Source organism: Halorientalis persicus, assembly GCF_900110215.1.
Taxonomy (GTDB): domain Archaea; phylum Halobacteriota; class Halobacteria; order Halobacteriales; family Haloarculaceae; genus Halorientalis; species Halorientalis persica.
Genome location: NZ_FOCX01000010.1, coordinates 1 through 55,926 on the forward strand (window position 1 = coordinate 1; position 55,926 = coordinate 55,926).

55 protein-coding genes and 2 tRNA genes (1 of these 57 only partly in view) are annotated in these 55,926 nt (G+C 65.2%); 25 read left to right on the top strand and 32 right to left on the bottom strand.

Going from position 1 to position 55,926, the window contains the following annotated elements:
* A partial coding sequence (locus BMX17_RS11720) for a transposase (protein ID WP_170845351.1) occupies positions 1 to 310 on the top strand: 310 nt, incomplete at its 5' end.
* Positions 311 to 316: 6 nt separating this feature from the next.
* Here the strand turns inward: BMX17_RS11720 and BMX17_RS11725 are convergent.
* Both BMX17_RS11725 and BMX17_RS11730 read right to left on the bottom strand, forming a co-directional pair.
* Positions 317 to 1,621, bottom strand: coding sequence for an aminotransferase class III-fold pyridoxal phosphate-dependent enzyme (locus BMX17_RS11725; protein ID WP_092660225.1), 1,305 nt, complete (start codon positions 1,619 to 1,621; stop codon positions 317 to 319).
* A 74-nt stretch (positions 1,622 to 1,695) separates the two neighbouring features.
* On the bottom strand, positions 1,696 to 2,964 hold the full coding sequence (locus BMX17_RS11730) for an MgtC/SapB family protein (protein ID WP_092660227.1): 1,269 nt from the start codon (positions 2,962 to 2,964) through the stop codon (positions 1,696 to 1,698).
* Between the two features lie 94 nt (positions 2,965 to 3,058).
* Between BMX17_RS11730 and BMX17_RS11735 the strand changes: the two genes are divergently transcribed.
* Entirely contained in the window at positions 3,059 to 4,282 is a 1,224-nt protein-coding gene (locus BMX17_RS11735) for an AI-2E family transporter (RefSeq protein WP_092660230.1), read from the top strand.
* Positions 4,283 to 4,351: 69 nt separating this feature from the next.
* Here the strand turns inward: BMX17_RS11735 and BMX17_RS11740 are convergent, their stop codons facing one another.
* Positions 4,352 to 4,627: a PadR family transcriptional regulator gene (locus BMX17_RS11740; protein ID WP_092660232.1), complete on the bottom strand. Its 276-nt coding sequence runs from the start codon at positions 4,625 to 4,627 to the stop codon at positions 4,352 to 4,354.
* A 221-nt stretch (positions 4,628 to 4,848) separates the two neighbouring features.
* Between BMX17_RS11740 and BMX17_RS11745 the strand changes: the two genes are divergently transcribed.
* Positions 4,849 to 5,127, top strand: coding sequence for an amphi-Trp domain-containing protein (locus BMX17_RS11745; protein WP_092660234.1), 279 nt, complete (start codon positions 4,849 to 4,851; stop codon positions 5,125 to 5,127).
* A 277-nt stretch (positions 5,128 to 5,404) separates the two neighbouring features.
* Here the strand turns inward: BMX17_RS11745 and BMX17_RS26090 are convergent, their stop codons facing one another.
* Positions 5,405 to 5,551, bottom strand: coding sequence for a hypothetical protein (locus BMX17_RS26090; RefSeq protein ID WP_170845400.1), 147 nt, complete (start codon positions 5,549 to 5,551; stop codon positions 5,405 to 5,407).
* 103 nt (positions 5,552 to 5,654) lie between these two features.
* Between BMX17_RS26090 and BMX17_RS11750 the strand changes: the two genes are divergently transcribed.
* Both BMX17_RS11750 and BMX17_RS11755 read left to right on the top strand, forming a co-directional pair.
* The gene (locus BMX17_RS11750; protein WP_092660236.1) at positions 5,655 to 6,374 is read left to right on the top strand and encodes a DUF7117 family protein; all 720 of its coding nucleotides are present in this window, start codon (positions 5,655 to 5,657) and stop codon (positions 6,372 to 6,374) included.
* Between the two features lie 97 nt (positions 6,375 to 6,471).
* Positions 6,472 to 6,672, top strand: a complete 201-nt coding sequence (locus BMX17_RS11755) for a dodecin (RefSeq protein WP_092660238.1) — start codon at positions 6,472 to 6,474, stop codon at positions 6,670 to 6,672.
* Here the strand turns inward: BMX17_RS11755 and BMX17_RS11760 are convergent.
* From BMX17_RS11760 to BMX17_RS11775, 4 genes are all read right to left on the bottom strand, one after another.
* Positions 6,669 to 7,028, bottom strand: coding sequence for a HesB/IscA family protein (locus BMX17_RS11760; protein WP_092660240.1), 360 nt, complete (start codon positions 7,026 to 7,028; stop codon positions 6,669 to 6,671). The two genes, BMX17_RS11755 and BMX17_RS11760, sit on opposite strands and share 4 nt — an antisense overlap.
* A gap of 139 nt (positions 7,029 to 7,167) precedes the next feature.
* On the bottom strand, positions 7,168 to 8,439 hold the full coding sequence (gene hisD, locus BMX17_RS11765; RefSeq protein ID WP_092660242.1) for a histidinol dehydrogenase: 1,272 nt from the start codon (positions 8,437 to 8,439) through the stop codon (positions 7,168 to 7,170).
* 49 nt (positions 8,440 to 8,488) lie between these two features.
* The gene (locus BMX17_RS11770) at positions 8,489 to 8,821 is read right to left on the bottom strand and encodes a DUF3784 domain-containing protein (RefSeq protein WP_092660244.1); all 333 of its coding nucleotides are present in this window, start codon (positions 8,819 to 8,821) and stop codon (positions 8,489 to 8,491) included.
* A 57-nt stretch (positions 8,822 to 8,878) separates the two neighbouring features.
* Positions 8,879 to 9,766 (bottom strand): alpha/beta hydrolase, encoded by an 888-nt coding sequence (locus BMX17_RS11775; RefSeq protein ID WP_092660246.1) that lies wholly within the window; start codon positions 9,764 to 9,766, stop codon positions 8,879 to 8,881.
* Between the two features lie 129 nt (positions 9,767 to 9,895).
* Between BMX17_RS11775 and BMX17_RS11780 the strand changes: the two genes are divergently transcribed.
* Complete coding sequence (locus tag BMX17_RS11780; protein ID WP_092660248.1) at positions 9,896 to 10,096, top strand: hypothetical protein; 201 nt, start codon at positions 9,896 to 9,898, stop codon at positions 10,094 to 10,096.
* Here the strand turns inward: BMX17_RS11780 and BMX17_RS26665 are convergent.
* Positions 10,093 to 11,082, bottom strand: coding sequence for a J domain-containing protein (locus BMX17_RS26665; RefSeq protein WP_092660250.1), 990 nt, complete (start codon positions 11,080 to 11,082; stop codon positions 10,093 to 10,095). The genes BMX17_RS11780 and BMX17_RS26665 overlap by 4 nt on opposite strands.
* Positions 11,083 to 11,195: 113 nt before the next feature.
* Here BMX17_RS26665 and BMX17_RS11790 point away from each other — a divergent pair, with 113 nt between their 5' ends.
* Positions 11,196 to 11,624, top strand: coding sequence for a universal stress protein (locus BMX17_RS11790; RefSeq protein ID WP_092660252.1), 429 nt, complete (start codon positions 11,196 to 11,198; stop codon positions 11,622 to 11,624).
* On the opposite strand, the gene BMX17_RS11795 is transcribed toward BMX17_RS11790, so the two are convergent.
* From BMX17_RS11795 to glyA, 8 genes are all read right to left on the bottom strand, one after another.
* Positions 11,621 to 12,826 carry an inorganic phosphate transporter gene (locus tag BMX17_RS11795; protein WP_092660254.1) on the bottom strand — a complete coding sequence of 402 codons (1,206 nt, stop codon included), beginning with the start codon at positions 12,824 to 12,826 and terminating at the stop codon, positions 11,621 to 11,623. The genes BMX17_RS11790 and BMX17_RS11795 overlap by 4 nt on opposite strands.
* A 129-nt stretch (positions 12,827 to 12,955) precedes the next feature.
* Positions 12,956 to 13,225, bottom strand: a complete 270-nt coding sequence (locus tag BMX17_RS11800) for a DUF7322 domain-containing protein (RefSeq protein ID WP_092660256.1) — start codon at positions 13,223 to 13,225, stop codon at positions 12,956 to 12,958.
* Positions 13,225 to 13,689, bottom strand: coding sequence for a pyridoxamine 5'-phosphate oxidase family protein (locus BMX17_RS11805; RefSeq protein ID WP_092660552.1), 465 nt, complete (start codon positions 13,687 to 13,689; stop codon positions 13,225 to 13,227). Before BMX17_RS11805 ends, BMX17_RS11800 begins: the two co-directional genes overlap by 1 nt.
* A gap of 111 nt (positions 13,690 to 13,800) precedes the next feature.
* Entirely contained in the window at positions 13,801 to 14,307 is a 507-nt protein-coding gene (locus BMX17_RS11810; RefSeq protein WP_092660258.1) for an NUDIX hydrolase, read from the bottom strand.
* 6 nt (positions 14,308 to 14,313) lie between these two features.
* Positions 14,314 to 15,207, bottom strand: coding sequence for a bifunctional methylenetetrahydrofolate dehydrogenase/methenyltetrahydrofolate cyclohydrolase (locus tag BMX17_RS11815; RefSeq protein WP_092660260.1), 894 nt, complete (start codon positions 15,205 to 15,207; stop codon positions 14,314 to 14,316).
* Positions 15,208 to 15,293: 86 nt separating this feature from the next.
* Positions 15,294 to 16,256, bottom strand: a complete 963-nt coding sequence (locus BMX17_RS11820; protein ID WP_092660262.1) for a hypothetical protein — start codon at positions 16,254 to 16,256, stop codon at positions 15,294 to 15,296.
* A gap of 124 nt (positions 16,257 to 16,380) precedes the next feature.
* Positions 16,381 to 17,565 (bottom strand): hypothetical protein, encoded by a 1,185-nt coding sequence (locus BMX17_RS11825; protein ID WP_092660264.1) that lies wholly within the window; start codon positions 17,563 to 17,565, stop codon positions 16,381 to 16,383.
* 54 nt (positions 17,566 to 17,619) lie between these two features.
* Entirely contained in the window at positions 17,620 to 18,867 is a 1,248-nt protein-coding gene (glyA, locus tag BMX17_RS11830) for a serine hydroxymethyltransferase (RefSeq protein WP_092660266.1), read from the bottom strand.
* Positions 18,868 to 19,034: 167 nt separating this feature from the next.
* Between glyA and BMX17_RS11835 the strand changes: the two genes are divergently transcribed.
* From BMX17_RS11835 to BMX17_RS25155, 4 genes are all read left to right on the top strand, one after another.
* Positions 19,035 to 21,107 (top strand): hypothetical protein, encoded by a 2,073-nt coding sequence (locus BMX17_RS11835; protein WP_139203499.1) that lies wholly within the window; start codon positions 19,035 to 19,037, stop codon positions 21,105 to 21,107.
* A gap of 230 nt (positions 21,108 to 21,337) precedes the next feature.
* Positions 21,338 to 22,156: a transcriptional regulator TbsP gene (gene tbsP / locus BMX17_RS11840; protein WP_092660270.1), complete on the top strand. Its 819-nt coding sequence runs from the start codon at positions 21,338 to 21,340 to the stop codon at positions 22,154 to 22,156.
* Between the two features lie 40 nt (positions 22,157 to 22,196).
* Positions 22,197 to 23,915 (top strand): YcaO-like family protein, encoded by a 1,719-nt coding sequence (locus tag BMX17_RS11845; protein WP_092660272.1) that lies wholly within the window; start codon positions 22,197 to 22,199, stop codon positions 23,913 to 23,915.
* Between the two features lie 38 nt (positions 23,916 to 23,953).
* Entirely contained in the window at positions 23,954 to 24,154 is a 201-nt protein-coding gene (locus BMX17_RS25155) for a hypothetical protein (protein WP_139203500.1), read from the top strand.
* On the opposite strand, the gene BMX17_RS11850 is transcribed toward BMX17_RS25155, so the two are convergent.
* The 5 genes from BMX17_RS11850 to BMX17_RS11870 form a co-directional block, all read right to left on the bottom strand.
* A complete protein-coding gene (locus tag BMX17_RS11850; protein WP_394327907.1) occupies positions 24,151 to 25,293 on the bottom strand; it encodes a DUF63 family protein in 1,143 nt (380 codons plus the stop codon). The genes BMX17_RS25155 and BMX17_RS11850 overlap by 4 nt on opposite strands.
* Positions 25,294 to 25,382: 89 nt before the next feature.
* Complete coding sequence (locus tag BMX17_RS11855) at positions 25,383 to 26,174, bottom strand: inositol monophosphatase family protein (RefSeq protein WP_092660276.1); 792 nt, start codon at positions 26,172 to 26,174, stop codon at positions 25,383 to 25,385.
* A gap of 26 nt (positions 26,175 to 26,200) precedes the next feature.
* Complete coding sequence (locus BMX17_RS11860) at positions 26,201 to 27,061, bottom strand: hypothetical protein (protein ID WP_092660278.1); 861 nt, start codon at positions 27,059 to 27,061, stop codon at positions 26,201 to 26,203.
* Positions 27,061 to 27,360: a hypothetical protein gene (locus BMX17_RS11865; protein WP_139203502.1), complete on the bottom strand. Its 300-nt coding sequence runs from the start codon at positions 27,358 to 27,360 to the stop codon at positions 27,061 to 27,063. The genes BMX17_RS11860 and BMX17_RS11865 overlap by 1 nt, the downstream gene beginning before the upstream one ends.
* 197 nt (positions 27,361 to 27,557) lie before the next feature.
* Positions 27,558 to 27,641: transfer RNA gene (locus tag BMX17_RS11870), tRNA-Leu, on the bottom strand.
* Positions 27,642 to 27,854: 213 nt separating this feature from the next.
* Here BMX17_RS11870 and BMX17_RS26095 point away from each other — a divergent pair.
* The 3 genes from BMX17_RS26095 (at position 27,855) to BMX17_RS11885 (ending at position 29,516) form a co-directional block, all read left to right on the top strand.
* Entirely contained in the window at positions 27,855 to 28,028 is a 174-nt protein-coding gene (locus BMX17_RS26095) for a hypothetical protein (protein ID WP_170845401.1), read from the top strand.
* Between the two features lie 140 nt (positions 28,029 to 28,168).
* The gene (locus BMX17_RS11880; protein WP_092660284.1) at positions 28,169 to 28,657 is read left to right on the top strand and encodes a DUF309 domain-containing protein; all 489 of its coding nucleotides are present in this window, start codon (positions 28,169 to 28,171) and stop codon (positions 28,655 to 28,657) included.
* 67 nt (positions 28,658 to 28,724) lie between these two features.
* The gene (locus tag BMX17_RS11885; protein WP_092660287.1) at positions 28,725 to 29,516 is read left to right on the top strand and encodes a M14 family metallopeptidase; all 792 of its coding nucleotides are present in this window, start codon (positions 28,725 to 28,727) and stop codon (positions 29,514 to 29,516) included.
* Here BMX17_RS11885 and BMX17_RS11890 read toward each other — a convergent pair.
* From BMX17_RS11890 to BMX17_RS11920, 7 genes are all read right to left on the bottom strand, one after another.
* Positions 29,513 to 30,085 carry a cupin domain-containing protein gene (locus BMX17_RS11890; protein ID WP_092660289.1) on the bottom strand — a complete coding sequence of 191 codons (573 nt, stop codon included), beginning with the start codon at positions 30,083 to 30,085 and terminating at the stop codon, positions 29,513 to 29,515. The two genes, BMX17_RS11885 and BMX17_RS11890, sit on opposite strands and share 4 nt — an antisense overlap.
* A 29-nt stretch (positions 30,086 to 30,114) precedes the next feature.
* On the bottom strand, positions 30,115 to 30,570 hold the full coding sequence (locus BMX17_RS11895; protein ID WP_092660291.1) for a UPF0179 family protein: 456 nt from the start codon (positions 30,568 to 30,570) through the stop codon (positions 30,115 to 30,117).
* Positions 30,571 to 30,666: 96 nt separating this feature from the next.
* Entirely contained in the window at positions 30,667 to 31,902 is a 1,236-nt protein-coding gene (locus BMX17_RS11900) for a Glu/Leu/Phe/Val family dehydrogenase (RefSeq protein WP_092660293.1), read from the bottom strand.
* Positions 31,903 to 32,341: 439 nt separating this feature from the next.
* Entirely contained in the window at positions 32,342 to 33,646 is a 1,305-nt protein-coding gene (gdhB, locus tag BMX17_RS11910) for a glutamate dehydrogenase GdhB (protein ID WP_092660297.1), read from the bottom strand.
* Between the two features lie 2 nt (positions 33,647 to 33,648).
* On the bottom strand, positions 33,649 to 33,792 hold the full coding sequence (locus tag BMX17_RS25160) for a rubrerythrin-like domain-containing protein (RefSeq protein WP_139203503.1): 144 nt from the start codon (positions 33,790 to 33,792) through the stop codon (positions 33,649 to 33,651).
* Between the two features lie 130 nt (positions 33,793 to 33,922).
* Entirely contained in the window at positions 33,923 to 36,781 is a 2,859-nt protein-coding gene (locus BMX17_RS11915; RefSeq protein WP_092660299.1) for a bacterio-opsin activator domain-containing protein, read from the bottom strand.
* Positions 36,782 to 36,957: 176 nt separating this feature from the next.
* Complete coding sequence (locus BMX17_RS11920; RefSeq protein WP_092660301.1) at positions 36,958 to 37,335, bottom strand: DUF5820 family protein; 378 nt, start codon at positions 37,333 to 37,335, stop codon at positions 36,958 to 36,960.
* 345 nt (positions 37,336 to 37,680) lie between these two features.
* Here BMX17_RS11920 and BMX17_RS26100 point away from each other — a divergent pair, with 345 nt between their 5' ends.
* The 8 genes from BMX17_RS26100 (at position 37,681) to BMX17_RS11955 (ending at position 47,534) form a co-directional block, all read left to right on the top strand.
* The gene (locus BMX17_RS26100; protein ID WP_170845402.1) at positions 37,681 to 37,845 is read left to right on the top strand and encodes a hypothetical protein; all 165 of its coding nucleotides are present in this window, start codon (positions 37,681 to 37,683) and stop codon (positions 37,843 to 37,845) included.
* A gap of 56 nt (positions 37,846 to 37,901) precedes the next feature.
* Positions 37,902 to 39,974 (top strand): PrkA family serine protein kinase, encoded by a 2,073-nt coding sequence (locus BMX17_RS11925; RefSeq protein WP_092660303.1) that lies wholly within the window; start codon positions 37,902 to 37,904, stop codon positions 39,972 to 39,974.
* The gene (locus BMX17_RS11930) at positions 39,974 to 42,259 is read left to right on the top strand and encodes a PrkA family serine protein kinase (RefSeq protein WP_092660305.1); all 2,286 of its coding nucleotides are present in this window, start codon (positions 39,974 to 39,976) and stop codon (positions 42,257 to 42,259) included. Before BMX17_RS11925 ends, BMX17_RS11930 begins: the two co-directional genes overlap by 1 nt.
* Positions 42,250 to 43,566, top strand: coding sequence for a YeaH/YhbH family protein (locus BMX17_RS11935; RefSeq protein WP_092660307.1), 1,317 nt, complete (start codon positions 42,250 to 42,252; stop codon positions 43,564 to 43,566). Before BMX17_RS11930 ends, BMX17_RS11935 begins: the two co-directional genes overlap by 10 nt.
* A complete protein-coding gene (locus tag BMX17_RS11940) occupies positions 43,563 to 45,563 on the top strand; it encodes a SpoVR family protein (protein WP_092660310.1) in 2,001 nt (666 codons plus the stop codon). The genes BMX17_RS11935 and BMX17_RS11940 overlap by 4 nt, the downstream gene beginning before the upstream one ends.
* A 254-nt stretch (positions 45,564 to 45,817) precedes the next feature.
* Complete coding sequence (locus BMX17_RS11945; RefSeq protein ID WP_092660312.1) at positions 45,818 to 46,354, top strand: DUF7344 domain-containing protein; 537 nt, start codon at positions 45,818 to 45,820, stop codon at positions 46,352 to 46,354.
* A gap of 38 nt (positions 46,355 to 46,392) precedes the next feature.
* Positions 46,393 to 46,785: a secondary thiamine-phosphate synthase enzyme YjbQ gene (locus BMX17_RS11950; protein WP_092660314.1), complete on the top strand. Its 393-nt coding sequence runs from the start codon at positions 46,393 to 46,395 to the stop codon at positions 46,783 to 46,785.
* 95 nt (positions 46,786 to 46,880) lie between these two features.
* Positions 46,881 to 47,534, top strand: a complete 654-nt coding sequence (locus BMX17_RS11955; protein WP_092660316.1) for a helix-turn-helix domain-containing protein — start codon at positions 46,881 to 46,883, stop codon at positions 47,532 to 47,534.
* A 66-nt stretch (positions 47,535 to 47,600) separates the two neighbouring features.
* Here BMX17_RS11955 and BMX17_RS11960 read toward each other — a convergent pair whose 3' ends face one another.
* The 3 genes from BMX17_RS11960 to BMX17_RS11970 form a co-directional block, all read right to left on the bottom strand.
* Positions 47,601 to 49,583 carry an AMP-dependent synthetase/ligase gene (locus BMX17_RS11960; protein WP_092660319.1) on the bottom strand — a complete coding sequence of 661 codons (1,983 nt, stop codon included), beginning with the start codon at positions 49,581 to 49,583 and terminating at the stop codon, positions 47,601 to 47,603.
* 209 nt (positions 49,584 to 49,792) lie between these two features.
* A tRNA-Glu gene (locus BMX17_RS11965) sits at positions 49,793 to 49,904 on the bottom strand.
* Between the two features lie 184 nt (positions 49,905 to 50,088).
* Positions 50,089 to 52,092: a 3-hydroxyacyl-CoA dehydrogenase/enoyl-CoA hydratase family protein gene (locus BMX17_RS11970; protein WP_092660321.1), complete on the bottom strand. Its 2,004-nt coding sequence runs from the start codon at positions 52,090 to 52,092 to the stop codon at positions 50,089 to 50,091.
* 189 nt (positions 52,093 to 52,281) lie between these two features.
* Here BMX17_RS11970 and BMX17_RS11975 point away from each other — a divergent pair, with 189 nt between their 5' ends.
* The 3 genes from BMX17_RS11975 to BMX17_RS11985 all read left to right on the top strand — a co-directional run.
* Positions 52,282 to 53,436 carry an acyl-CoA dehydrogenase family protein gene (locus BMX17_RS11975; RefSeq protein WP_092660323.1) on the top strand — a complete coding sequence of 385 codons (1,155 nt, stop codon included), beginning with the start codon at positions 52,282 to 52,284 and terminating at the stop codon, positions 53,434 to 53,436.
* Positions 53,437 to 53,587: 151 nt separating this feature from the next.
* Complete coding sequence (locus BMX17_RS11980; protein WP_092660325.1) at positions 53,588 to 54,742, top strand: acyl-CoA dehydrogenase family protein; 1,155 nt, start codon at positions 53,588 to 53,590, stop codon at positions 54,740 to 54,742.
* A gap of 93 nt (positions 54,743 to 54,835) precedes the next feature.
* On the top strand, positions 54,836 to 55,926 hold the 5' portion of the coding sequence (locus tag BMX17_RS11985) for an acyl-CoA dehydrogenase family protein (RefSeq protein ID WP_092660326.1). Its footprint extends 64 nt past the window's final position; 1,091 of the gene's 1,155 nt are visible here — the first part of the coding sequence; the start codon lies at positions 54,836 to 54,838; the stop codon falls past the right edge of the window.

Genomic DNA, 55,926 nt, shown 5'->3' on the forward strand with positions numbered 1-55,926 from the left:
CGTCACCGCCGACCACGCAAAACATTTCATTTTAGCTGTATGTGAAGAGTTCGAAGATGATTTGATTGTGGTGCTTGATGGAGCACCGTATTTCCAGGCGTCGGCCGTCACGGACCTAGCGGCCCGTGACGACCTCGCCTTCGTGACGCTACCCTCGTATTCACCGGAGTTGAATCCGGTCGAAGAATGCTGGAGACAGCTGCAAAAGGCTCTTAGCAACCGTTTCTTTGACTCGCTCGACGAGCTAACAACAGCGATCGACACCGCTCTCGACAAACTCTCTGTTCCTAAAGTGAGCAATTACTTCTAGTGTCTACTATAGCAGGCTCGCGCCGAGATCGATCTCCCGCTCGGTCACGTCCAGCGGTGGAAGGACTCTGAGTGTCTTCCGGCCACACCCGAGCGTGAGCAGGCCGCGGGCGAAGGCCGCGTCCATCACGTCGTCGCGACGCATCTTCGTGTCGAATTCGACGGCCAGCATCAGCCCCTTGCCGCGCACGTCAGTCACGCCAGGGCCGCCCGCGAAGGTCGCCCGAAACTGTCGGCCACGCTCGCGCGCGTTTTCCATCAGGTCCTGCTCGTGAATCACGTCCATCGTAATCGCTCCCTGCGCGCAGGAAAGCAGGTCACCAGCGCCCCAGGTCGAAGAGAGTCGACTCGTTTCGGCGGGGAACACGTCCTCACTGGCGATGGTCGCACCCACCCGGAGACCCTTTGCCGCCGCGATCACGTCGGGGTCGAACGGGTAGTGGTCGACCGCCCAGAACTCCCCCGTCCGGCCCATCCCCGACTGGATCTCGTCGGCCACCAGCAGGAGGTCGTGTTCGTCGACGACCGCCGCCAGTTCGTCGACGAAGGCGTCGCTGGGGAACCGATAGCCACCCTCGCCCTGTATCGGTTCGACGACGACGTAGGCCACCTCATCGGGGTTCACGAACCCGCCCGGCCCGAGCATCCGCCGGAGCCGCGACCCGTCCTCGACGAAGAAGCCACAGCCACAGCTATCGGGATCGCAGGTGCGGTCGGTGCAGAAGGGCACGTCGTGGACGGTCGAAATCTCGGGGAAGCGACGGCGGTACACCTCCTTCGAGCGGTTGAGCGAGAGCGTGCCGAGCGTCCGGCCGTGGAAGGCCCCCTCGAAGGTGATCGCGTACTTCCCGGCGGTGTGGTCGTAGCTGATCTTGATGGCGTTTTCGACGGCTTCCGCACCGCTGTTCGAGAGGAACACGGTGTCGAGCCCGTAGTGATCGGACACGTCGACGAGACGGTCCATCAGGTCCGCCGGGCCGGGGATCGGCGCATCGCCCGGCGGACCGCTAGCCGCATAGAAGTCCTGGCCGGCGATCTTCGTGGGATCGGTGAGGTCGAACTCGTCGAGGCGCTCCCGCAGGATCGGGTTGTCGTAGCCCAGCGGGGCCGCGCCGACGTGGGCGGTGAAGTCCATGAGGACGTTCCCGTCCACGTCCGTACAGAACGGGCCCGTGGCCGGCGCGGTGTGGTCCCAGACGAACTCGTAGACGTACGTGCTCGGCGCGGCGGTCTCGTGGTGGTAGGCGACCTGTGCTCGCGCGCGTTCGCCAGGTATCTCGTCGACCTGCGGCTCGACGGTGTCCCGGTCCATGTTAACAATTCGGTCGCCGATCCGATAAGTAGTTCGTCCAGCTTCAGGAATACGTTTGAGCCGTCCCACGAGCGTCAGGCCGTCGTCACAACCGTGACGGTAGTCGCCCCGACCATGAGCGCGAGGCTCCAGGCGGTGACCCGGTACGCGAACTGCCGGTTCGGACTGGCGACCGTCAGGCCCGCCTTGACGAGGATGCTCGCGGCGGTCGCGAGCAGGATGGCGAACACCGCTTCGGGGCCGGTGAGCGAGCCACCGCGATACAGCAGGACGGCCGAGGTCGTCGCGCCCGCGCTGGAGACGAACCCCGAGATGGCCGCCGTCACGTAGAACCCGGCGGTGCCGAACAGCTGGCGGGCGGCGCTTCCGGCCAGCACGATCAGCAGGAAGACCACACCGAATCCGAGCGCCCGGCGGAGAGAGAACGGGCTCTGGAGGTCGATGTCGACCGACTCGCGCCAGTCGGCGGAGTAGGCGGCGACCGCGACGCTCCCGAAGATCACGGCTCCCAGCGGGACGACCGCACCGAGCAGGATGCCCGATTGGATCGTGAAGACGAGCGCGATGACGAGATTCCGCAACGCCATCGCCGCGTCGGCCAGCAAGACGGCGGCCACCGCGTAGGAGGTCGCCCGGTCGTGCTGACGGACGTGATCGAGCATCGTGCCGACCACGGCCGTCGAGGAGGCCAGCCCGCCGAAAAAGCCCGTCACTGCGATCCCACGCCCGCCGTAGGTCTGGACGATCGCGTAGTTGACGATGCCGATTCCCGCCACGGTGACGACCATCAGCCAGACGACGCGCGGTTCCAGCGACACGGTGAGGCCGGCGACCGTGAAGCTTCGCGCGCCCGCCGGCAAGAGCGGGTAAACCACGAACGCGAGGATGGCGAACTCCGTCGCCGACCGCAACTCCTGGCGGGACAGCCCCCACGCGAAGCTGTGGAGTTCCCGCTTGAGGACCAGCAACAGCGACGACACCACGGCCACCGTGACGCCCTCGACGACGTACCCCTCGGCGACCAGCACCCCGACGCCGTACGCGACGAGCATCGAGACCGAGGTCGTCAGCGAGAGCCCCCGTTCCGCCGTCAGCAGGCCCTCGACTGCGAGAACGATCCCCTGGACGACAACCAGTACGGCCCCGACGACCAGCAGCAGTTCCAGCCCGACGACCGTGAAGACCGCACCGAGCAGACTGATGAGCGCGAACGTCCGGATACCGGCCGTCTTCTGTGCCCACTCCCGCTCGAGCCCGAGGAACATCCCCAGGGCCGCGGCCAGCACGAGCCGAGTCACCTCCGCGTCCAGCGGCGCAGGGATCGTCTGCAGGACGGGACTCACTCATCGGACTACACCCTTGATTCGGTTAAGTACCACGGCGGTCGGCACCCGTACCCTTCGGGGTTCTTATTAGGTAAGCTGAAAAACGGTGGGTATGGTCGATCTCGACGTCGACCGGGCGCGAGCGTTCTGGTGGGGGCTCGCGGCCGTGTTCGGGCTGACCGTCGCCTTCGTCGTCCACGCGTTCATCGGCACCTTCGTGTTCGCCATTTTCATCTACTACGCGACACGGCCGGCCTACAAGCGAATCCGGCGACGTATCCATCGCCGCAGTGTCGCTGCGGGCCTCTCGCTGGCCGTCTTCGCACTCCCTGCCATCGCACTGCTCGCGTACACCATCGCCATCGCCCTCCAGGAGGTCTCGAAGCTCAACGGGGACCAGCTCGGCCCGGTGATGGGACTGATCGAACCCTACGCTAACGTTTCGGGAATCGTCGAGAACCCGGCGACGCTGGTCGATCAGGCGAGCGTCGAAACCGCACGGAGTACGCTTTTCGCCGCACTCGACTACATCGGCTTCATCGGCACCGGCCTGCTCCACCTGTTCGTGATGTTCGCGCTCGCGTACTATATGCTCAAGGACGGCAGTCGCCTGTCCCGGTGGTTCCTCCAGTTCGGCGACGAGCGTGGCGTCCTCGAAACGTACGCCAGAGCGGTCGACCAGGACTTCGCGAGCATCTTCTTCGGCAACATCCTCAACGCGATCCTCACCGGTGCGATCGGTGCGATCTCGTTCAACCTGCTCAACCTGATGGCACCACCGGGGCTACAGATCCCCTATCCGGCACTGCTGGGCGTCCTGACCGGCGTCGCGAGTCTCATCCCCGTCGTTGGCATGAAGATCATCTACGTCCCGATGCTGGGGTATCTCGGGTACACGGCGTACGTACAGGACGGTGGCTTCGGCTACGTCGCGCTCGTGGCCGGCGTAACTATCGTCATCGTCGACCTGTTGCCCGATTTCATCCTCCGGCCGTACGTCTCTGGCCGGAACCTCCACATCGGGCTGGTCATGTTCGCGTACATCCTCGGCCCCCTGCTGTTTAGCTGGCCCGGTATCTTCCTCGGCCCGATCATCCTCGTACTGGTCTTTCACTTCGCGCGGATCGTCCTCCCGGAACTGCTCTCCGGCACGACGATCCGTCCCGTCGCCGTCGATCCGACGTACCTGACACAGACCGAAACGACGCCACCGCCGGACGAGCCGGAACCCAACGTCGCCGACGGCGGCCACGACGACGATGCCGAGTCCCCGTCGAACGACTCGCCGGAGCGCCGCCCCGCTGCCGAGGACGACGACACCGGCGAAAGACGGTAACGCCGGCTACGAGAACGAGAGCCCGACCGACCGCAGACAGCACCGTGACCCGCCACCACGCCGATCGCCTCAGAGGTCGACGTACTGTTCTTCCCACTCGCGCCGAGCGTCGATCTCCCGCCGACCGCGCCGAGTCAGACTGTAGAAGTTCGTCCGCCTGTCGCGCTGTCCCTTCTCGACGAGGCCCTTGTCGACGAGCGTGTCGAGGTTCGGGTAGAGGCGACCGTGATGAATCTCTTTCTCGTAGTACTCTTCGAGTTCTTCCTTGATCGCTAACCCGTGTGGCTCATCCCGGCCGGCGATGACGTACAGCAGGTCACGCTGGAATCCTGTCAGGTCGTACATCGGTAATGTCTACTTCTGCATTACTGTCGGAATATCATAAATATATCGAACCTCGATACGTCCGCGGGCATCAACGAGTCGGTTTCGTACGGATTCCGTCGTATCACATCGGGGAGATAGTGAGGAACCTATCGCTGGTCAATCCCTCATCGAATCGTCAGAACACGACTGCCTCCCGTCGACTGCCACGTTTATCTTTCCTGGCGTCGTACCGGAAATGTATGCCCGAAAAAGTGCTGTTCGAGACCGAACGTGTCCAACACCGCGAAGACGTCGCGACCTACCTGCGGACGGTCGCCGACAAGCTAGACGACGGCGGCCCGATCACCCTCGAAGCAGGCGATCAGTCCGTCACGATGGAACCGCCCGCGAACGTCGAGTTCGAGGTCAAAGCCGAGCGCGAGGGTCCGAGCGACGCGCCCGGGGAACTGAGTATCGAACTCGAACTCGAGTGGGACGAAGACACCAGCGACTCCGACGGGTCGCTCAACATCAAGTAACGGTACTCTCACGGCTGTTTGGTTTTTGGTTCACGTCGAATGGAAAGCAAACCACGCGGAGGTGAAAAGACCCCGCGTGGTTGCTTGCCGCCCTGAATTGGTCCCCGCTGACGCTTCGGCCCTCCAAGCGAAGCGTCACCTGAACGCAATAGCCATAATTACTTAAATGTACCGGCCACGCCAATTCTATTCGCCGTCCGGGAGTTTGCTGTTACTTTTCAACTTCTGGGAGTGAGTCCTAGTCACCCGTCGACTCTCGGCCCGAAACAGTGACCGATCAGATATACTCCTCTTCGAGCACCCACCCGAGCGCCCGCTTGTAGTACGTGAACATCTGCCTGACGCCCTGATGGTTCATGTTCTCGTCGTCGAGTTGTTCCTGCAGGAACTCGTACTGCTCGCGGATTTCCTCTTCGTCGCGCATATACGTCGTGAGGGACGGGAGCGTCAAGTATTTTCACACTCACGAGTGGGGAAAATGGGTGGCGAGCGCGCCAGTTTTCAGGCTGGCACCGAAAGGGGAAGGCATGAAGATACGCGGGGACCGGGAGTGTCAGTCCTGTGGCACGCGCTGGTCGTACTACGACACCGGCAGTGTGGAGTGCCCACAGTGCGGAAGCCTCCGGAGCGTCGGGGTCGACGACCGGAAGGAACACACCGCGAGCGCCGTGTCGCTCGACCTGACCGACGTGCGTGACCGCATCGACGACGCCCCACTGTCGGAGGTGACGGCCGACGCCGCCGAACGGTGTCGCGAGTACGTCCGCCAGCAGGGGTTCATCGAGGCCGGCGACCTCCGCCCGCTGGACGACACCTACCTCGCCGCGCTCGAACTCGCCCACACCGCGCTCGAACTGGATCGGAGTATGCGCATCGCCGACGACGAGGAGTACTACGTGCTGGAACTCCTGCGCGGGGCCGACCAGGGCGAACGTCCCGGCCCGTCGACCGTCCCCGAGTCGATGCGTGCGGCGCGGGGACTGGCCTACGCCAGCGCCGTCGCCGACTATCACGACGAGTTGCGCACCTACCTCGAAGACGACCCGGACGAACTGGCTCGCGATGTCCTGGGTTCGCTGCGCGAACACCGCAAACGCGTCGACGCGCTCGACGGCGACGTGTCGCTGGCAGATAGCGAGGCCCTGATCGGAGCCGCACAGGCCGTCGGTCACTACCTCGACGAAGACGACGAGAGCGCACTCGCACAGGCGCGTCACCACCTCGACAATCTCGATCCCGACGCCTGATCGACACCGGGCGGCCGCTCCCCGACGAACGTGACCCGCGTGCTAAGTTTTAACACGGCAAGCGACGAAGAGACGTGCGTCGCTGAGAGCGATTACTATGGTTTTCAAGAAAATCACGCTGATCGGTACGAGTCCGGAGAGTTTCGACAAGGCGGTCGACGACGCGGTCGACCGTGCGGAGAACACCCTCGACAACGTCTACTGGGTCGAAGTCGAGGAGATGGGCGTCGAGATCGCCGCCGCGGAAGATCGCGAGTACCAGGCGGAAGTGGAGGTGGCCTTCGAGCTGGCCGACTAGGTCCGGAAGCTCTCGCCACAGCCACACTCGGAGACGACGTTGGGGTTCTCGACGTGGAACCCCTCGCCCTGCAGTCCGTCCTCGAAGTCCAGGACGCTACCCTCGATGTAGTTCATGCTGGCCTCGTCGACGAACACGCGCAGGCCGTGGTGTTCGAAGACCGTGTCCTCGGCTTCGGGTTCGTAGTCGAACCGCATTCCGTAGGAGAGCCCGGCACAGCCGCCCTGCTGGACGAACAGCCGCAGCCCGGCCACGTCCGTGTCCATGTCTTCACTCTCCAGTAGTCGAATCGCCTCCTCGGCGGCGATCTCGGTGACCTCGATCTCCGTCCCGGTGGCCGCAGACGTTCGGCTCATGGGCGAACGTATTCGGCGAACGGTGTTAATCCTGTTGCCGGGAGTCGGTGTGCTCTCGGGGGACACTCGGTGACACCGCCGGCTCAGAATACGCCGCCAGACGGATACGGCCACCCGGGAGGTCTCGGCCGACCGCTCCTCACTCCTCGAACCGTTTCCGGACGCTCTCGGCGTGAGCCTCCAGTCCCTCGGCCTCCGCCAGTGTCGTGATCGTCTCGGAGAGGTCGCCGAGCGCGGTCTCGTCCAATCGCTGGACGGTCGTCGAGCGCAGGAAGGTATCGACCGAGAGCCCGCCGTATCGGCGCGCGCCGCCACCTGTCGGGAGCACGTGGTTGGGGCCGCTGGCGTAGTCACCGGCCGCGACAGGCGAGTGCGGACCCAGGAAGACGCTCCCGGCGCTGTCGATGCGGTCGAGCAGGGCCTCGTCCTCGTCGGCGACGATGGCCAGGTGTTCGGCCGCGTACTCCTCGACGAACAGGACGGCTTCGCTCATCGACCGCGCGAGGAACACGCCGCTCGCGTCGTTGTCGAGCGCGCCACGGATCGTCTCCTCGCGCTGGCGACCCGGAACTTGGCCCTCGATGGCCTCGGCGACCGCCTCGGCCAGCGCCGGGTCGTCCGTGACCGCGACGACGGAGGCGTGGGTGTCGTGTTCGGCCTGCGCCACGAGGTCGGCGGCGACGAGGTCGGGGTCGGCCGTCCCGTCGGCCAGCACGGCAACCTCGCTCGGGCCCGCGAGGAAGTCGATCTCCACGTCGCCCCGCACTTCCGCTTTGGCGGCCGTCACCCACCGATTGCCCGGTCCAACGACCGTCTGCACGCGGTCGACGGTCTCGGTGCCGTAGGCCAGTGCCGCGATTCCCTGTGCGCCGCCGACCTGATAGACTGCGTCCGCGCCGGCGATCCCGATGGCCGCGAGCGTGACGGGGTTGAGTTCCTCCGCCGGTGGCGTCGCGACGGCGACGTGGTCCACGCCGGCGACTTTCGCGGGGATGACGCCCATCAGCGCGCTGGAGGGGTACGCCGCGGTGCCGCCGGGAACGTAGACCCCGGCGCGCTCGACGGCAGTGAACCGACGGCCGAGGTCCCGGCCCTCAAAGTCCTCGCGCCAGTCCGCGGGGACCTGTCGCTCGTGGAACGCGCGGACGTTTTCGGCGGCGGTCTCGATGGCCTCGCGCACGTCGTCGTCGATCTCGTCGACGGCGCGCTCGGCGGCGTCGGTCACGTCGAGGTTGCCCACCGACACGTCGTCGAACTCCTCGCTGTACTCCCGGATCGCCACGTCACCCTCCTCGCTGACGCGGTCGACGATCTCGCGCACGTCCTCGCGGACGTCCTCGACACCGGCGTCGCGGTCGAAGATCGCCGCCCGCTCGTCGGGGCGCAACTCCGAAATCTCCCGGACGTTCATACCACTACTCGTCGACCCAGGGAAAAACGGTTGTCGAATTTCTGGCCGGTCAGGCGGCCGAGTCAGCGTCGTCGGGGCTGTACGTATTCAGCCGGTAGATCAGCCGAGCCACGTCGAGGACGACGACGGCGGCGAACAGCCCAGACAGGGAGGCTGGCGGATTCGTGACGGCATAGGCACCACCGACGACCAGTGCCGCGACCCCGATCCGGAGGACCGTGTTGCCGGCGACGTTCGCCGCCACGGCCGAGGGGACCGGCGAGGTCTCGTCGTACCCGGCGAGCAGGAACGTCCATTCCCGAAACCTGATGAGATAGCCCAGTACCAGCAAGAGCGCGGCCACACCGAAGTACTCGACCGCGATGGAGGGCAGTCCGAGCATACTCGACGGTAGTCCGCGGCGGCCCAAAAGCATTTCTCGAACGGAAGGTTCTGGGCCTCAAGACCAGTTGTCGACCACGGTCGACACACACCCGTCGTCGGGCAGCGGGAAGCTGTCGTGGTCGGACACGTCGTCGGTCACGTCGAACTCCTCGTAGTTGTCCGGCGTCTCCCCCTCCGCGCCGGTGTCGCCGACGGCCTTGTCCCACTCCTTCCAGGCGTACGTCCAGCCGAGGAACTCGTCGTCGGTCTTGTAGTAGTTGCGGCAGGTGTCGCAGTGGTCGGCGATGGCCTGCCCGTACTGCCCGTCGGTCGCCACGGAATCGTTGTCGATGGCCCCGCCGAGGAAGTCGACGGATGTGACGGTCGTGTCGTACCCACGGTCCATGAAGAACTCCAGACACTCCGCGACGGTTTTCGCCCCGCCGCCGTGTGCGACCAGCCGAACGTCGGTGTCCGGGCGTTCGTCTTGGTAGTCACGGACGAACGTGCCGAGTTTGTCGGCGTTCAGGTCCGCGATCTCGACGGTCTGGCCCCAGCGACCATCGTCCGCGTCCCAGTCGAACCCGATCAGCGCCTCGTCGTACCCCGCCGACCGGAGCGCGTCGTTGAATCCCCGGAGCGATTCGAGTGTGCCCGTGAGTCCCTTGTCGTACCGGTGGACGAACACGACCAGTTCCGACGGCGAGGCGTCGTCGGTGAGCCCCGGAATCGTGGCGCTGGTGTCGTAATCCGTCCGGTCGTGACCCGCAGTGTAGTCCACGCCGAGGAACAACTGCGCGATGAAGTGCCCACGGGTCGTCACTCGCCCCGCGTAGGACTCATCGAACGCCGCCGCAGTCCCCGACGAAGCCGTTCCCAGGCCGACCACCGCGGCCGCCCCTGTGCCCACCGTGCGCAGATACGTCCGTCTCGTGATTCGGTCTGAATCGTCCCCACGTCCCATAGTGCCACCCGGTTAAATTACCCAATATACTAAATAAATTATGCACTATACGTCCGCGTCTTTATACGAAGGAGGCGTCAGACGCGTGTCTGCCGGGGAGTTTTGCCCGTAGCGGTCCACGAGGTGTGTATGAGCTCGGAGTTCGTCTGGGGGGCGACGAAAGTCTGGCACTGTCAGGTGTGTGAGAGCCGCAACGTCACGACGGAGACGGACGTGTTCTCGGACCAGTGTCGTAACTGCACGATCTACAACGAACTCGACTGGACCGAGAGCGGTGAAGTTAGCGTCGTGGAGGCAAAGCGGATCGCCGAGGGTATGGAAGCCGACTAGGAGTACACCTGCGAGACCATGTGGAGGATCGAGAAAAAGACCGTCGCTCCGAGCAACAACAGCGAGACGAACAGCATCGGGATCGACGGGATCCAGGACATGATCAGCCAGATCGTGACGAACGCACTGATCAGGAACACGAAGTGAAAGGCCAGCCAGGGACCCACCTGCCGGAGCACGTCACGCAGTGACCCGACACCCACGTCGCTGGCCGCCGTCGCTGACGGTTCGTACCCCGAGGGGGTGTAGGCGTTCGTCGACGCGTGAGCCGCCTGCCAGCCGTCGGCCCGCGCCCGGTCGCGCGGGTCCGCGCTGTGTCCGCCGGTCGCCGTCGAGGCCGACGACGAACCGGAGAACGCCCAGTCCTGGCCCGCGTCGGTCGACCACGTGCCGTACTCGTCGGTGTCGCTTCCGCTAGTGGTGCTCCCGGTGGCCTCGCTGCCACCGGCATCGGTTCCACCGGCGTCGGCGTCGCTGGTGCTGGTCCCACCAGTATTCGTGGCCCCGGTGTCGGTCCCGGTGGTTCGGTCGGTTCCTGTGGTTCGGTCGGTCCGCTCCCGTCGCCCGGTTCGGCCCGTGCGACGAGTCCTGTCGCGCCCGCTCGAACTGGCTTCGGCGTGGCTGGACCGGTAGCGCTGGTAGTTCTCGGCGTTCTCGTCCTCGTCCGTCCCGCGCTGGTTCGCGGTGTTCGACGACCCCGAACCGGCCGAGTGGGCGGTTGAACCCGTGTCCTCCACCGACCAGGCGGAGCTATCGAGGTGGTCGCGGACGTACGCGGTGTGGCCGACGCGGTCGTACCGGCTGCGGGACGCCTCGTCGACCAGCACGTCACGGGCGGCGGTGAGTCGCTTGAAACTGTCGGCGGCGTCGGCGTCGTCACTCACGTCCGGGTGGGTCTCTTTGACCTGGGCCCGGTAGGCGTCCCGTATCGCCTCGGCGTCGGCGTCGGATTCGACACCGAGGACGCTGTAGAACGTCTCTGCCATGCGGGTGCCTGATTGTGACTGCTTCGTTCCCCGGAAGGTTAAATTTCACCCAGGTCCGCCTGGAGTCGCGATTCACCGCCGGACTACTTGTGCCCGGGACGACTACGGCCACTATGGCCTCTCACGTGCTGGTGCCGCTCGACGGATCGCCGCTGGCCGACGACGCGCTCGCGCACGCACTGGACACCTTCGACTGCCGAGTGACAGTATTGAACGTGGTGACGCCGCTGGACGAAGGGATGAGCGAGGGCGGTATCCTCGACACCGACGAGTCTCGCGAGGACGCGGCCCGCGACCGCGCCGAGAACCTGATCGAGCGGGCACACCGCCGCGCCGAAGAAGTCAACCGCGATCTCGACACCGTCGTCGAGACGGGCGACCCCGCGGAGACGATCCTGCAGTACGTCGACGACCACGACGTGGATCACGTCGTCATGGGCGGCCACGGCGGGGCGAAAAGCGACCTCGCCAGCCGTCTGCTCGGGACCGTCGCGACGGTCGTGGTCGGTGAAGCCCCCGTCACGGTCACCGTCGTGCGCTAGCCGAGCGGGACGGCCAGCACCCGGTAGAGTCCGAATCCGACACCGACGGACGTGACCAGCGTCAGAACCCAGAACGTCAGCGTCACACCGATCTTGCGCCGCGAAACCCCCGCCGAGCCGCCCGCGAGGCCACCGCCGATCACACCCGAGATGATGATGTTGTTAAAGGAGATGGGGATGCCCAGCGCGATGGCCAGCTGGGCGATGACGAACCCAGGCACCAGCGCGGCGATGGAGCGCCGGACGCCGAGTTGCGCGTACTCCCTGGAGGTCGCCTGCAGGAGCCGCGGCGCACCCATCCACGCCCCGCCGAGGATGCCGACCGCACCGACCGCGAGCAACGCGATCCCCGGCAGTCCGAGTTCGGCCTGATAGAGGTTTTCCAGGGGCCCGGTCGCCAGTCCGACCTGACTCCCCCCGCTGGAGAAGGCCACGAGACTGCCCAGCGCGACGAGGAACACTTTCACTCCACGGTCCACCGACTGCTTTGTCGCCCGCCGGATGAACTGGAAACTCAGGGCCGCGAGCAACAGGGTCGCGGCGGTGGTCGCGGCGAGTTCCCCGCCGGGCACGCCGGTCCGGGCGACCATCCCGCCGGCGTACCCGGCGATGGAGCCCTGTGGCTGGCCGGTCGGGGACGGGATGACGCTCAACTGGACGTGCGCGACGATCGCGCCGACCAGCGCCGCCAGCAGCGGGACGCCGATGGTCTCGGGGATATCGTCGCGACGCAGGATCGTGGCGGTGAGGTAGGCCAGGCCACCGGAGACGGGCGGCACGAGCGCCCAGAAAACGGCGATCCGCTGGTAGGTGCCGTACGCGGGCGAACCGCCGAGCGAGAGGCCGACGCCGACCATCGCGCCCGTCGTCGCGAAGGCGGCCGGTACGGGATAGCCCGAGTAGATCCCGAAGGCCATGAACGCGGTCGCGGTCAGCAGGCCCGCGGTCGCCGCGAGCGAGGTGATGGCCACGCCGTCGATCAGGCCCGCGCCGACCGTCTCGGAGATGCTGCCGCCCTGCACGAGCGCACCGAAGAACGCGAGGATACCGATGAGGAAGGCCGCTCGCATCGTCGAGATGGCGTTGGCACCGATGGCAGGAGCGAACGGTGGGGAGTTGCTGTTGGCTCCGAGCGTCCAGGCCGTGACTAACCCCGTCAGCGTCGCGAACGCGACCAGGCCCCAGAACACGAGTTCGACCACCGGCTCATCGACCTCCGTTGCGGGCGGGACTGGCCGGGTGGACGGGATCTGCGGCGCGGAACGGACGGTGTGTACCCTCGTGCATTCGGAGACAGTTCGTCCGGAGGGGTCAAAACCTTCGTGGGGAACTCACCGCCGCCGGTGCCACCGGACGATACCGACGGTGAGCGCAAGCGCCACGAGTCCCCCACCGACGAGCGGGCCACCGAGCATCCACCGCCCGCGAAACCCACCGAACATGAGTCCGATACTCACCGCGAACAGCCCGGCCTGTGCGAGTAGTGCAGCAGCGAGAAACGCCCAAAACGTCGCCGCGTCGGCGCGTTGCATCGAGTCCCCCAGATCCGTCGACGGCTCCGCGGGGGACTCCTCCTCGATCACCGACAGGGGATCGAACATCAATCGAATCCCGGCGGCAGTCCGGTATGTTTGACGCCGCTTCGCTCCTCGACGACGAGCGCGTAGATCGCCACGTCCACGTCCGCCGCGGCTGCTTCGACCAGCTTCGGCCGCCACGTGTCGGCCAGTCCGTCGTCGATGTCCTCCCACTCCGTCTCGGGAACGGCCTCCAGTCGGCCGGTCACAGACACGCTCTGCCAGTTGTACGGTGATTCCGCGCTGTAGACGAGGAAACTCGCGTGGTCGCTCCGCTCGCTCAGTCGCGTCTTCCGACTCTCACTGCCGTGGACGTACGTGAAGTACAGCCGCGACGCGCCGTCGAAGCCATAGGAGAACGGGAGCATATACGGCCCGTTCCCGGTTGGCAGTCCCAGCACCCCCATGCGCTGGCTGGCGAGAAAGGCGTCGATCTCGTCGTCGCTCAACCGTTCGAGCCCGTACGCCTCGAGTTCGCCGATTGTCATCATACAGCACACGAGGTCCCGAACGGGTATCAATCGCTCGCCGTCTCTCGGCTCACGGACCGATCGGGACGCCGGACAATCGCCGTCGCGGACACTTCTCGGCGGCGGGGCTCAGTCCCGCTGACCACGGGCCCGCCGAACGACCTCGCGATCGACCGTATTCTCCGGTACCGCCTCGACCCACTCGACGGTCTCGATGCCCTCCCCATCCAGACCGGGATCGACCGCGAGGGCGGTCGTCGTCGGGATGGCGGTGTAGTGGGCGAAATCGAAGGCGAGCCGGTCGTCGCCACACTCGAAGGCGACGTTCGTGACGGCGACGAGGCCCCCGACACCGATCTCGACGCCGGTCTCCTCCCGTACTTCCCGGACCAGCGCTTCCTCGTGGGTTTCGCCGGGTTCGACTTCCCCGCCGGGGGCGAGCCACTCTCCGTCTTCCCGGACCAGCAAGACACGACCCGCGTCGTCGGTGACGACCGCGCCGACGGCCCAGGTCATCGGGCCGACCTTCGGCTCCAGCGCGGCGAAGCGGTCGGCGTCGACGCTCTCGACTTTCCGACGTTCGAGGACGCCGTCGCGGGCCGCCAGTTCGGCGAAACGGGGCGAGGGCGCTGTCATGCGCTCTCAGGGCAGTCGGACGTCGGTCTCGGTCTGGAGGCTCGCGGCCTTGACCGTGTTCCAGAGCAACATCGCGCGGGTCATCGGCCCCACGCCGCCGGGCACGGGCGTGATCGCGCCCGCGACCTCTTTCGCGCTCTCGTACTCCACGTCCCCGACCAGTTCGTAGCCCTTCTCGGTATCGGCGTCCACGCGGTTGATCCCCACGTCGATCACCGTCGCGCCCTCGCCGAGCATCTCGCCGTCGATCATCTCGGGGACGCCCGCCGCCGCGATCACGATATCGGCCGCGCGAGTCCGTGCCGCCAGGTCCTCCGTCCGAGAGTGACACACGGTGACGGTCGCGTTGCCGCCCTCGGCCTTCTGGAGGAGGAGGTTCGCCATCGGCTTGCCGACGATGTCCGAGCGCCCGACGACCACCGCGTCGGCCCCCTCGGTCTCGACGCCGGCGTCGGCAAGCAACTTCTGGATCCCGTGGGGCGTACAGGGCTTGTAGCGTGCGTTCCCGGCGACGAGGCGGCCGACGTTCTCGGGGTGGAAGCCGTCCACGTCCTTGAGGGGGTCGATTCGCCGCAGGACTTCGCGGTCGTCGACGTGGTCCGGCACCGGCATCTGGACGAGGATGCCGTTCACGTCCGGATCGGCGTTCAATTCGTCGATGGTGTCGAACAGTTCCTCGGCGGGCGCGTCGGGGTCTATCTCCACGTCGCGGGCCTCGATGCCGACCTCCTCGCAGTCGTCCTGTTTCATCGAGACGTAGGTCTCGCTGGCGGGGTCGTCGCTCATCAGGACCGTCGCGAGCGTCGGGGTGGTTCCGTCGTCGGCGAGTGTGTCGATGGCGTCGCCCAGTCCGTCGCGAACTTCCTGTGCGACGGCGTTCCCGTCGATGATCTCGGTCATGCCTGAACGGGAGCCACGGCGAGTAATCAAACCCTCGAATGCCGTGCGGTGGGTTCGGCAGGCGCACGTAAGCGGTGGCCCACTGGTCAGGGGGCCGACGCGAACCCGTAGAGGAACTCCGCGTACTGGGTGAGTCCGATCGCAATCTGGAACACCGCGACCGAGAGCATGGGCACCCAGATCGACCGGGTCCGTTCGTAGCCGATCGCCGCGACCGCGAATACGGCGATCCAGGCGAGGCTGGACAGCAGTTCAGTGAGCGCGGTCGCACCCATACCGACGTTGACGAGGATGGACGCGACGATGACGCCCGCGAGAACGAACACCACTGTTCGCGGTTCGGTGAGTTGTTCACGAACGGTGTCGTTAGCGTCCCGCATCCGGACGAGCAACCCTGCGGCGTCCCCCAGCAGCACGATCAATCCGGTGAGGACCAGGAAGTGGAGGAGGGCGAACGGTCGCAGGTGCAGGCCCGGATCGAACCACTGGTAGCCACCGGCGATCACAGTCGCGACGACGACGGCAGTGCGGGCGTCGAACCGCTCGCGGATCGCGCCTTGCACCGCGCCGTTGAACAGGAGCCCGTACCCGATTCCGATGAGCAACGCCGGCAGGATCTCCATCTGGAACAGGAAGGCGAAACTCACCTCGCTGCCGTACCAGCCCTGGGTCACGCCGCTGATCGTCGACTGCAGGAGGACGTGCGCCACCCCCGCCATCGCCGCGAGGATCGCCAGGGGAGCCACGACGGCCATGATAGCAACAGTGACGGCCCCCCGATCCGGCAGTCCAGTGGGAATCGCGACACCGTACAGTCGGACGAACAGGAGCGGAGCGGCGACGAGACCGGTGACGCCGAGTATCGATCCGGCAACCACTTCACCGGCCGGCGCGATCGAGATCGCTGCCGCGACGGGATCGTACAGCCACTCGACAGCGACGGTCTCGAACACCGCCACCGCGACCAACAGCAGGTACAACAGGCCAAACTCGACGGTGTCGCCGTCCAACTGGGAGTCGGCGATCCGTGCGATCGCGTCAGCAGTCATCGCAACTGACTATTCACCCTTCCTACATAAATCCGAGTCACGGTTCGGAGAGTTCGTCAGCCGACGGGATCGGCCGATCGGCGACGGAACAGTGGCTAACGTGACTGGTTCGGGAAACCAGCAGTTAGAGCAGCGTGACCGTCAGGACGCGGACCAGATCGACGGCCACGAGATACGTCGCGAACGCGAGCGCGGGCACCCAGACCGACCGGGTTCGATCGTACCCGACCGCGGCGGCCGCCGCGACGACGGCGTAGCTCGCGGTCGAGGCGACCGTCGTAACGCCCGGGACGCTGCCGCCAACGACTGGGATCAGCAAGGCGAGTTGTGCGACGCCGACGCCGACGAGGACGGCGACGGCCATCTCCGGGAGGTCCACCGCGGCGACGAGGCGCGGAGCGACGGTTGCCGCCAGCGCGGCCGCCAGGACGCCGAACGCCACGACCGCGGTGACGACACCGGCGACCACGACCAGACCCGAGGGGATCGTCCGCACCGACGACCAGATCAGGACCCCGAACGCCGCCGTCACACCGGCGATCGCGCCGGCCGGCCCGGCGAGTCGCTCCAGCCCCGTCTGGACGGCCCCGTTGTACAGGAACGCCGAGCCGACGCCGAGCACCACCGCCGAGAGCAGGACGGACTGGAGGAACCAGCCGACGGAATAGGAGGGCCCGAACCCGAACGAGCCACCCATCCAGAACCCCAAGGTGGCTAGCTCGCCGGTCGCGGCGAGAACGAGGTACGGCAGCGCCGCCACCGCACCGGCGACCGCGATCACCGCGCCGACCGCGGGAGCCGCGTCACGATCCGGGAGGTCGAGCCCCGGGTCGATCCCGCGGAGTCGCGCGTAGCCGATCCCCAGGATCACGGCGCTCACGCCGCCAGAGAGGACCGTTATCAGCAGGTCTTCCGGAAACACGGCCAGTTCGGTGGCTCCGAGGAGCGCGTAGGCAGCCACGTACGTCACCAGCACGGCGAGCGCGCCGGCAGTGACCCGCTGATCCCACTGGAGCCGGTGCCAGGCCGCCCTGAGCCGTGCCGAGAGCAGGTAGCCGGCCGCGACGGCCGCGAGGGCGAGCATGGCATAAGCCAGCGCACCAACCAGCCGCGGTTCGAGGACGACGTTCCCGAACAACAGCGGCGCGGGCGACGTGGTGACAACTGCCTCCACGCGCCGGACGGTGGTCGGGACCACCACGTCGAGGACCGTCGCGACGAGCAAGAGCACGAACAGCGAGCCGTATGTGGCGATTCGGGCGCGGTCGGACCGAGGCACCCGCCCTGCGGCGGTCTCCTGGAGGGACATACGTCGAACTGTTAGCTCGGTCAACAAAAAAGCAGCGCGCAGGCGCGGGCCGACCTACTCGTACAGCGGGTGCGCGTCGGTCAGGTTCTGAACGCGTTCGGCGGCCTCGGCTTTCACGTCCTCGTCGTCGTAGTCGTCGATCACGTCGGCGATGATGTCGGCGACCTCGCGACAGGCACCCTCGTCGAAGCCGCGGGTGGTCAGGCCGGGCGTGCCCGCGCGGATGCCCGAGGGGTTGAACGCCGAGCGTGTCTCGCCCGGCACCGTGTTCGCGTTGAGGACGACGCCCACGTCTTCGAGGGCTTCCTCGGCGTCCTTCCCGGTCGTGTCGGGGTGGGACTCCCGAAGGTCCACGAGGACGAGGTGGTTGTCGGTGCCGCCCGAAACCAGTGAGAGACCGCGTTCCTGAAGCTGGTCGCCAAGCGCCTTCGCGTTCTGGATGGTCTGTTCGGCGTACGCCTCGAACTCGGGTTCGAGGGCTTCCTTGAACCCGACGGCCTTGCCAGCGATGTTGTGCATCAGGGGGCCGCCCTGCCCGCCGGGGAAGACGGCGGGGTCGATGTCGTCGGCGTACTCCTCGTCACACATGATGATGCCACCGCGACCGGCGCGGATCGTCTTGTGGGTCGAACCCGTGACGAAGTCGGCGGTGCCGACCGGGTTCGCGTGGACGCCGGCGGCGACGAGCCCGGTGATGTGCGCGATGTCGGCGAGGTGATAGGCGTCCACGGCGTCGGCCGCCGCCTGGATGGCCTCGAAGTCGACCTCGCGCGGGTACGCGGAGTAGCCCGAGACGATGATGTCGGGGTCGAACTCCTCGGCGTGGTCCCGGAGGTCGTCGTAGTCGATGTAGCCGGTGTCGGCGTCGACCTCGTACTGTTCGACCTCGTAGAGCTGGCCGGTGAAGTTCGCGGGGTGGCCATGAGAGAGGTGGCCGCCGTGGTTGAGATCCAGCGAGAGGATCTTGTCGCCGGGTTCGAGCATGGCGTAGTAGACGCCCTGGTTGGCCTGCGTGCCCGAGTGGGGCTGGACGTTGACGTGTTCCGCGCCCCACAGCTCCTTGGCGCGCTCGATAGCGAGTTCCTCGACCTCGTCGGCGTACTCACAGCCCGCGTAGTAGCGTTCGCCCGGGTAGCCCTCGGCGTACTTGTTCGTGAGCGCGCTCCCCTGGGCTTCCAGCACGGCCTCGCTGACGTGGTTCTCGCTGGCGATCATCGCCAGCGTGTCGTTCTGTCGCTGCACTTCGCCTTCCAGAGCGTCCGCGATTGCCGGGTCCACTTCCCGGACGTGCTCGTAGTTCATGCTCGTGGCTCGGTCCCGGCCCGTCAATAATCTACCTTTCCGGGCCGGGCTTTTGACCACCGATAGACGCCCTGTAAAGAACCGCCGTTAATCGTGGGCCATTTAATAACCCGGACATACCCCGTCCGAAAAATAATGAGTGAGTAGTCCGTGCGAGTGAGTGTAGCATGATGGCCTGGGTGGCGGCCAATGGGGGGGTTAGAGCCATCGGGGGCGGCGGAGAGGCGACGGTTCGGACCGTCGATTGGGAGGATCGCGAGTCCGGACCGGAGCTCGTGCGACCGGTCGAGGACCGTGTGACAGGGAGTCTCTCCGAACTGCGTGTCCCCGTGGAGACGGCGACGCTGACCGACGCGTCCGGGCGGCGGTACGGACTGGCCGAACCGGTCGCGCTCGACAGGGGTGAGTTCCTGCTCGACTGTCGACTGGCAGTCGGTGCGTCCGCCGGGCCCGACGCGCATCGCGAGCCGGAGATGGAACTGTACTGCCGGTTCGACGGTCCCGCGTTCGTCCGCCGCGTGGGGGACCAGATCGTGGTCAGTCTCGGGGAGGAACGGCCAGTGACGCTCGGGTTCAGGGAACACTGCGAGGACCCGGCGACGATCACCGTTCCGCCGACACCGGCCGGCGTCGCGGACGCGATCAGTCACCTGTCGGCGGCGCTACGGACGACCGGACCGGCCCGATCGCACCCGTCGATGCGAGATCACCCGCCCGTCGTCGAGGTGGGCGACGAGCGGTCGATTCCCGACGCCGTCGAAGCGTCGACGCCCGAGACGGGGATCGAACTCCAGGTACCCGAGAGCCTAGAGTACCTGTTCGTCGGTGCACCGCTGGCGTACTATCTGGGTGCGACAGTGACCGTCGGGCCCGAGTCGACGCCGAAACTGGTCGCCCCGAGCGCGGACGTGGAGTGCCGGTTCCGGGAACTCCCGACCTTCCAGCACGGCGTCGCCCGCCTGCTCAGACAGGTGTTTTTCTACGATACGCTCGTCCGGGATCTGGACGGCGAGTCACCGGCCTGTCGCGACGCCTTGCTGGATCGGTTCGACCTCGATCCTGCGACGGTACGGAGCCTGACGCCCGCCGAGCGGTTGGCGCGGTACTTCTGTGTCACGGAACCGGACTTCGAGGAGTTTCTGCCCGAGTGGCACTTCTCGACGTACGCCGCGCCGGAACTGGACAACGTCGGGTCGCTCCCGTACCTGCTGGACGCGCTCAGTTTGATCTACCTGCCCGAATCGTCGGAGTTGCGGGGAACGGAACTGCTCGAACGGACGCTCGACGACTTCTATCGGTCGGGCAGTCACGCCAGTCGGCGCTCGGTGGCCTCCGTCGACCGGGTGGACCCGGAGCTCCGGGCCGGGCGCATCCACGCCTGGCTGGCCGGTGGCGCACCCATCGACGCGTTCAAGACCTCGCCCCGGGCCTACGAGAACCGACGGCGCTATCAGGACCGGCGGGGGACGCCGCTGTCGGTGACGGTCGTCCTCAACGACGAGGAGATGTACGACGAACACGCGGCGGTCGCGGACATCTACGAGGCACGCGCTGCGGACCTGCCGCTGTCGGTCGACATCCAGGAACACCTCACCAGCACCGAGCTGGCCGAGGTGTTCGCCTCGCCCAACGACTTCGTCCACTACATCGGCCACTGCGACGCCGACGGACTGGAGTGTCCGGACGGGCGGTTCACCGCGTCGTCGCTCGACAGCTGTGAGACGCGAACGTTCTTCCTCAACGCCTGTGGGTCCTACCACGAGGGACTGGAGTTGATCGAGCGCGGCAGTGTCGGCGGCGCGGTCACGCTGACGAAGGTCCTGGATCGACAGGCCGCGAAGGTCGGCACCGCGTTCGCACGCCTGCTGGTCCACGGCTTCGGGCTCGAACCGGCGATGCAGTTGTCGCGCCGGCGCATCATGATGGGCAAAGACTACGCCGTCGTCGGTGACGGCACCTACACACTCGCGCCGACGCCGGACAGCCCGGTCGTGGGTTTTCTCGAACGTGAAGACGGGACGTTCCACCTGTCCTGTGAGGGGCTGACCGGCCGCCGGATCGGCGACTGCTTCCAGCCGGCGTTCGCGGAGGAATCGGCGTACCACGGTATGTCGACGGAAACCGTCCTCGACCGAAGCGAACTGATCGACGTGCTCTCGGAGCGGCCACTACCCATCATCTACGACAACGAGTTCCACTGGTCGGACGACCTCGCCGCGGAACTCGCCGCCGGTGACTGACTGTTTTCACTGACGAAGAGGTCCCGGCTGTCAGTTGCATCGCCTGACCGGCGGGCCCCCCGGCGGTTTTGCTGGCCAACTGGTAGCTCGATATTCACTTTTGATATTCGAGCCAAAGACATATAATTAGGCCGCTCGAAGCCCAGATGTATAATTGTTAGTCGAGTAATTCAACTCGTTATCAGCGATAAAATTAAATACCGTAATACAATATATACATTCATAGGACGATGAGCCAAAACTTGCTTGCGGACGGCATCGCGGACCTACTGAGGACCGAGTTGTCGGCTGCCCCCACAGAATCGTATCTCGTGAACCCATCACGGGAGACCATCGAAGAGCTGGTATCGGTAATGAGTACGCTGGAGTCCCCACCCAGTGTGAACCTGCTGGCGGCCGAGCGACCGCTGAAGGACGTGATGGACGACTTCATCGTCGCGAGCCGGGCGGCGAATCTGGTCGACGGCGATGTGCTGTCGATCCGGACGGTCGAGAATCCACCGGAGAACGCCCTGTTCGTCACCGACGAGGAGGTCGTCGCCATCGTCGGGGCCGGCGAGACGGTGGCCGGGCTGACGACCGACGACGACGAGTTCGTCGAGAGCGCCCGCGAGCGCTACGACGCCATCTGGGAGAGCGCCGACGAGTTCGGCCTCCGGACGCCGCCGCTGACGGAGGTCCGGGAGACGCTGTCGACCGACATCAGCGAGGCCACGGCGACGGACTTCGACGAGGTGCTAGCCTCTCTTCAGACCGCACGCGGCAACGGGGACGGCCTCGACGAGGTGACGATCAGCCTCCTCGTTGCCGCGAAAAACGGCGAGTTGCTGTACGACATCAGCAAGTGGGGCGAGGACATCGGCCTCGCCTCGAAGGCGACGTTCTCACGGACGAAAACCAAACTCGAAGACATGGGCCTGATCGACACCGAGAAGGTCCCGATCGACGTGGGCCGCCCGCGGCTGCGTCTGATGCTGGGCGACGATCGGCTCGAAGACGCCGACTCGGATCAGCTGGCCAACGTGGCCCAGAGCCTGCTGTCGAGCTGAGGCCTGCGCTTTTTTGAGCCCCGGTCGCGTTCGACCAGCAATGACAGTCGCTCTCGTCGGTTCGGGACCGGCACGTGACGCGGTCGCCGCCGCACTCGGAGACGTCGACGCGCAGGTCACGGACCTCGATCCGACGGTCGTCGGGGGTGCCGACCTCGCGGTCGTGGTCGGGCAGGCCGGCGACGTGACCTTCGAGACGGTCGACGAACGCGCCCGCGAGTCCGGCACACCGTGGCTCGCGGTCGAGATCGGCGGCGTCGGGGGCTACCCCGTCGTCGAGGCCGCCGTGTCCGGCTTCGGCCCTGGGACCGCCTGTTATCGCTGTCTCCAGTCCCGGGTGCGTTCGAACGCCGACCCGGACCAGGAGCCCCAGGCCGCCCCCGATCCCGAGACTGCGCGCTTCGCCGGAGCCATCGCCGGCCGGGAAGCCGCGAAACTCGTCGCCGGCAAACGGTCCTCGATCGTCGGCGGCGTGATCGAAGTCCCCCACGCCCAGCGACAGTTCCTGCCGGTCCCCAACTGCGTCTGTGCCGGCGATCGCGACCGCACCCTCGGTGACGATTCCGTCGAGCGCGACCTCGACGAAGCCCTCACCCGCGCCGAACAGGGCCTCGACGACCGGGTCGGCGTCGTCGCCGAGGTCGGCGAAGCCGAGTCGTTCCCGGCCCCCTACTACCTCGCGAACGTCGCCGACACGAGCGAGTTCAGCGACGCGACGGCACCCCGACAGGCGGCCGGCGTCGCCGCCGACTGGAACGCAGCGTTCATGAAGGCACTGGGCGAGGGGTACGAGCGCTACAGCGCTGGGATCTACCGGAACGCCGCGTTCGAGACGGGAACAGCCGCCGAGATCGACGACGCGGTCCCGCCGTCGACGTTCGTCTGTGCCGAGGGGGACGACTGGACGACCGCCGACGAACACACCGAGGTCGAGTGGGTCCCCGGCCGGAACCTCGACACCGACGGCGACGTGTGGCTCCCCGCTGAGTTCGTCCACTTCCCGCCACCGACCGAGCGGTTCCGCCCGGCGGTGACTACGGGATTGGGACTGGGCAACAGCACCACCGAGGCGCTCCTGTCGGGGCTGTACGAGATCATCGAGCGCGACGCCGCGATGCTGTCGTGGTACTCGACGTTCGACCCCCTCGGCCTCTCGGTCGACGACGAGACCTTCGGGACGCTTCGCCGTCGCGCCAAGTCCGAGGGCCTGGACGTAGTGCCGCTCCTGTTGACCCAGGACGTGGACGTACCCGTCGTGGCCGCCGCGGTCCACCGCGAGGAGTGGCCCCGCTTCGCCGTCGGGCTGTCGGCCCACCTCGACCCCGCACGGGCCGCGCGGTCGGCACTGGCCGAGGCCCTCCAGAACTGGCTCGAACTCCGCGGGATGGGTCCGGACGACGCCGCCGACGAGAGCGGTGCTATCGGCCACTTCGCGGACTTCCCCGGCGAGGCCCAGACCTTTCTCGCCGTCGGCAGCAGCGTCCCCGCCGAGCAGGTCGGCCCCGACGAGGTTCCCGCCGGTGGCGACCACCTCGACGCTGTCGTCTCCCGCCTCCGGGACGCGGATCTGGACGTGTACGGCTCCCGACTCACCCCTCGTGACGTGGACGCGCTCGGGTTCGAGGCCGTCCGAGCGGTCGTCCCGAGCGCTCAACCGCTCTTTTTCGATTCCCCCTACTTCGGTGAGCGTGCCCAGACCGTGCCCGAGAGCATGGGCTTCGAGGCCCGACTCGACCGGAACCACCACCCCTACCCCTGAGGAGGGATCGTCTTATTTCGGGCGTGTGAAACCAACACATGAGGTCGCTCGCGGACAGGCCAGCATCGTCCGGTCGTGGCCTGCTTCCCGTGACGACCGAATTCGACCACCCGTGTGCGGACTGTGGCCGGGCACAGGTCCGGCGACAGGTCGACCGCGCGGGTGCGACGGTGACCGTGACAGCGTGTCAGAACCGCGTCGGTCGGTACTGCCTGGAATCCGGCTTACAGACGCTCTAGATGCCGAACGTGGCGCGGATCATGTCGCGCGTTCCGGGTCCCAGCCCGACCGCGACGATGGCTGTCAACAGCAACAGCGCGTAGCGAGGACTCTCCTCGAAGATTTCCCGGTCGAAGATCCAGACGACCGCCAGCGCGACGACCAGTTTCACGAGCAGGAAGGGCCAGGACGATCCCAGTGCGGTCAACAGCGACGTGGGGAGGATCGTCTCCGCCGTGCTGATGATGAAGGCGTTGGCGGGGTGTTTCGGGTTGTAGACGGCGTCGACGCCGAGCGCGCCGAGCCAGTCGGCGGCGACGACGTTGGCGACGCCGTCGATGGCGTGCCCCCACAGCACGACCAGCCCGATCAGGCCGGTGCCGGCGTTGATCTCGGGTTTGAGTCGCTCGACGCCGAGGTAGATGGCGGCGGCCAGCAGCGTCGCGATCGCGACGACGCTGAGGAGGACCTGCGGGTAAAACTCGACGTAGTCGGCCGAGAAGGCCAGCGAGACCAGGTAGCCAAACGTCAGGACGAAGGCCGCGCTCCCGACCGCGGCCATCGGTCTGGCGTAGGTCTCGACGTACCCCTCGCGCCGGAGCCAGACGGTCACCAGGAGGGAGCCGAGCGTCACGAAGAAGACGGTGAAGTAGATGATCGGACTGATGATCAGCGTGTTCCAGGGGTAGGCGATGGCCTGGCTGACCCCCTCCGGGACGGCGTCGTTGGCGTCCTCGACGACGCGCAAGGCACCGCCGAACAACATGAACGGAATCAGTGCGAAAAACAGGTCCCGATCCCGCCCCACGTCCAGCCGGCGGAGCAACTGGAGGACCCCGATCAGACCGAACAGCAAGACGACCATGTAGCCGACCTCCGAGACGAGTGTGTAGCCGGGTTCGGCGACGACCTGGCCGGCGGCCACGGCCGATTGTCGTGCCGCTGGACTGTACAACAACTCCACGGAACCACCACGATGAACTGCCGCCACCGCGTTGTGGGCGTCGGCGTAGACCGGTCCCCAGAAGTAGTGCCAGACGAACCCGCGGTAGACCGTATCGTAGAACACCAGCGAGCCGAGGACCAGCGCCGCGACACCGGCCAGGGCGGTCAGCGTCCAGGCGCGCCCGGCGTCGATCCGCTCGGTCACCTGCATGATCGACACCGCGCAAGCCGCGCGTTTCAGGGTTCCGATCCTGTGCGACCAGCGAACACGACCGCGGCCGGCCACACGACCGGGCGATCGAGCTACCCGTCCACGCGCGCGGCCACGTCCCGGGCCAGTTCGACCAGTCGTTCGTGGGCCTGCCCGTTCGAGGCCACCAGCCCCTGGCTGTCGTGTCGCCACCGCTCACCGGACAGATCCGTGACCGTCCCGCCAGCTTTCCGAACCATGTGCGCGCCACCGACGGAGTCCCAGGGGTTGGGCCGCCGCGTCGTGATCGCGGCGTCAAGCCCGCCGCTGGCGACGAACGCCAGCGCCGACTGCATACTCCCCAGCCGCCGCATATCACCACACTCACGCACGACCGCGTCCGCGAGGGTGGCGTAGACCTCGCGCTCGCCGTGTGGCCCCCACCCCAGCACCGCAACCGCGAAGGTCTCCGGATCGGTCCGGTCGCTGACCGAGACTGGTTCCCCGTTCAGTCGCGTCTCGTCGCCGGCCAGAAACTCGTCGTCCATCGCAGGCATGACCGTCGCCGCGGCGACCGGTTCGCCGTCCTCGACGCGCGCGACGCTGGTCGCCCACAGACGGAGTCCCCGGAGATAGTTAGCCGTCCCGTCGATGGGATCCACGATCCAGGCAGACCCCGTCTCCGGAACCGTCGACGGTGTCTCCGCCTCCTCACCGACCACCGGTGCGTCACTCTCCGCGTCCAGAAGCGCGACGACACGGTCCTGAGCCTCGCCGTCGGCGTCGCTCACCAGATCGTTCTTGTGTGCTTTCGCCTCGAAGCGAACGTCGGTTCGGAACCGCTCGGCCGCGACCGTGCCGCCGGCGCGGGCCGCGCGTGCCGCGAGGGGTATCGGATCGTCCATACCGAACCCTCGGGGTCCGGGGACAATTAAAAGATGATCTGACTGGCCGTACGCATATCCGAGGCGATATCGTTCGACTTGACCGCGCTCTCGGCCTGTCGCTTCGCCTCGAAGAACTCGGGCTGGGGATCGTCGTCGACTTTCACCTCGGCTGCCCGATGCAGCCCGGCCGCACCCCCCTCCAGCGCCGTCATGACTTCGGCGACCTCGTCGGCTTTCTCCTGCATCCCGGTCGATTCGTCGACGTTCGAGAAGTCGACCCGGGCGGAGCCGAACCTGAACTCGGCCGAATTGAGCGGTGAGAGTGCCTTCTCGTAGTTCCGGTCATAGAACTCGGGAACGCCGTCCTGGAACCTCTCGATCGCGTTCGCGGCGGATTTGACACCGCTTCGGAAGTCACCCAGCGCTTGCAATTCGTCGCGGATCTGGTCGATCTTCTCGTCGTAGACCGTACCGACCGGTTCGAACACGGCGACGGCTTCGGCGTCGATCTCCCGTTTGAGCGGCCGGTACAGTGACCGCGCCTCCGTGTGGTACTCCTTGATTTTGGGGACCGTGTATCGGGCGCGGGTCGTACTCTCGGCGTAGAGTCGCTCGACCGCGTACCGGAACTCGTCTTCGGCGTCGAGCACCGTCTCGCGGACCCGTGCCAGATCTTCGAGGAATATCGTCACCTGCACGAGCGACAGGATGATGTTCTTCTGGTCTTCGGGCGCGTACTCCGTGGCTTCCTCGAGCAGTGTCCGGGACTCCTGTGCCAGGGTCCGGATTCGCGGCGCGTTGAACGAATCGGTCGACGCGTTCACGTCCATCAGGCCTGCGTTCGACCCCGCATGGCCCACGTAGACCTCGTAGGTCTTCTGAATGCCTTTCATCGCCTTGCCCATCAACTCGGTCGCGCGCGGATCCGTCTCGATTGGCGTCCGCGTCGCCCCCCATCCTCACCGAATCGTGACTCGAAGTCCGCCTCGAACGCGTCTTCGTCGAACTCGATGTCTCGGTCCTCGAACTCCCCCATGGAGAAGTTCTGGTCCCCCTCCACGTTGTCGAAGCTGATCTCCGATTCGTTGATGTTGGTCACACCGTCGACGTAGGCCCCACGACCGTTTCCACGCCCGCCCCTCATTGCCCCACACCCAGCGGTGAGCATCGTGCCAGCCGTCGCAATGAATGTGCGACGTCTCATGAACTATCTACAGTAATCCGCCTCAACCTATTTAAAAATGCCCCGGTTAGAGCCGATTCTTTTTATAAGCTGCCGATGTCGCGACGGTCGACAGCCCAGCCGCTCACGTCGTCGGTTCGAGAGTAGGGTTTGCGAGGGAAGATCGCTCCGAGTGGATCTTCCTGCACTGTTTTGCGAGGGGCCGTAGTGGCCAACAGTGCGAGGGAAGGGATTTGAACCCTTGGACCCCTACGGGAGCGGATCTTGAGTCCGCCGCCGTTTCCAGGCTTGGCTACCCTCGCACGCGTCCTGTACTCGGCTCTCGCCGGTATAAAGATTCCACGGAAGCAAGTAGCTACTTCAGAAATTCCATATCTCCAGCTGTAGCAACCGACCCAGACGTTAGTTTTACTTCTGGCTGTGATTATCGGGTTTTTGGACTTAATTACAGTCGAAAAGTGACTGCTCGGGCAAGTTTTATTGTGGTGGATTCACAAACGGCGAGTGTCGAAGCGATGGACCGATCACCCCAGCTCATCGAATCGATCCGCGAACGGTTTCGCCCGGACCCGACCTACCGCTGTGGGAGTTGCTCGCTGTCGTTCGAGCGCGAGCGGCTCAACTGTCCGGCGTGTGGCTACCCCGAGATCACGGAATCGCAGGGCCGCCGCTCGACAGCGAATCGGTGACTGGTCCGCAGTTCTCCGCTGGCCGGCCACGTGGACGAGGCCCCGCGAGTGAACGGTTCGTCGAGACCGTCGCCGCCGATCCGCGTCGAGCGGGAGGCGAGGCGACGCATTGACGGACACGCCGAGCAAAGAGAGAGCCGATGGACGAGCACACGCGCGACGACTCGGTGGGGCCGCCGGTGCGAGGCTCACCCACCGGGTGGCGACCCGCCGAGGACCGGTGGGAACACGGAACCCTCCGGCGGGCGACGGTCCACGGCGTCCGGCTGTACAACGCCGGCGAGTACCACGAATCCCACGACTGCTTCGAGGACGAGTGGTACAACTACGGCCGTGGATCGACCGAGAGCAAGTTCCTCCACGGCATGGTCCAGGTCGCCGCCGGCGCGTACAAACACGTCGACTTCGAGGATGACGACGGGATGCGCTCGCTCTTTCGCACTGCCCTCCAGTACTTTCGGGACGTGCCCAACGACTACTACGGCGTCGACTTGCTCGACGTGCGGACGGTAATGACCAACGCCGTGACCGATCCCACCGCCATCGAGGGGTGGCAGGTGCGACTGGACGAGCGCCGGCCCGTGGCGACAGACGCCGACTTCGCGTACGCCGACTCCCTGGAGCACTGACCTGTCCGGAGGACGACCCGTCACGGTTTCGTGGGTACTAAGACGAGTCGACTGTTGCTGTGAACCGATGCGAGTCGAGACCGTCGGCGACGGGCCCGCGGAGATCGCCGTTATCGGAGGCATCCACGGCGACGAGCCCTGTGGGGTCCACGCCGTCGAGACGTTGCTGTCCGCCGACGTGGAGTTCCAGCGCCCCGTCAAGTTCGTGATTGCCAACGAGAAGGCCCGAGAGCGGGACGTCCGCTACGTCGACGAAGACCTCAACCGCGCGTTCCCTGGTGATCCCGACGGAGACACCCACGAATCCCGGCTCGCCCACGAGCTCTCGATGGAAGTGGCGGACTGTCAGATTCTTTCGCTGCACTCCACGCAGTCCTACGAGGGGTTGTTCGCGCTCGTCGACGAAGTCCACGAGTACGAACGCCGGATCTGCCCCCGACTATCGGTCGACGCCGTCGTCGAGACCTGTGATTTCACCGAGGGCCGGCTGTTCGAGGTGACCCGGCGGCTGATCGAGGTCGAGTGTGGCTTCCAGGGCTCGGACGCCGCGGCCGAAAACGCCGTCCAGGTGACCCGCGAGTTTCTGGCCGCCGTGGGCGCATTCCCCGACGACGAGGCCCCGCGCCGTGACGAGTTGCCGGTCTACCGGCTCACCCACCCGGTGCCAAAGGACGCCGCGGAGGCCTACGACGTGTTCGCGACGAACTTCCGGCAGGTCCAAGCAGGCCAGCCCTACGCCGCGGCCGACGGGCAGGAGTACGTCGCCGAGAGCGATTTCTACCCCGTTCTGATGTCTCCCTACGGCTACGAGGACGTGTTCGGCTACGCCGCCGACCACGTCGGCACGCTCGAATCCTAGCGATACTCGGGATAATCGTTGTCGTATCCGACGAGCCGACCGACGGGAGCCACCGCTCTGATCCCGGCGAGCTGGAGCCACAGCGGGAGCACGGCCAGAAACAGCATATCGTCGAACTCGTCCAGCAACACTGCCAGGCGGAGAACATTCAGGGGCATACCCGAACCGGTGACTGGTGCGCCGTCGCGGGCCAGCCCGTACGTGACCCGCATGAACCACTCCGTCCGGAGCCCCGGATCGACGCCGCCCTGGAGGTGGAGCCGCTCGTCGCCCGCGTTCCAGAAGTGATGCACGTCACCCGCGGGAACGACGACCCGTTCACCGGGGGTAAGCGTCTCCGTCGTCCCCTCGTGGGAGACCCCCAGCCGACCGTCGATCACCTGCAGGAACTCGTCTTGCTCGGGGTGGACGTGCGGCATCGGCCCGTGTGACCCGGTGGCGTCGAGCCACATCTCGAATCGGAGTGGGTCCACCTCGCGGTCGTCGGGCCGCTCCAGAACGCGGACGTACTTTCCCGCGGGCGGGCTCCTGAGAACGTCGTCGTCGGTCAGTGCGTCGAGCGCGTCCATCCCGGCCGTCCTATCTAACCGACAACACTTCACTCTTCCTCGGCCGGCGGTGCGAACTCCACCAGCGTGAGGTCCCGATCCAGCATACAGTAGTCGTGGGGCGGCTCGCCCACCACTTCGCTGATCTGGTACTCCACGTCGAACTCCGCGCCGGCCGGTTCGCAGTACTCGTGGGAGGGACAACCGGTGTGTGGACAGGGGCCTTCCAGTGCGGCCTTGCTCCCGGCGTAGGCTCCCTGGGCGTCGACGTTCGCGAGGACGGGCGCGGGTTCGACCTCGACGGCAGTGACACCCGTGTCGTGGACGGCGCAGTCGAGTGTCGAGGCGTTCTCCCGGATCGCGGTCACGCGGTACTTCTGGCCGGACGCGAGGTTGAGACACTGGTCCCGGTAGGGACAGCCCTCGCAGGCGTCGGCCGCCCCGTGATAGACGAACTCGGTCCCGACCTCGGCGAGTCGGGTCCCGACGAGCGTGACCGTCGTCATACCCATCCATATTCCCGGCCCGTGGTTAAGTCTCCCGTCACGCCCCACACATCGCCGGCGAGTGAGCGACGACCGGCGTCGGGGGAACGGTCGTCGCTATTCCCCGGCGTCGATGACCCGCTGCAGCGCGACGACGTACGCGGCCGTCCGGAGCGACGGGAGGTCCCGGTTCTCGTAGGCGTCGACGAGGTTCCAGAACTGCTCGACGATTTTCTCGTCGAGTTCCTCGTTGACGCGGTCTTTGGACCAGTAGAACCGCTGGCGGTTCTGCACCCACTCGAAGTAGGACACGACGACCCCGCCCGCGTTCGCCAGGATGTCCGGGATGACCAGCGTGTCGGTCTCCCTGAGGACGTCGTCTGCTTCCGGCGTGATCGGGCCGTTCGCAGCCTCCGAGATCACGTCCGCGGCGATGTTCTGTGCGATGGACTCGTCGATCGCGTTCTCGAGTGCGGCCGGAATCAGGAGGTCCACGTCGAGCGTCAGCAGTTCCTCGTTGGTCAGTTCCTGATCGGCATCCGGATAGCCGACGACGCTACCCGTCTCGCGTTTGTACTCCTTGACATCGACCGGGTCGAGCGTGTCCTCACCGTAGATAGCTCCGCTGGAGTCCGAGACGGCGACGACGTTCGCGCCCATCTCGTAGATGAGCCTCGCCGCGATCCAGCCGGCGTTGCCGTACCCCTGGACCGCGACCGTCGCGTGTTCCACGTCCTTGTCCAGATAGTCGAAGGCTTCCCGTGCCGCGACGACCGTCGACCGGCCCGTCGCCTCGACGCGGCCCTCGCTCCCGCCGCTCGAGAGGTCCTTCCCGGTGATGACGCCCGGCTCGGTCGTGTTCTCGATCCTCTCGTAGGTGTCTTTGATCCAGTTCATCTCCCGCTGGCCGGTGTTCACGTCCGGGGCGGGGATGTCGCGGTCCACGCCGATAAGCGGCGTCAACTCCGTGGCGAACGCCCGGGTGATCCGTTCGAGTTCCGCCGCCGAGTAGTCCCGCGGGTCGACGACGATCCCGCCTTTCCCACCACCGAGCGGCACGTCACTGACCGCGGTCTTGTACACCATCCACCCCGAGAGCGCCTTGACCTCGTCGCGGTCGACCGCCGGATGATAGCGGATCCCGCCCTTGTAGGGACCCCGATCACCGTTGAACTGCGACCGGTAGGCCCGGAACACCTCCGTCGACCCGTCGTCCATCTCGACGGCGAGATTCGTCTCCAGAATCCGCTCGGGGGTTTTCAGCCGTTCGAGTTGGCCCGCTGTCACGTCTAGATACTCGGCCGCCTCGTCGATCTGTGTCCGTAAACTACTGTACGGGTTTACCTCTGTCATATCTCGACCAGGACAGTCGAGACACCAAAAATTGTCTATTTTATACGCGAGATGATACGAAATTTGGGTTTAGTTGTGACTACTAAACAGGCGTACAGCGGTCGGTCGCTCTTGATTTTTATCTCATGATTTTTATTTTCCTATCAAATTCAGTCAATAATCGCTCGTCGTCAGATTTCACCACTCGCACCGTGGTGTCCGTATCGAGGGCGAGGGCCGATGCTACCTGTCGGCTCCCGCTCGCGGGGACGTCCACGCGGTCGACGTTCGGGAGCAGACAGTCGCGCCGCCCGTCGCGTTCGAGGAGGGCGTCGCCACTGGGGAAGTGCCAGATACGGGAGACAGACCGGAAACACGGCGACGACGACGGATCCCGCACGTACCTGACGGATCGCGTTTCCTCGAAGAGTTGCTGAAGGTGCATTGTCGATTCGAGAATTCACGGCCAGAGGCCACGCGCCCCGTGGGCCTCGGCGACCCGCGAGAGCGCGACGATGTACGTCGCATCCCGCCAGGTCACGTCGCGGGCCTCGTAGGCGTCACAGATGTCGCGCCAGGCGGCCAGCATCTCGGTTTCGAGTTCGTCGTTGACACGTTCGAGCGACCAGGAGCGACGGTTGATGTCCTGGAGCCACTCGAAGTACGAGACGGTGACACCGCCTGCGTTGGCGATGATGTCGGGGATCACGGGAATCCCGCGTTCCTCGAGGATTTCGTCGGCGGCAGCCGTGATCGGCCCGTTCGCGCCCTCGACGACGATGTCTGCGTCCACAGCGTGTGCGTTGTCCGCCGTGAGGACGTTCCCGACCGCGGCCGGGACGAGGACGTCGACGTCGAGTTCGAGCAGTTCGGCGTTGGTCAGGGACTCGGGCACGTCCTGTCGCGTGACGGCTCCCGGTTCCTCGTCGTGAGACGGGATCGATGCAGGATCGAGACCGGCAGGATCGTAGATCGCGCCCTCGACGTCACTGACTGCGACGACGGTCACACCCCAGTCGTCGAGTTGGCGGGCCGCGTTCGCGCCCACACTGCCGTATCCCTGAATGGCGACCGTCGTATCCGTGAGATCCCGACCGTAGTAGTCGACGACCTCACGGGTGACGATTGCCACGCTGCGGCCCGGTGCAGCCTCGCGACCCTCACTCCCGCCGACGACCGGCGGTTTGCCGGTGACGACGCCGGGGACGGTCTCGCCCTGTTGCATCGAGTAGGCGTCCATGAGCCACGCCATCGTCTGGGGGTCGGTCCCCATGTCCGGTGCCGGAATGTCCCTGTTCGGCCCGATGACGTCCCGGATCTCCTCGGCGAACCGGCGGGTGAGCCGCTCGCGCTCGGCGTCGCTGAGGGCTTTGGGATCGACGGCGATGCCGCCTTTCGCACCGCCGAAGGGGAGATCCATCACCGCACACTTCCAGGTCATCCACATGGCGAGGCCGACACACTCGTCGCGGGTCACGTCGGGCTGGTACCGGAGCCCCCCTTTGTACGGACCGCGGACGCTGTCGTGCTGGGCACGATAGCCGGTGAACATCTCGACCGTCCCGTCGTCCCGCTCGACCGGGACCGTCACCTCCTGGACCGTCGTGGGGTACTTGAGCCGCTCGACCACGTTGGGATCGATGTCCAAATGGGCGGCCGCACGCTGGAGCTGTCGCCGCGCGGTCTCGACGGCAGGTTCGGGCTCGGTCGATCCCGACCCGTCGTCCAGCCGGTCGTCGCGAGCGATCGTCGAGTCCGATCCCATGATCACTCCAGCGGTGTCTGGCGGTTCCGCATCTCACTCCCGCACTCGGGACAGGGACCCGGATCGTCCTCGGCGACGATGACCGTTCCACACTCGAAGCACTCGTACGGCGTTTCCTCGTCAGGCGTTTGCATGACGTCTCTCATAGTGGGGTCACGAGTGCCTGCCGACGAGCCTCGGCACTCGCCTACGAATAATAAGTGTATTAGGGAATACCCAGTCGTTTAGTACCAAAGCCCATCGGCGAGGTGGTGTTTATTATTGAACCCGGGTGGGCTAGGTGGCGGCCGACGCGTTCCGCTCCTCGAACAGCGCCGTGAACAGTTTTCGCTGGACGGTCCGGACGTGCTGGTAGAACGCCGGGGGTGAGATATCGAGGGTCGCGGCGACGTCTTCGCCGGTGCTCTCCCGCGGAGACTCGAAGAAGCCGCTGTAGTAGGCCGTCTGGACGACTTCGAGTTGCCGGTCGGTGAGGGCGGAGAGAAACTCCGCGTAGATATCGTGTTCGGCGGCCTGATCGAGCGTCTGTTTGCTCCGCAGTTCGACCGTCTCGAACGTGTCGCCGACCAGTTGCGTGATGGTGCGGACGTCGATACTCGTCGGCACGTCGATCGTGAGCCGGGTGGTCGTCGGCCCGGCGGTCGCCGAGCGGAAGACGGCCCCGTGATCGGCCAGTTCGAGCGCGAGAAACGGCTGTGTGAGCGCCAGCCGCAGGACGCCGCCGTCACCGTCGGCACTGATCCGGCTGACCCCGTCGACACCGACGAGATCCGCCGCGGCGTCTTCCACGGCCTCGACGGCCCCGTCTTCCACGGTGACGAACACGTAACTGCCGTCCGTGGTCTGCTGGACGCCACCCTGATAGGAGAGCGTACAGTCGGCGGTCCGGGCGAGTCGCGAGAGGACGAACGACGGGTCGTCGACCTCGAACTCGACGCGTGTCATCGAGGTCGTGAGCAGGGCGTTCTTCCGCTCGATGGCGCTGAGCGCGGCCGCAATCGTCTCCCCGAGTTCGGCCAGCACGGCCCGTGCCGTCTCGTCGAACGCGTCACGAGTGTCGGCATACACCGTCAAGACGCCGTGTGTCAGATCGCTGTACTCCAGCGGGATACTCAGCACGGACATGAAATCGCGAGTGAGTGCGGCCGCACGCCAGGAATCCTCCCGGAGGTCGGCCGCGACGCTCGGCACCATCGTCACGTCACCGGTCGCGGCGGTCTGGGCCGCCGGTTCCGTGCCCGACGGGCCGACGTCGAAGCGCTGGCTGTCCAGATATCCCTGTTCGTCGCCGGCCCACGCGCGCGGTTCCAGCGTGTCGGTCGTCGGATCGACGGCACCGATCCAGGCGAGGCTGAACCGGTCGTCGCCGGTCAGCAGTTCACAGACGGTGTGGTCGATCTCCTCGCGGGTCTGGGCCTGGACGACCGCCCGGTCGATCGCCCGGATCGTCTCGTTGATGCGGTTCAGCGAGGTGAGTTGCTCGTTTTGCTGCTGGAGTCGCCGTTCCTGGCTGCGGAGCTGTGACTCGCGGGACACCCGGTCGAGCGCCGCCTCGGCGGTCGCGGCGAGCAGATCGGCGAGTTCGCGGGTCACGTCGTCGAACGCATCCATCCGGTCGGACCCGGCGACGAAGACGCCGTGATCGCCCAGGGGAATGTACCCCGCCGTTCTGAGGTCGGTTGCGCGATTGTCGAGGCGATCCGCCCGGTGAACGTCCTCGAAGAACCGTGCGCTTCCCGAGATGAACGCCTGGCCAGGGAGCGTCTCGTCGTCGGCGTGGACCCGTGGGAGCGGCCCGTGGTGGTCCCGCATCGCCTGTGAGTGAGCGGCGGGCCGGAGTTCGTTCGTGTCACCGTCGAACAGGTAGACGGCGCTGGCGTCCAGATCCAGGACGTTCGCCGCGTCGTCGACGATGTGGCGAGCAATCTCGTCGTGCGTGCCGGCGTAGAGGAATTCCCGGGCGAGTTCCTGTAGCGTCGCCAGCGCCTCCTCGCGCTGTTTGCGTTTCGTGATGTCCCGACAGCTGTAGAGAAGCGTCCCTCCCTGAATGTCGACCTCCCGGACGTTGACCAGCAGGGTGTGTTCGCGGCCGGCCTTGTCGGTCGCCGTACACTCGATGTTTTTCAGGATGCCGTTCGCGGCGAGGTCCTCGCGGTCGAACAGGTCGTCGCCGAGCAGTTCGTCGATGGTCCCCTGCTCGCGGATCTCGTCGGCGGTGTAGCCGAAGATGAAGTGGACGTTGGGACAGACGTAGGTGTACTCGCCGTCCTCGTCCGTGATGAGGACGGTATCGGTCATGTTGTTGAGCGTGACGCGGTGCAGGCGTTCGGACTGGCGCAGGTCACGTTCGAGGGTGACTCGGTCCGTGACGTCGACGCCCTCGACGACGATCGAGGAGCGGTCACCGTGTTCGGTCTCGACGGGGCGGACGGAGAGTTCGACCACCCGTTCGGGAGTGCCAGCCGAGGGATCGTAGACGGTGGCGTTGCCGAACGTTCCCGACAGTGCCCGCTGGACCAGTTGGCGAACGTCACTCCGTGTCGCCGCCGTCCGTGACCACCACGGGAGTTCCCAGAACGGGACACCCGTGGGTACGTCCTCGTCGACCAACTCGCCGGCCGCGCGGTTGGCGCGTTCGAGGTTACCCTCGTCGTCGAGCACCCACGTCGCCGTTTGTGTATCGTGAAACACCGCATCGAACTGGCGTGCGCGCTCGCGTCGGGTCGATTCCGCCCGTGCGGTCCGAACCGCGTCCTCGACGCTGGTCCGGACCCGCTCGATCGCCCGGTCGATCGGCTCGTCGATCACGACGTAGTCGGCAACACCGGCCGCGATGGCTTCGCTGGCGACGGTCTCGTCACCGTCGGCCGCACCGAGCACGACGGGCACGTCCGCCGTCTCCGTGCGGATCGAGCGCAGATACTCGACACCGGTCGTCGCCGGGAGGCCGTCCGGCGTGACCACGCAGTCGACGGCCCCGTTCCGAACGGCGTCGAGTCCCGCGGCAGCGGTCTCGACAGCGTGGACGGACGCCCCGGTCGTCGATTCGAGCGTCGCCCCGAGTTCGTCGAGCCACTCGGCCGCCCCGGTCACGAGGACACGTGCCCCGTCGAGCGAGGATGCAGGGCCAGTCATCGGCGGTTTTCACCCCGCTCACCCGACAGCGACCGCGATCCGACGCCGGGTCGACACCGAAGCGACCGGACTGCCCTCGTGAGGGTCTCCGAACGCATAGTTGTTCAAGATAGAACCCCTCGCCGCTAAAGCAGTTCGGTAGTGAACCCCGAACGGCGTCGATCCGCCGACGCCGATCACCCGATCAGCGACGCGAGTTCGTTCAGGTAGTCCTCGCGGGGCACCTGATAGTACTCGCGGGGGTCGAACTCGCCGTCGGCGAAGCGTGCGGCGAGGTCGCGAACGCCCGCGAGTGCGGACTCGCGGTGGTCGTACCGCGCCGAAACGACCTCGATCTCCGGCTCCAGATACAGCGTCACGTGCCAGGGATCGTCGGGGACGGGCTGGTGTCGACCGGGACGGCGGCCACGTTGCCCCTTGGTGAGGTAGATCGTCGGCAGACAGGGCGCGGGATACTCACGACTGTCGAAGATATCAGGGCGGTAGGCCAGCACGGAGCGTGTCTCGCCGGACGACCAGACCTCCCATCCGGCCGGCGGATCCGCGAAGTCCATACGGCCCGTTCCACCCGACCGGCCTTCAGTGACGCGGTCTCGGTGGCCGTGGTCGTGCCCATCTGTCCACCCCCTATATAAACGGCTCTTTGCACCTGTGGTGAACTGAGCAACCACCCCGGGTCCCGTATCCGAGTTTCGGCCGCTGACGCGGCCGGAACAAACGGGCCAGAAAACCGCCGTCGGGAGAACGCTTATAACCGTGGGATCCTCATTAAATAAATAGTATCGGTGGTAAGCCCACCCATACACGACCCCCACCACCGCCCCCGCTCTCGCCGCTCAGGCACCCCGGTATTTTTTCGGGTATCACCGACTTCGGGCGTTCTGGGCTGTGGGAGTGGTATGGATACACATGGCACGCAAACGGATCGAGCCCGCCGCCGGGCGGGCGCGCGGTTGCTCGCGTCGCTCGAGCGCGCGCTGTCGCCCGGATGGGCCGATCAGTCGGCGGCGGAGTGTGGGCTGGTGTGGTGGACGCCATCGAGACCTGCGGGCTCGCGCCCGTGACAGCAAGGCCGCCGCTTCCGTCGCGGCGGCCCCGCGTACAACCTGTCCGTGATAGCATGACCGATACAACGGAAACCCTCGCAGAGCTGAGTCGGGAGTACCAGGATTCGATTCCAGCGGACCTCAGAGAGACTCGAACGTTCGACTGGTATCTGGACCAGCTGTACGACGACCCGCGGATCGCCCGCAACGCCCACCAGCGCGTTGCCGATATGTTCGACTACTACGGGACCGACTACGACGAAGACGCCGGCGTCGTCGAGTACGCCCTCGCGGCCGAGGACCCCATGAACGACGGCGAGAATACGTTCTACGGGCGGGTCATCCACGAGGCCATCCACGAGTTCGTCAACAAGGTCAAGTCCGGCGCTCGCGGCCTCGGCCCGGAAAAGCGGATCAAACTCCTGCTGGGCCCGGTCGGCTCCGGGAAGTCCGACTTCGACCGGCAGATCCGCCGCTACTACGAACACTACACCCGCACCGACGAGGGGCGGATGTACACGTTCCGGTGGAGTAACCTCTGTGACATCATCAACGATCAGGACCCCGCCGACGACACCGTGCGGTCCCCGATGAATCAGGACCCCATCGTCTTGCTCCCACAGGAACAGCGCGAGCAGGTGATCGACGACCTCAACGAAGAGTTCGACGCCCCCTACACCATCCGCAACGAGCAGGCGCTGGACCCGGCCAGCGAGTTCTACATGGATCGCCTGCTGGCCTACTACGACGACGACCTCGAGGCGGTGCTGGACAACCACGTCGAGATCGTCCGGATCGTCGCCGACGAGAACCAGCGCCGCGCCATCGAGACCTTCGAGCCCAAAGACAAGAAAAATCAGGACGAGACAGAACTCACGGGCGACGTCAACTACTCGAAGATCGCCGTCTACGGGGAGTCAGACCCCCGCGCGTTCGACTACTCCGGCGCGTTCTGTAACGCCAACCGGGGTATCTTCTCGGGCGAAGAACTGCTGAAACTCCAGCGTGAGTTCCTCTATGACTTCCTGCACGCCACGCAGGAACAGACGATCAAGCCCAAGAACAATCCGCGGATCGACATCGACCAGGTGATCGTCGGGCGGACGAACATGCCCGAGTACAAGGACAAGAAAGGCGACGAGAAGATGGAGGCGTTCAACGACCGGACCAAACGGATCGACTTCCCGTACGTCCTCCAGTACGAGGAGGAGGCACGCATCTACGAGAAGATGCTCCGCAACGCCGACCTCCCGGACATCCAGGTCGAGCCACACACCTTAGAGATGGCGGGCCTGTTCGGCGTGCTCACCCGGATCGAGGAACCCGACTCCGGCACCGTGGACATCGTCCAGAAGGCCAAAGCCTACAACGGCGAGGTCGACGAAGCCGAGGACGTCGACGTGAAGAAGCTCCGCGAGGAGGCCGCCGAGATGGCCGAGATCGGCGAGGGCATGGAGGGCGTCTCGCCCCGGTTCATCGGCGACGAGATCGCCGAGGCCATCATGGACTCGATGCACCGGAGCCGTGACTTCCTCTCGCCGCTGACGACGTTCAACCACTTCGAGGAGAACCTCGAAAACCACGGCTCGATCCCGGAAGACCGATTCGACACCTACTACCGCTACCTCGAACTCGTCCGCGAGGAGTACAAGGACCGGGCCATCGAGGACGTGCGTCACGCGCTGGCCTACGACATCGACGAGATCCAGCGCCAGGGCGAGAAGTACATGGACCACGTCATGGCCTACATCGACGACGACACCGTCGAAGACGAGATTACGGGTCGCGAGCAGGAACCCGACGAGACGTTCCTCAGGTCCGTCGAGGAGAAACTCAACGTCCCCGAGGACCGCAAGGACGACTTCCGCCAGGAAGTGTCGAACTGGGTCTCCCGGCGCGCCCGCGAGGGTGACACGTTCAACCCACAGGACAACGACCGCCTGCGTCGGGCGCTGGAACGCAAGCTCTGGGAGGACAAGAAACACAACATCAACTTCTCGGCGCTGGTCTCCAGCAACGAGATGGACGACGACGAACGCAACGCCTGGGTCGACGCGCTGATCGAACAGGGCTACACCCGGGAAGGGGCCAAGGAGGTGCTGGAGTTCGCCGGCGCCGAGGTCGCCAAAGCAGAGATGGAAGAGTAATGGCCGGACACGACTACATCGACGCCGCGGACACCGCCCTCGAGGAGACCTACCAGGAGCCGATGAGCCTCTCCGAGTACGTCGACCTCGTGCTAGAGAACCCCCAGGTGGCCTCCCACGCCTCGAAGTACCTGCTGTCGGCCATCGAGGCCGCCGGCACCCGCACCGTCATCGAGGAGGGCGAGGAGAAAGAGCGCTATCGGTTCTTCGACGACCCGCACAACGACGGCGAACACGCCATCCTGGGCAACACGGATACGCTCAACTCCTTCGTCGACGACCTGCGCTCCATCGCGGCGTCGCGTGGCAAAGACGAGAAGATCATCTGGCTCGACGGCCCCACGGCCACCGGCAAGTCCGAGCTCAAGCGGTGTCTCATCAACGGGCTCCGCGAGTTCTCCAAGACCGACGACGGCCGGCGCTACACCGTCGAGTGGAACGTGGCCGGCGCCGGCGAGGGGGCCTCGGGCATGACCTACGGCGACCAGCCCGTCAGTGACGAGGACGACTGGTACGAGAGCCCCGTCCAGTCTCACCCGCTGACTGTGTTCCCGCAGGAGGTCCGGGCCGACCTGATCGCCGAGATCAACGACCGTCTCGACGACCACGTCCAGATCCGGGTCGAGGGCGACCTCGACCCGTTCTGCCGGGAGGCCTACGAGTTCCTCGAGGAGCAGTACCGCCGGCAGGACACCGAGGACCTGTTCTCGGCGGTCACAGACCCCACACACCTGCGGATCAAGAACTTCGTCGTCGACGTGGGCCGGGGTATCGGCGTCCTCCACAGCGAGGACGACGGCAGTCCGAAGGAACGCCTCGTCGGCTCCTGGATGGCCGGGATGCTCCGGGAACTCGACTCGCGGGGCCGGAAGAACCCCCAGGCGTTCTCCTACGACGGCGTCCTTTCGCAGGGCAATGGGCTCCTGACCATCGTCGAGGACGCCGCTCAGCACGCCGATCTGCTCCAGAAGCTCCTGAACGTCCCGGACGAGGGGAAGGTGAAACTGGACAAGGGCATCGGGATGGACATCGACACTCAGATGATCATCATCTCGAACCCGGACCTCGAAGCCAGGCTCAACCAGCACGCCGACCGCGAGGGGCAGGACCCGCTGAAGGCGCTGAAGCGCCGCCTCGACAAACACGAGTTTACCTACCTGACCAACCTCTCGCTGGAGGCCCAGCTCCTGCGGCGGGAGCTGACCAACGAGACGGCGGTCTGGACCGCCCAGTCCTGGGACGAACTCGAATCCTGGATCCGGGAACCCCTGTCGATCCACGTTCGGGACTCGGACGCCGAAGTCAACGAGAAGGAACTGGCACCCCACGCTATCGAGGCCGCCGGGCTGTACGCCGTCGTCACCCGACTCGACGACGAGGACGTGCCCAGCGGGCTCGACCTCGTGGACAAGGCGTTGCTCTTCGACCGTGGCTACCTGCAGGAGGGCGACGAGCGCATCGAGATGGACGACTTCGAGTGGGACGGCAGCGCCAGGGACGGGGAGGGCGGCATCCCCGTCACCTACACGCGGGACGTGATCGCGGACCTGCTCCACGAGGAACAGGACCGCTACCACGCCGACCTGCCCGTCGAACACGTCGTCATGCCCCGTGACGTCCTCAACGCGATGGCAGAGAACCTGATCGACGCGCCCGTCTTCTCGGGAAGCGAACGCGTCGAGTTCGAGAACCAGGTGGTCGCGGTGAAAAATCACGTGTTCAGCCAGCAGGAAGACGACGTACTCCGGGCGATCATGCGGGACAAGCGGGTCGACGAGGAGACCGTCGAGGAGTACATCGAGCACGTCTACGCCTGGGAGGCCGACGAACAGATCGAGAACGACCGCGGCGAGCTCGAAGACCCCGATCCGCTGAAGATGAAGGTCTTCGAGATCGAACACCTGGGGCGGTTCTCCGAGGACAACTACGACGGCGGCGACGACCCCGACGACGCCGTCGAGGAGTTCCGGACGAACAAAATCATCACCGCCCTCAACCGCCACGCCTGGCACAACCGTGACGAGGCGTTCCAGATCTCCGACGTGAATCCCAAGGAGATCCCCGTCATCAAGTCCGTGTTAGGCACCCACGACTGGGAGGACGTGCGGCGGACCTACGAGGACTTCGACCCCCGGCAGTGGGACAATCCGCCCAGCGGCACCGAGACGGCGACCGTCAAGGCGGCCACGCTGGAGAACATGACCGAGATGTTCGACTACACCGAGGCCTCCGCCGAGCTGACCAGCCGCCACGTCATGAGCCAGGTGAGTTACAAATGGGACTGAAAGACGACCTCGACCGGTACCGTGAAGTCGGCGAACAGCGCCGACAGGACCTCGCGGAGTTCATCCAGTACGGTGATCTGGGCCAGTCCAGACCCGACGAAGTGAAGATCCCGATCAAGATCGTCGACCTCCCCGAGTTCGCCTACGACCAGCGCGACATGGGCGGGGTCGGCCAGGGCGAGGACGCCGAGGAAGGCCAGCCCGTCGGCCAGCCCGAGCCCCAGCCCGGCGACGGCGACGAGGACGGCGAACCCGGCGAGGAGGGCGGCGACCACGAGTACTACGAGATGGACCCCGAGGAGTTCGCCCAGGAACTCGACGAGGAACTCGGCCTGGACCTCGAACCCAAAGGCAAGCAGGTGATCGAGGAGAAGGAGGGCGACTTCACGGACATCACCCGGACCGGGCCCACCTCGACGCTTGACTTCGAGTCGCTGTTCAAGAAGGGGCTCAAGCGCAAGCTGGCGATGGACTTCGACCGGGACTACCTGCGGGAGGTGCTCAAGGTCGACGGCATGGGTCCGGCGTCGGTCTTCGAGTGGGCCCGCGGGGAGAACATCCCCGTCTCGAAGGCCTGGCTGGAAGACGAGTACGCCGAGTTGACGAACGAGGAGAAGACCGAGTGGGCGTCGATGGACGAGATGGACGAGAACGTCGACCGGCAGTCCACCGCCGAGCGCATCCGTCGGGAAGGGGTCGACCAGATCCCCTACCGCCGGGAGGACGAGCGCTACCGCTACCCCGAGATCATCGAGGAGAAAGAGAAGAACGTCGTCGTGGTCAACATCCGTGACGTGTCCGGGTCGATGCGGGAGAAAAAACGAGAACTGGTCGAGCGGACGTTCACGCCGCTGGACTGGTATCTCACGGGCAAGTACGACAACGCGGAGTTCGTCTACATCGCCCACGACGCCGAGGCCTGGGAGGTCGACCGCGACGAGTTCTTCGGCATCCGGAGCGGCGGCGGGACACGCATCTCCAGCGCCTACGAACTGGCCGCCGCAGTTCTCGAAGAGGAGTACCCCTGGCACGAGTGGAACCGCTACGTGTTCGCGGCCGGCGACTCCGAGAACTCCAGCAACGACACCGAGGAGCGCGTGATCCCGCAGATGGAAGAGATTCCGGCGAATCTCCACGCCTACGTGGAGACCCAGCCCTCGGGCAACGCCATCAATGCGACCCACGCCGAGGAAGTGGAGCGCCACTTCGAGGGCAGCGACAACGTCGCCGTAGCCTACGTCTCCAGCCCGGAGGACGTGGTCGACGCCATCTACGAGATCCTGAGCACCGAGGAGGTGAAAGCATGAACTCCGATCGCTACGAAGCCAAACGCATCGCCGAGGACCTCGAAGAACCGGTCGACGAGGCCTCGAACCTCGCGGAGAAACTGGGACTCACCCCGTACCCGGTCAACTACTGGATCGTCGACTACGACGAGATGAACGAGTTGATCGCCTACGGCGGGTTCCAGGAGCGGTACCCCCACTGGCGCTGGGGGATGCAGTACGACCAGCAACAGAAACAGAGCCAGTTCCTCGGTGGGAAGGCCTTCGAGATCGTCAACAACGACGACCCCTCCCACGCCTTCTTACAGGAGTCGAACTCCATGGCCGATCAGAAGGCCGTCATCACTCACGTCGAGGCCCACGCGGACTTCTTCGCCAACAACGATTGGTTCGGGATGTTCGCGGACGACCCAGACGCCGCGGCCATGCTGGCCCGCCACTCCGAGACGATCCAGGAGTATATGCAGGACCCGGACATCGAACGGGCCGCGGTCGAGAAGTGGATCGACCACGTCCTCTGTCTGGAGGACAACATCGACCAGCATCGCCCGTTCGCGCCGGTCGAGACCGACGGCCGTGACGAGGTGCTGGACCGCGAAGAGGACATCGAGAACCTGGAGGAGAAACTCGACGAACTCGACCTCTCGGAGGAGGTCGTCGGGCAGGTGTTCGACGAAGACTGGCTGGAGGCCCAGCGCGACGAGGACGGCGAGGTCACGTTCCCGGACGAACCCGAGAAGGACGTGATCGGCTTCCTCCGCCAGCACGGGATGGCCTACGACCGCGACGCCGAGAAGGCCGTCACGATGACCGACTGGCAACGCGAGATCCTCGAGATCCTGCGCCGGGAGGCCTACTACTTCGCCCCCCAGAAGATGACGAAGGTCATGAACGAGGGGTGGGCCTCCTACTGGGAGTCGGCGATGATGGCCAAGGAGGCATTCGCCGCCAGCGACGAGTTCGTCAAGTACGCAGACCACATGGCGCAGGTCCTCGGGTCACCCGGCTTCAACCCGTACAAGCTCGGGCTGGAACTCTGGCAGTACGTCGAGAACACGGAGAACCGCCGGGAAATCGTCGAACGCCTGCTCCGGGTCGAGGACATCACCTGGCGCAACCTCCACGACCGCGTGGACTTCGAGCAGGTCCAGGACCTGATCGCGCCCGATCCGGAACTCATCGACGTTCCCAGCCACCTCGACGACCTCGACCCCGAGGACCCACGGATCGACGCCGAGGCACTCGAACGCGCTCGCGAGGGGGAGATCGACGTGGAGAAGTACCCCTGGAAAGTCCTGACCTACGAGGGGCTGGCCGAACGCCACTACTCGCTGGTCGAACCGCAGAACCGCGGGTTCGTCTCCCGGATCGGACAGGAGGCCCTCGAACGTATCTCCCGGTATATGTTCGACGACTCCCGGTACGACAGCGTCGCGGAAGCGCTCGCAGGCGTCGACTACACCCGCGGCTGGGACCGGATGTTCGAGATCCGGGAGAGTCACAACGACGTGACCTTTCTGGACGAGTTCCTCACCCAGGAGTTCGTCGACGAGAACGACTACTTCACCTACGAGTACACCCAGTCCACGGGTGACTACCGGGTCACCTCGACGGACTACGAGGACGTGAAAAAGAAGCTGATGTTGCGGTTCACCAACTTCGGGAAACCGACCATCGTCGTCGAGGACGGCAACTACAACAACCGCAACGAACTCCTGCTGGCCCACAAGTACAACGGCGTCATGCTCGACCTCGGGCAGGCCCAGGACACCCTCGAACGGGTGTTCGAGCTGTGGGGTCGGCCGGTCAACCTCAAGACCATCGTGAAGGAACTGGACGAACACGACATCGAAGTCGCCAAGCGCCGTGACCGCGAGCCCGAACCCGAAGAGCAGGGCAAGCTCGTCCGGTACGACGGCGAGGAAATCACGACCCGCGACCTGGACTGGGACGCGGTCGAACATCTCGCGGCGACCGACGTGGACTACGACACCAAACCCGACGAGTGGCTGGCCTAGCCGGGCGCGGCCGCTCTCGGCCCGTTCTCGGGAATCGAACTCCGAATCGAGGGGCGTTATGCCTAGTTATCAGAGATGTAATCGGGGACGGGACGGGTGTTGGTTCCAACATATTAATCTGCCCCTCGTGTAGCGTAATGAGTTGTTAGGAGCCATTAACAGCGAGGAGAACGGTTTTCGAATCGAGAATGTTATCGGTTAGAGACGGCGGACACCGCGTCCGGGCGGGCGCGGACGGAGCCAGGAGGTGATCGATGGGCGCACAGACGAAAGAACGGGCCGACCTCGACGCGGGCGAGATTCACGACATCCTTCGGAACGACCGGCGGCGGCTGGCGATCAAGTGTCTCCGTGAGCAGGACGGACAGCTGAGCGTGCGCGACCTCTCGGAGCAGGTCGCCACACGCGAGACCGGCGAGTCGCCGGCTCCGCGTGACAAACGCCGGAGCGTCTACGTCTCGCTCCACCAGACTCATCTCCCCAAACTCGACGACCTCGGGATCGTCGACTACGACACCGACGAAAAGGAGGTGCGCCTGCGCGACCGGGCGGCCGAGATCACGACGTACATGGAGGTGGTCCCTCGCTACGGAATCACCTGGGCGGAGTACTACCTCGTACTGGGCATCCTCGGGTTCGGGACCGTGCTGGCCGCGAGCATCGGCACCCCACTGCTGGGCGCTATCGGGACTCCCGCAGTCGCGGCCGCCTACCTCCTGATCCTGACCGGCTCGGCCGCGTTCCACGTCCGCTCACAGGACCGTGGACTCTTCGAGGGACTCCGCGCCTGACACGGGGTTTCAAGCAGGCGTCGGCCGTCCGTCCGCGCATGGGTACCCACAGCACGTTCGAGGTCTCGACCGACGAACGAGTGACGACCGTGGACATCACCGACCGGGTGGCGGGCCGGCTTCCGGCCGACGCCAGCGGGACCTGTACCGTCTTCGTCAAACACACGACGGCGGGGATCAGCGTCAACGAGGCCGAACCGCGCCTGCTGGACGACATCGAGACCGTACTCGCCGAGATCGTTCCCGAGACGGGCTGGAACCACGATCAGTTGGATGGCAACGCCGACGCCCATCTGCGGTCGATGTTGCTGGGGCGGGGCGTGACGGTGCCAGTGGTTGACGGCGAACCCGACCTCGGAACCTGGCAGTCGATCCTGCTGGTCGAGTGTGACGGGCCGCGAACGCGGACGGTGACGGTGACCTGCGAGTGACCGAAGGGACCGCTGCGCGCGAGGTGTGTGCCGAAACACATAATGTGCCGTGTACGAAAGGGACGATGACATTCGTTCGCTAACGAGACTCTCACATGAGGTATTTCGACTTCACAATCTCGCCGGAAGACGGGGCTATCCATCCCGCAGACAAGCTGATCGCCGACCAGCCGGACGTGACGCGGGACGCACTCATGCACGTCAACTCGCTCGGCGACGGGACGGGCGTCCTCCTCTACCGGATCTACGGAGACCCCGAGTCCCTGACGGACGTCATCGACGAGTCCAACGCCGTCCTCGCCTGGGACGTACTGGACGTACAGGACGACGTGTTCCACCTCTACCTCCACGTGCCGCCGGGCCAGCCCGCGGGCGGCCTGATGGCACTGGCACAGAAGTACGCGCTCATCATCGACACGCCGCTGAAGTACACCGATCAGGGCGGCCTCCGGACGACCATCGTCGGGACCCACGAGATGCTCCGGAAGGCCCTGGAGGAGACCCCCGACGGCGTCCGCTTCGCCGTCGAACAGGCCGGCCAGTACTCCCCCGACCGGGAAGACATCCTCTCGATCCTCACCGAACGCCAGCACGAGGTGTTCGAGACCGCCATCTCCGAAGGCTACTACGAGATTCCGCGCGAAGCCACTCACGAAGACATCGCCAACGCACTGGGCTGTGCGCCCTCGACCGTCGACGAACACCTCAGAAAAGCCGAATCGCGCGTGCTGTCGGCGTTGATGCGGTAAAAGCGTGACTCGATCGATCGGAGAGTCCCGTTGACGTGAGCGGGGACACTCCCTGCGGTCGTGTCCCTAATCGTCCGCCGTCGCCGGTTCGCCCTCGTAGATCCTCGTCACTTTCTCCTCGAACTCGGATTTGATGTTGCGACGCTTCTTCTTCAGCGACGGGGTGAGCATATCGTTTTCCGGCGTCCACTCGAGGTGGGCGAGCTCGAACTGCTTGATCGTCTCGTGTTTCTCGAGGTTTCGGTTGACGAGCTGAACGTCCTCGTTGACCCACTCTTGGACGCGCTCGTCCTCACAGATCTCCTCTTTGGAGGTCGGCAGGTCGATGTTTCGGTTCGACGCCCACCGCCTGATGGCGTCGAAGTTCGGGACGATCAAGGCAGACACGAACTTCTCGTCGTCGCCCATGATCATGATCTGCTCGACCCGCGAGGAGGTCGAGAACTCGTCTTCGATGGGTTCCGGGGCGACGTTTTTCCCCGTGTCCAGCACGATCAGGTTCTTCAGCCGGTCGTGGTAGATGAGATAGTCGTCCTCGACGCGCTCGACGATGTCGCCGGTCTTGAACCAGCCGTCGGCGGTAAAGGCCTCCTCTGTCTTTTCCGGCATCTCCCAGTAGCCTTCGGTGACGTTCGGGCCCTTGATCAGCAGTTCGCCGACTTCGCCTTCGGCGTCCTCGAACTGGTCGTCGGCGACCTGTGACTCGTCGACCCTGATGTCGACGTCGGGCAGTGGCGGGCCGAGTGTCCCGGTTTCGAGGTTCTCCGGGAGATTCACCGTGACGACCGGGGCCGCTTCGGTCAGCCCGTACCCCTCGAAGATGGGGATGCCCATCCCCTTGAACAGGTCCGCGAGGTCCTCGCTCAGGCTCCCGCCACCGCTGACGAAGAAGTCGATGTTTCCGCCGAGTTCCTCTTTGACCTGTTTGAACACGAGCTGGTTTGCGATCGAGCGTTTGAGCTTCAGCCCCAGGCCGGGATCGTCCGCCTGACTGTAGTTCCGGGCCACGCCGACGGCCCACTCGAAGATGCGCTCTTTCGTGTCCGAGCCGCTGGCCTGCTCCCGCATCTCGTCGAAGATACGTTCGTAGACGCGGGGGACACTCGATCCGCCCTGCGGTTTGATCTTCTGGATGTCCTCGCTGACCGTGTCCGTGCTCTCGGCGTACCCGACGGTCACTCCACAGGCGAACATCAGGAAATGGCCCGTCGTGCGCTCGAAGACGTGTGCCAGCGGCAGAAACGAGATCGTCGTCCGGCCTTCGTTGACCGCGGGTACGTCGTCGTCCTTGTCGGGTCGGGGCCCGGTCCGCTTCCGAAGCTGGTTGATGTTCGCCCGGAAGTTGTGATGCGTGAGCTTCACGCCCTTCGGTTTGCCGGTCGTCCCGGAGGTGTAGATGAGACTCGCCAGATCGTGCATATCCTGTGTTTCGAGCCACGACCAGTACTCGTCTTCGTCGAACCGCTCGTCGCCGAGTTCGTACACCTCCGACAGCGTGTGGATCTGGTCGACGTCCTCGTACTTCTCCAGCTCGTCGATGACGACGACGAACTCCAGACTGAGTTCGTCCTGCACCTTCACGATACGGTCGAGCAGATACTCGTTCTCGACGACAACCCCGGTCGCGCCGGGGTTGTTGAGCAGGTACTTGATCTGTTTGGGCGACGATTCGGTGTAGACAGTCGTGACCGTCCCCCCCGAGGCCAGCAGTCCGAAGTCGGACAGTGCCCACTCCATGCGTGGATCCGACATGATCCCGACCCGGTCGTCTTTCTCGACGCCGAGTTCGCGAAAGCCCGCAGCCAGTCGACGGACGAGTTCACGCATCTCCTCGTAGGTGAGCGCCGTGTACTCGCCCGGTTCGGGCTCGTCGATGATGTCAGATGTCAGCGACCGCGGATAGATACCGCCCTTGTACAGTTGGGCCTCGTTGTCACCGTACCGTTCGACCGCGTCCTCGAACATCTCGGGGATCGTATTCTCCTCGATCACCTCGTCGGTGTGCTCCCGTTCCGTTTCTCGGATCGCTTCGACATCAGGTGGGGCCATGCCTTGTGGTATCGCGTCAGTCGTTAAATATGCCCGGGTCGTTCATGATAGTTGAAACGGGCGCGGACGCGTGTGCGCCCGCCTCGCGGACGATTGGGGTTCAACTGGGGAATGTAACCGATCCTACTCGTGACCGTGATACCACTGTCGAACCGAATGTGAGGAATGCAACAAAGATGCCGCTCACGAGTCGACCGTCACCAAAGGAGTGCACCGTCAGGGATTTGAACCCTGGTCCTCGGCTGTCTTCCAAGATGCGGGCATCGTCGCCGCAAGCTTGCCGAAAGGCCAAGATGATTGGCCGGACTACACCAACGGTGCGCATTCATAGCTGAGAGGGGTTCACTAATAAACCCTGCTTTTCGGAAGCGCAGTGGGGATCACTCACAGAGGGCAGGCGGTCGCGGTTGGGCGACTACCCAGTCGAGAGTCCGACGGCTGCTGGCGGTGAACGGGAGCGGCCTCGACAGCGCGTCGAAAAAAGTCGCGGCGGTTCCGAACTGCGTTACTGCCCCTCGAAGTCGGGCTCACCGTCGCCCATGAACGCCGTCATGCCTTCCATGACGTCGTCCGTGCCGATGAGGTGCCCGAAGGCCTGGGACTCGACTTCGAGTCCGGCTTCGGTGTCGTCGCGGCCCTTCAGCATGGCGCGTTTGGTCATCTTCTGGGCGACTGGCGGACCCTGGGCGAGCTGTTCGGCCAGCTCCAGGGCCTCGTCGAACAGGTCGTCCTTCGAGACCACGTCGCGCAGGAAGCCGAAGTCTTCCATCTCCTCGGCGTCGTAGCGTTCGGCGGTGAGGATGATCTCCTTGGCGGGGCCCTCGCCGATGACGTTGGCGAGGCGCTGGGTGCCGCCCCAGCCGGGCAGCAAACCGAGGTCGAGTTCGGGCTGGCCGAACTCGGAGCGTTCGGAGGCGATCCGGATGTCGGTACACATCGAGAGCTCCATCCCGCCGCCGAGACAGAACCCGTCGATGCCGGCGACGACCGGGAGCGGACTCGCCTCCAGCCCACCGAAGGTGGACTGGCCCTGACTGGAGAGTTCCTGTGCCGAGAGCGGATCGGCGCTGGTGGCCATGGACTGCACGTCGGCCCCGGCCGAGAACGCCTTGTCGCCCTCGCCGGTGATGAGGATGGCCCGAACCTGCTCGTCGTCCTCGAAGATCTCGCGGGCCTGGTCGAGTTCCTCCAGCACGTCGAGACTGATCGTGTTCATCCGGTGGGGACGGTCGATCTTGATGTGGCCGACCTGCTTCTCGTCGTGGCCCTCCGGCACGTCCACGTCGATACGCTCGATGGCGATGACCTCGAAGTCGGGACCGGTGTCTTCCGCGTCACCGGCACCGTCGTTGAACCCGCCCTGTTCGGCGGCTTCGGCGAGGTACTCCGGCGGTTCGTAGCGGGCCGCACCGGTCTCCTCGTAGAGGTCTTCGAGCTTGTTCAGGCACTTCTCGACGCCGTACTCGTCGATGGTCTTGGTCGGGCCCTCGGGGAAGCCCGCGCCCATCATGACGGCCTCGTCGATGGCCTCGGGCGGGGCCACGTCGCCGCCGACGAGGTTGGCGATCTCCTTGGCGAGGGCGGCGTTCAGCCGTTCCTCGACCTCCTCGTTGTACTCGTCGGTGGGCACGTCGGCACCGTCGCCGTCCTCGTAGTCGTAGAAGCCCTTGCCGGTCTTCTGGCCGAGTTCCTCGGCCTCGACTTTCTCCTCCATGATCGGGGCCGGCTCGTACTCGTCACCGAGCACGTCGTTCATGTAGTCCAGCACGTGGTAGGAGATGTCGATGCCGGTCATGTCGGCCAGCTCGAACGTCCCCATCGGCAGGCCCATGTGGTACTTGGTCGTGGAGTCGATCTCCTCGACGGTGGCCACGTCCTCGCTGAGCATCCAGCAGGCCTCGTTCATCAGGGGCACGAGGATACGGTTGACGATGAAACCGGGCGAGTCCTTTCGGACGCGAACGGGGGTCTTGCCGAAGTCCTCGGCCAGATCCTCGACGACCTCGATGGTCTCCTCGGACGTGTGTTCGCCGTTGATGACCTCGACGAGCTGCATCCGGATCGGCGGGTTGAAAAAGTGCATCCCGCAGAACTGCTCGGGCCGCTCCGAAACTTCCGAGAGGTCGGTGATCGAGAGCGACGAGGTGTTGGTCGCGAAGATGGCGTGGTCGGGCGCGGACTCCTCGACCTCCTCGTAGACGTCCTCCTTGATCTCCATCTGCTCGGGGACGGCCTCGATGATCACGTCCGCGTCGCCGACGGCTTCCGCCATGTCGACCAGCGGTGTGACCGACTCGAGCGCCGCGTCGGCCTCCTCCTGGGTGATCGTGTCCTTCTCGGCCATCTTGTTGAGGCTCCACTCGATGTCCTCGTAGCCGCTCTGGACGAACTCTTCTTTGATGTCGCGCAGCCGCACGTCGTACCCCGCGAGTGCGGCGACCTCGGCGATGCCGTGGCCCATGTTACCAGCACCCAGCACCGCGATGGTTTCGATATCTTCGAGTTGCATGAGTCATTGGAACACTCTCCGCCAGCCCCTTTCAGTGTTTTTCTTTGGCCGCAGAAACGGATTACAGTCCGTCTATCGTTTACTCTCGGCGGAAACATCGTTACCCTATTTCGAGCAGGAACTAACAACGCTTGACGAGTTGTCTACCGATCACAAACAATTATGTTCCATAAGTTCCCACGGTGGCGTATGGATTTTGAACTACCAGAGGGAATCGACCAGATTCGGAAGGAAATTCAACGGTTCGGCGAGAACGAAATCGAGCCGGTAGCGAACGAGTACGACCGTGAGGAGAAGTACCCCCACGAGGTCATGGACAAGGCCAACGAGATGGGTCTGCTCGGTGCCTCCATCCCCGTCGAGTACGGTGGTGCCGGCTACAACGTTCTCGAAACCTCGATCATCTGTGAGGAACTGTTCGCCATCGACCCCGGCATCGGCTTCTGTATCGTCGCGTCCTCGTTCGGGACGGAGGCCATCCAGGAGTTCGGGACCGAAGAGCAAAAAGAGGAGTTCCTCGAACCGGTCGCGAAAGGCGAGAAGATCTCCGGTGCAGCCATCTCAGAGCCCCACGCCGGCTCCGACGTGTCCTCGATTTCGACTCGCGCCGAGAAGGACGGCGACGAGTTCGTCATCAACGGCAACAAGATGTGGATCTCGAACGGGACGGTCGGCGACTTCTTCGTCGTCCTCTGTCAGACCGACCCCGACGCGGACGGCCGCTACAACGGCTTCTCCCAGATCATCGTCGAATCGGATCGGGACGGCTTCCAGGCCGACAAGATCAAGGGTAAGCTCGGCATCCGCGCCAGCGACACTGCGGAACTGATCTTCGACGACGTGCGCGTCCCCCAGGAGAACCTCGTCGGGACCGAGGGCATGGGCTTCCTCCAGCAGATGCAGTTCTTCGACGCGACCCGCGTCGGCGTCGCCGCACAGGGCGTCGGAATCGCGAAGGGTGCGGCCGACGCCGCTCTGGAGTACGCTCAGGAGCGCGAGCAGTTCGGCCAGCCCATCTCCGAGTTCCAGGCCATCCAGCACAAACTCGCAGAGGCCTACACTGACATCGAAGCCGCCCGCAACCTGACCTACAAGGCCGCCTGGTCGGTCGATCAGGGCGAGCAGATCACGAAACTCGCCTCCATGGCCAAGGAGTACGGCTCCCGCGTCGCCGTCGACGTGGCCAACGAGGCCGTCCAGATCCACGGCGGCTCCGGCTACGTCGACGACTTCCCCGTCGAGCGGTTCTACCGCGACTCCAAGATCACCCAGATCTACGAGGGCACCACCGAGATTCAGAAGAACGTCATCGCCCGCGAGCTCCTCGGCAAGGGCCTGTCGTAAGCCCCACGAGTTCGCAACGGTTCGGGCCGTGACCGGGACGTGATCATGTCACTGCCCACTCATTTTTCTACGCTCGTATTTCGGAAAAATTACCAGCCCGTGGTAAGCGGTTGCAAAGGAGTATTAATACAGCAACCCTATTCGGGAGTGTATGGACTTCGAGCTTCCCAGCGAGATCGACCAGATCCGGGACGAAATCCAGCGGTTCGGTGAGAACGAGATCAAACCGGTCGCGAACGAGTACGACCGCGAGGAGAAATACCCACAGGAGGTCATGGACAAGGCCGCCGAGATGGGGCTGATGGGTGCCCAGATTCCCGTCGAGTACGGCGGTGCCGGCTACTCGATGCTCGAAGCGGCGATCATCTCTGAAGAGATGTTCGCCATCGACCCCGGGATCGCGCTCTGTCTCCAGTCGGCGTCGTTCGGTGCCGACGCAATCATGGAGTTCGGGACGGAAGACCAGAAAGAGGAGTACCTCGAACCCATCGGGACGGGCGAAGCCGTCATGGGTGCCGCGATTTCGGAGCCCCACGCGGGCTCGGACGTGTCCTCCATCTCGACGGAGGCCGAGAAGGACGGCGACGAGTGGGTCATCAACGGCAACAAGATGTGGATCACCAACGGCTCGGTCGGGGACTACTTCGTCGTCCTCTGTCAGACCGACCCCGAGGCCGAGGGCCGCTACAACGGCTTCTCCCAGATCATCGTCGAATCGGATCGGGACGGCTTCGAGGCCGACAAGATCACCGGCAAGTTGGGGATTCGTGCCTCCGACACCGCGGAACTGATCCTCGACGACGTGCGTGTGCCCGAGGAGAACCTCGTCGGCACGCCCGGGATGGGATTCCTCCAGCAGATGCAGTTCTTCGACGACACGCGGACCGGCGTCGCCGCGCAGGGTGTCGGGCTGGCCCGCGGTGCCGCCGAGCGCGCGCTGGAGTACGCCCAGGAACGCGAGCAGTTCGGCCAGCCCATCTCGGAGTTCCAGGCCATCCAGCACAAACTCGCCGAGATGTTCACCGACATCGAGGCCGCGCGCAACTTGACCTACAAGGCCGCGTGGTCGGTCGATCAGGACGAACAGATCACGAAGCTGGCGTCGATGGCCAAGGAGTACGCCTCCCGGGTCGCCGTCGACGTGGCCAACGAGGCCGTTCAGATCCACGGCGGGGCCGGCTACGTCGACGACTTCGACGTCGAACGGTTCTACCGCGACGCCAAGATCCTCCAGATCTACGAGGGCACCACCGAAATCCAGAAGAACATCATCGGTCGCGAACTGCTCGGCAAGGGGATGTCGTAAACCGACGGTCACCGATCCGAGTGTTTTCTTAACGCTGTTAAACGCACCACGGTTTTATTGTTCACTGGTAACTACAGTGCTAGCGATACGCCAATGGACTTCGAGCTTTCAGACGAACTGCAACAGATCCGGGAGGAGGTTCGCCGCTTTGGCGAGAACGAGATCGAGCCGGTCGCCAGCGAGTACGACGAGAAAGAGAAGACGCCCCACGAGTTGATCGAGAAGGGGGCGGAGATGGGGCTGACAGGAGCGCAGATCCCCGTCGAGTACGGTGGTGCCGGCTACGACGCGCTGGAAGTCGCGATCATCATCGAAGAACTGTATTCGATCGACCCGGGCTGTGCCGGTGCGATTCTCGGGACGGCCTTCGGGAGCGAGGCCATCGTCGGCTTTGGCACCGAGGAGCAGAAAGAGGCGTACCTCCCGCCGCTGGCCAAGGGCGAGGCGATCATGGGGTCGGCGATCTCCGAACCCGACACCGGCTCGGACGTGTCCTCGATCTCCACGCGCGCCGAGAAGGACGGCGACGAGTGGGTCATCAACGGCAACAAGATGTGGATCACCAACGGCTCGGTCGGGGACTATTTCGTGGTCCTGTGCCGGACTGACCCCGACGCGGAGGGCCGCTACAACGGCTTCTCACAGATCATCGTCGAATCGGATCGGGACGGCTTCGAGAGCGACAAGATCACTGGCAAGTTGGGGATTCGTGCCTCCGACACCGCAGAGCTGATCCTCGACGACGTGCGCGTGCCCGAGGAGAATCTGGTGGGCACCGAGGGCATGGGCTTTTTACAGCAGATGCAGTTTTTCGACGAGACTCGGACCCAGGTCGCGGCCCAGGCCGTCGGGGTCGCGAAGGGGGCCGCCGAGCGTGCCCGTGACTACGCACAGGAGCGCGAGCAGTTCGGCCAGCCCATCTCGGAGTTCCAGGCCATCCAGCACAAACTCGCCGAGATGTTCACCGACACGGAGGCCGCGCGGGGCCTGACCCTGAAGTCGGCCTGGAGCGTCGACAACGCGGACGAACAACTGACCACGCTGGCGTCGATGGCCAAGGAATACGCCTCCCGGGTCGCCGTCGACGTGGCCAACGAGGCCGTCCAGATCCACGGCGGGGCCGGCTACGTCGACGACTTCGACGCCGAACGGTTCTACCGTGACGCCAAGATCATGCAGATCTA

Excerpts from the sequence above, each read along its gene's own strand:
- BMX17_RS25155 (WP_139203500.1), top strand. The coding sequence starts at position 23,954 with ATGAGGTCGCTCGCGGACAGGCCAGCATCGTCCGGTCGTGGCCTGCTT.
- gdhB (WP_092660297.1), bottom strand. The coding sequence starts at position 33,646 with ATGGGATCGGACTCGACGATCGCTCGCGACGACCGGCTGGACGACGGG.
- BMX17_RS11735 (WP_092660230.1), top strand. The coding sequence starts at position 3,059 with ATGGTCGATCTCGACGTCGACCGGGCGCGAGCGTTCTGGTGGGGGCTC.
- BMX17_RS11950 (WP_092660314.1), top strand. The coding sequence starts at position 46,393 with ATGGGTACCCACAGCACGTTCGAGGTCTCGACCGACGAACGAGTGACG.
- BMX17_RS11790 (WP_092660252.1), top strand. The coding sequence starts at position 11,196 with ATGGCCTCTCACGTGCTGGTGCCGCTCGACGGATCGCCGCTGGCCGAC.
- BMX17_RS26095 (WP_170845401.1), top strand. The coding sequence starts at position 27,855 with ATGGACCGATCACCCCAGCTCATCGAATCGATCCGCGAACGGTTTCGC.
- BMX17_RS11945 (WP_092660312.1), top strand. The coding sequence starts at position 45,818 with ATGGGCGCACAGACGAAAGAACGGGCCGACCTCGACGCGGGCGAGATT.
- BMX17_RS11915 (WP_092660299.1), bottom strand. The coding sequence starts at position 36,781 with ATGACTGGCCCTGCATCCTCGCTCGACGGGGCACGTGTCCTCGTGACC.
- BMX17_RS11810 (WP_092660258.1), bottom strand. The coding sequence starts at position 14,307 with ATGACAGCGCCCTCGCCCCGTTTCGCCGAACTGGCGGCCCGCGACGGC.
- BMX17_RS11935 (WP_092660307.1), top strand. The coding sequence starts at position 42,250 with ATGGGACTGAAAGACGACCTCGACCGGTACCGTGAAGTCGGCGAACAG.
- tbsP (WP_092660270.1), top strand. The coding sequence starts at position 21,338 with ATGAGCCAAAACTTGCTTGCGGACGGCATCGCGGACCTACTGAGGACC.
- BMX17_RS11835 (WP_139203499.1), top strand. The coding sequence starts at position 19,035 with ATGATGGCCTGGGTGGCGGCCAATGGGGGGGTTAGAGCCATCGGGGGC.
- BMX17_RS11955 (WP_092660316.1), top strand. The coding sequence starts at position 46,881 with ATGAGGTATTTCGACTTCACAATCTCGCCGGAAGACGGGGCTATCCAT.
- BMX17_RS11860 (WP_092660278.1), bottom strand. The coding sequence starts at position 27,061 with ATGGGCAAGGCGATGAAAGGCATTCAGAAGACCTACGAGGTCTACGTG.
- BMX17_RS11940 (WP_092660310.1), top strand. The coding sequence starts at position 43,563 with ATGAACTCCGATCGCTACGAAGCCAAACGCATCGCCGAGGACCTCGAA.
- BMX17_RS11770 (WP_092660244.1), bottom strand. The coding sequence starts at position 8,821 with ATGCTCGGACTGCCCTCCATCGCGGTCGAGTACTTCGGTGTGGCCGCG.
- BMX17_RS11960 (WP_092660319.1), bottom strand. The coding sequence starts at position 49,583 with ATGGCCCCACCTGATGTCGAAGCGATCCGAGAAACGGAACGGGAGCAC.
- BMX17_RS26665 (WP_092660250.1), bottom strand. The coding sequence starts at position 11,082 with ATGGCAGAGACGTTCTACAGCGTCCTCGGTGTCGAATCCGACGCCGAC.
- BMX17_RS11920 (WP_092660301.1), bottom strand. The coding sequence starts at position 37,335 with ATGGACTTCGCGGATCCGCCGGCCGGATGGGAGGTCTGGTCGTCCGGC.
- BMX17_RS11845 (WP_092660272.1), top strand. The coding sequence starts at position 22,197 with ATGACAGTCGCTCTCGTCGGTTCGGGACCGGCACGTGACGCGGTCGCC.
- BMX17_RS11820 (WP_092660262.1), bottom strand. The coding sequence starts at position 16,256 with ATGACTGCTGACGCGATCGCACGGATCGCCGACTCCCAGTTGGACGGC.
- BMX17_RS11895 (WP_092660291.1), bottom strand. The coding sequence starts at position 30,570 with ATGACGACGGTCACGCTCGTCGGGACCCGACTCGCCGAGGTCGGGACC.
- BMX17_RS11815 (WP_092660260.1), bottom strand. The coding sequence starts at position 15,207 with ATGACCGAGATCATCGACGGGAACGCCGTCGCACAGGAAGTTCGCGAC.
- BMX17_RS11855 (WP_092660276.1), bottom strand. The coding sequence starts at position 26,174 with ATGGACGATCCGATACCCCTCGCGGCACGCGCGGCCCGCGCCGGCGGC.
- BMX17_RS11975 (WP_092660323.1), top strand. The coding sequence starts at position 52,282 with ATGGATTTTGAACTACCAGAGGGAATCGACCAGATTCGGAAGGAAATT.
- BMX17_RS11725 (WP_092660225.1), bottom strand. The coding sequence starts at position 1,621 with ATGGACCGGGACACCGTCGAGCCGCAGGTCGACGAGATACCTGGCGAA.
- BMX17_RS11930 (WP_092660305.1), top strand. The coding sequence starts at position 39,974 with ATGGCCGGACACGACTACATCGACGCCGCGGACACCGCCCTCGAGGAG.
- BMX17_RS26100 (WP_170845402.1), top strand. The coding sequence starts at position 37,681 with ATGGATACACATGGCACGCAAACGGATCGAGCCCGCCGCCGGGCGGGC.
- BMX17_RS11750 (WP_092660236.1), top strand. The coding sequence starts at position 5,655 with ATGAAGATACGCGGGGACCGGGAGTGTCAGTCCTGTGGCACGCGCTGG.
- BMX17_RS11900 (WP_092660293.1), bottom strand. The coding sequence starts at position 31,902 with ATGACAGAGGTAAACCCGTACAGTAGTTTACGGACACAGATCGACGAG.
- BMX17_RS11740 (WP_092660232.1), bottom strand. The coding sequence starts at position 4,627 with ATGTACGACCTGACAGGATTCCAGCGTGACCTGCTGTACGTCATCGCC.
- glyA (WP_092660266.1), bottom strand. The coding sequence starts at position 18,867 with ATGAACTACGAGCACGTCCGGGAAGTGGACCCGGCAATCGCGGACGCT.
- BMX17_RS11885 (WP_092660287.1), top strand. The coding sequence starts at position 28,725 with ATGCGAGTCGAGACCGTCGGCGACGGGCCCGCGGAGATCGCCGTTATC.
- BMX17_RS11925 (WP_092660303.1), top strand. The coding sequence starts at position 37,902 with ATGACCGATACAACGGAAACCCTCGCAGAGCTGAGTCGGGAGTACCAG.
- BMX17_RS11800 (WP_092660256.1), bottom strand. The coding sequence starts at position 13,225 with ATGTTCGATCCCCTGTCGGTGATCGAGGAGGAGTCCCCCGCGGAGCCG.
- BMX17_RS11745 (WP_092660234.1), top strand. The coding sequence starts at position 4,849 with ATGCCCGAAAAAGTGCTGTTCGAGACCGAACGTGTCCAACACCGCGAA.
- BMX17_RS11880 (WP_092660284.1), top strand. The coding sequence starts at position 28,169 with ATGGACGAGCACACGCGCGACGACTCGGTGGGGCCGCCGGTGCGAGGC.
- hisD (WP_092660242.1), bottom strand. The coding sequence starts at position 8,439 with ATGAACGTCCGGGAGATTTCGGAGTTGCGCCCCGACGAGCGGGCGGCG.
- BMX17_RS11775 (WP_092660246.1), bottom strand. The coding sequence starts at position 9,766 with ATGGGACGTGGGGACGATTCAGACCGAATCACGAGACGGACGTATCTG.
- BMX17_RS11755 (WP_092660238.1), top strand. The coding sequence starts at position 6,472 with ATGGTTTTCAAGAAAATCACGCTGATCGGTACGAGTCCGGAGAGTTTC.
- BMX17_RS11805 (WP_092660552.1), bottom strand. The coding sequence starts at position 13,689 with ATGACAATCGGCGAACTCGAGGCGTACGGGCTCGAACGGTTGAGCGAC.
- BMX17_RS11980 (WP_092660325.1), top strand. The coding sequence starts at position 53,588 with ATGGACTTCGAGCTTCCCAGCGAGATCGACCAGATCCGGGACGAAATC.
- BMX17_RS25160 (WP_139203503.1), bottom strand. The coding sequence starts at position 33,792 with ATGAGAGACGTCATGCAAACGCCTGACGAGGAAACGCCGTACGAGTGC.
- BMX17_RS11970 (WP_092660321.1), bottom strand. The coding sequence starts at position 52,092 with ATGCAACTCGAAGATATCGAAACCATCGCGGTGCTGGGTGCTGGTAAC.
- BMX17_RS11780 (WP_092660248.1), top strand. The coding sequence starts at position 9,896 with ATGAGCTCGGAGTTCGTCTGGGGGGCGACGAAAGTCTGGCACTGTCAG.
- BMX17_RS11890 (WP_092660289.1), bottom strand. The coding sequence starts at position 30,085 with ATGGACGCGCTCGACGCACTGACCGACGACGACGTTCTCAGGAGCCCG.
- BMX17_RS26090 (WP_170845400.1), bottom strand. The coding sequence starts at position 5,551 with ATGCGCGACGAAGAGGAAATCCGCGAGCAGTACGAGTTCCTGCAGGAA.
- BMX17_RS11760 (WP_092660240.1), bottom strand. The coding sequence starts at position 7,028 with ATGAGCCGAACGTCTGCGGCCACCGGGACGGAGATCGAGGTCACCGAG.
- BMX17_RS11865 (WP_139203502.1), bottom strand. The coding sequence starts at position 27,360 with ATGAGACGTCGCACATTCATTGCGACGGCTGGCACGATGCTCACCGCT.
- BMX17_RS11825 (WP_092660264.1), bottom strand. The coding sequence starts at position 17,565 with ATGTCCCTCCAGGAGACCGCCGCAGGGCGGGTGCCTCGGTCCGACCGC.